This window comes from Natronosalvus halobius (genome assembly GCF_024138145.1).
Taxonomy (GTDB): domain Archaea; phylum Halobacteriota; class Halobacteria; order Halobacteriales; family Natrialbaceae; genus Natronosalvus; species Natronosalvus halobius.
The window spans coordinates 2,086,385-2,144,055 of record NZ_CP099997.1 but is presented as its reverse complement, the minus strand read 5'-3'; the positions used below and the strand labels follow the sequence as shown (position 1 = coordinate 2,144,055).

General features: G+C 59.5%; 49 protein-coding genes, 1 tRNA gene and 1 pseudogene (1 of these 51 cut by a window edge). 18 read left to right on the top strand and 33 right to left on the bottom strand.

Annotated features, from left to right (window positions below; genetic code table 11):
• Window positions 1-115: 115 nt before the first annotated feature.
• Window positions 116-499 (top strand): DUF5611 family protein, encoded by a 384-nt coding sequence (locus tag NGM15_RS10535; protein ID WP_253430544.1) that lies wholly within the window; start codon window positions 116-118, stop codon window positions 497-499.
• Between the two features lie 299 nt (window positions 500-798).
• Here the strand turns inward: NGM15_RS10535 and NGM15_RS10530 are convergent, their stop codons facing one another.
• A complete protein-coding gene (locus tag NGM15_RS10530) occupies window positions 799-1,278 on the bottom strand; it encodes a hypothetical protein (protein WP_253430542.1) in 480 nt (159 codons plus the stop codon).
• 101 nt (window positions 1,279-1,379) lie between these two features.
• Here NGM15_RS10530 and NGM15_RS10525 point away from each other — a divergent pair, with 101 nt between their 5' ends.
• On the top strand, window positions 1,380-1,565 hold the full coding sequence (locus NGM15_RS10525) for a hypothetical protein (protein ID WP_253430539.1): 186 nt from the start codon (window positions 1,380-1,382) through the stop codon (window positions 1,563-1,565).
• A 4-nt stretch (window positions 1,566-1,569) separates the two neighbouring features.
• Here the strand turns inward: NGM15_RS10525 and NGM15_RS10520 are convergent, their stop codons facing one another.
• Entirely contained in the window at window positions 1,570-3,105 is a 1,536-nt protein-coding gene (locus NGM15_RS10520; protein ID WP_253430536.1) for a heme-binding protein, read from the bottom strand.
• A gap of 158 nt (window positions 3,106-3,263) precedes the next feature.
• Window positions 3,264-3,767 carry a TrpY family transcription regulator gene (gene trpY, locus NGM15_RS10515; RefSeq protein ID WP_253430533.1) on the bottom strand — a complete coding sequence of 168 codons (504 nt, stop codon included), beginning with the start codon at window positions 3,765-3,767 and terminating at the stop codon, window positions 3,264-3,266.
• A gap of 187 nt (window positions 3,768-3,954) precedes the next feature.
• Here trpY and NGM15_RS10510 point away from each other — a divergent pair, with 187 nt between their 5' ends.
• On the top strand, window positions 3,955-5,031 hold the full coding sequence (locus tag NGM15_RS10510; protein WP_253430530.1) for an N-acetylmuramoyl-L-alanine amidase: 1,077 nt from the start codon (window positions 3,955-3,957) through the stop codon (window positions 5,029-5,031).
• Window positions 5,032-5,061: 30 nt separating this feature from the next.
• Here the strand turns inward: NGM15_RS10510 and NGM15_RS10505 are convergent, their stop codons facing one another.
• Window positions 5,062-5,433, bottom strand: coding sequence for a DUF5518 domain-containing protein (locus tag NGM15_RS10505; protein ID WP_253430527.1), 372 nt, complete (start codon window positions 5,431-5,433; stop codon window positions 5,062-5,064).
• A gap of 171 nt (window positions 5,434-5,604) precedes the next feature.
• On the opposite strand from NGM15_RS10505, the gene NGM15_RS10500 reads away from it, so the two are divergent.
• A complete protein-coding gene (locus NGM15_RS10500; protein ID WP_253430525.1) occupies window positions 5,605-6,573 on the top strand; it encodes an NOG1 family protein in 969 nt (322 codons plus the stop codon).
• A gap of 149 nt (window positions 6,574-6,722) precedes the next feature.
• Here NGM15_RS10500 and NGM15_RS10495 read toward each other — a convergent pair.
• Both NGM15_RS10495 and arlG read right to left on the bottom strand, forming a co-directional pair.
• A pseudogene (locus NGM15_RS10495) lies at window positions 6,723-8,006 on the bottom strand (TIGR00341 family protein); the annotation flags it as partial.
• Window positions 8,007-8,084: 78 nt separating this feature from the next.
• A complete protein-coding gene (gene arlG, locus NGM15_RS10490) occupies window positions 8,085-8,852 on the bottom strand; it encodes an archaellum stator protein ArlG (protein WP_253430522.1) in 768 nt (255 codons plus the stop codon).
• 239 nt (window positions 8,853-9,091) lie between these two features.
• On the opposite strand from arlG, the gene NGM15_RS10485 reads away from it, so the two are divergent.
• The 4 genes from NGM15_RS10485 (at window position 9,092) to NGM15_RS10470 (ending at window position 13,958) form a co-directional block, all read left to right on the top strand.
• Window positions 9,092-9,817 (top strand): EthD domain-containing protein, encoded by a 726-nt coding sequence (locus NGM15_RS10485; RefSeq protein WP_253430519.1) that lies wholly within the window; start codon window positions 9,092-9,094, stop codon window positions 9,815-9,817.
• 3 nt (window positions 9,818-9,820) lie between these two features.
• Complete coding sequence (locus NGM15_RS10480) at window positions 9,821-10,444, top strand: HD domain-containing protein (protein WP_253430516.1); 624 nt, start codon at window positions 9,821-9,823, stop codon at window positions 10,442-10,444.
• A 172-nt stretch (window positions 10,445-10,616) separates the two neighbouring features.
• A complete protein-coding gene (locus NGM15_RS10475; RefSeq protein ID WP_253438034.1) occupies window positions 10,617-11,900 on the top strand; it encodes an MFS transporter in 1,284 nt (427 codons plus the stop codon).
• A 591-nt stretch (window positions 11,901-12,491) separates the two neighbouring features.
• Window positions 12,492-13,958 carry a sulfatase family protein gene (locus tag NGM15_RS10470; protein WP_253430514.1) on the top strand — a complete coding sequence of 489 codons (1,467 nt, stop codon included), beginning with the start codon at window positions 12,492-12,494 and terminating at the stop codon, window positions 13,956-13,958.
• A 52-nt stretch (window positions 13,959-14,010) separates the two neighbouring features.
• Here NGM15_RS10470 and NGM15_RS10465 read toward each other — a convergent pair whose 3' ends face one another.
• The 6 genes from NGM15_RS10465 to NGM15_RS10440 form a co-directional block, all read right to left on the bottom strand.
• Window positions 14,011-14,601 (bottom strand): diacylglycerol/polyprenol kinase family protein, encoded by a 591-nt coding sequence (locus NGM15_RS10465; protein ID WP_253438031.1) that lies wholly within the window; start codon window positions 14,599-14,601, stop codon window positions 14,011-14,013.
• Window positions 14,602-14,659: 58 nt separating this feature from the next.
• A complete protein-coding gene (locus NGM15_RS10460) occupies window positions 14,660-15,670 on the bottom strand; it encodes a DUF7972 family membrane protein (RefSeq protein WP_253430512.1) in 1,011 nt (336 codons plus the stop codon).
• A complete protein-coding gene (sp36, locus tag NGM15_RS10455) occupies window positions 15,663-15,869 on the bottom strand; it encodes a Sp36 family protein (protein ID WP_253430509.1) in 207 nt (68 codons plus the stop codon). The genes NGM15_RS10460 and sp36 overlap by 8 nt, the downstream gene beginning before the upstream one ends.
• A gap of 88 nt (window positions 15,870-15,957) precedes the next feature.
• Window positions 15,958-16,527 carry a GNAT family N-acetyltransferase gene (locus NGM15_RS10450; RefSeq protein ID WP_253430506.1) on the bottom strand — a complete coding sequence of 190 codons (570 nt, stop codon included), beginning with the start codon at window positions 16,525-16,527 and terminating at the stop codon, window positions 15,958-15,960.
• 236 nt (window positions 16,528-16,763) lie between these two features.
• On the bottom strand, window positions 16,764-18,512 hold the full coding sequence (glyS, locus tag NGM15_RS10445; RefSeq protein WP_253430503.1) for a glycine--tRNA ligase: 1,749 nt from the start codon (window positions 18,510-18,512) through the stop codon (window positions 16,764-16,766).
• Between the two features lie 233 nt (window positions 18,513-18,745).
• Window positions 18,746-19,597: a CBS domain-containing protein gene (locus NGM15_RS10440; protein WP_253430501.1), complete on the bottom strand. Its 852-nt coding sequence runs from the start codon at window positions 19,595-19,597 to the stop codon at window positions 18,746-18,748.
• Window positions 19,598-19,724: 127 nt separating this feature from the next.
• On the opposite strand from NGM15_RS10440, the gene NGM15_RS10435 reads away from it, so the two are divergent.
• A complete protein-coding gene (locus NGM15_RS10435) occupies window positions 19,725-19,892 on the top strand; it encodes a DUF7556 family protein (protein ID WP_253430498.1) in 168 nt (55 codons plus the stop codon).
• A gap of 65 nt (window positions 19,893-19,957) precedes the next feature.
• Here the strand turns inward: NGM15_RS10435 and NGM15_RS10430 are convergent, their stop codons facing one another.
• Window positions 19,958-20,653, bottom strand: a complete 696-nt coding sequence (locus tag NGM15_RS10430; protein WP_253430496.1) for an enoyl-CoA hydratase/isomerase family protein — start codon at window positions 20,651-20,653, stop codon at window positions 19,958-19,960.
• 60 nt (window positions 20,654-20,713) lie between these two features.
• Here NGM15_RS10430 and NGM15_RS10425 point away from each other — a divergent pair, with 60 nt between their 5' ends.
• From NGM15_RS10425 to NGM15_RS10415, 3 genes are all read left to right on the top strand, one after another.
• Complete coding sequence (locus NGM15_RS10425; protein WP_253430493.1) at window positions 20,714-21,658, top strand: DUF7114 family protein; 945 nt, start codon at window positions 20,714-20,716, stop codon at window positions 21,656-21,658.
• Window positions 21,659-21,747: 89 nt separating this feature from the next.
• Window positions 21,748-21,819: transfer RNA gene (locus NGM15_RS10420), tRNA-Thr, on the top strand.
• A gap of 87 nt (window positions 21,820-21,906) precedes the next feature.
• Window positions 21,907-23,523, top strand: a complete 1,617-nt coding sequence (locus tag NGM15_RS10415; RefSeq protein ID WP_253430490.1) for a DUF7845 domain-containing protein — start codon at window positions 21,907-21,909, stop codon at window positions 23,521-23,523.
• 262 nt (window positions 23,524-23,785) lie between these two features.
• Here the strand turns inward: NGM15_RS10415 and brxL are convergent, their stop codons facing one another.
• Both brxL and NGM15_RS10405 read right to left on the bottom strand, forming a co-directional pair.
• A complete protein-coding gene (brxL, locus tag NGM15_RS10410) occupies window positions 23,786-25,813 on the bottom strand; it encodes a protease Lon-related BREX system protein BrxL (RefSeq protein ID WP_253430488.1) in 2,028 nt (675 codons plus the stop codon).
• Window positions 25,810-28,248, bottom strand: coding sequence for a PglZ domain-containing protein (locus tag NGM15_RS10405; RefSeq protein WP_253430485.1), 2,439 nt, complete (start codon window positions 28,246-28,248; stop codon window positions 25,810-25,812). The genes brxL and NGM15_RS10405 overlap by 4 nt, the downstream gene beginning before the upstream one ends.
• Before the next feature lie 192 nt (window positions 28,249-28,440).
• Between NGM15_RS10405 and NGM15_RS10400 the strand changes: the two genes are divergently transcribed.
• The gene (locus NGM15_RS10400; protein ID WP_253430482.1) at window positions 28,441-30,255 is read left to right on the top strand and encodes a GmrSD restriction endonuclease domain-containing protein; all 1,815 of its coding nucleotides are present in this window, start codon (window positions 28,441-28,443) and stop codon (window positions 30,253-30,255) included.
• A gap of 373 nt (window positions 30,256-30,628) precedes the next feature.
• Here the strand turns inward: NGM15_RS10400 and NGM15_RS10395 are convergent, their stop codons facing one another.
• The 8 genes from NGM15_RS10395 to NGM15_RS10360 form a co-directional block, all read right to left on the bottom strand.
• Window positions 30,629-31,540 carry a helix-turn-helix domain-containing protein gene (locus NGM15_RS10395; RefSeq protein ID WP_253430480.1) on the bottom strand — a complete coding sequence of 304 codons (912 nt, stop codon included), beginning with the start codon at window positions 31,538-31,540 and terminating at the stop codon, window positions 30,629-30,631.
• A gap of 103 nt (window positions 31,541-31,643) precedes the next feature.
• Entirely contained in the window at window positions 31,644-35,357 is a 3,714-nt protein-coding gene (gene pglX, locus NGM15_RS10390; RefSeq protein ID WP_253430477.1) for a BREX-1 system adenine-specific DNA-methyltransferase PglX, read from the bottom strand.
• Between the two features lie 129 nt (window positions 35,358-35,486).
• Window positions 35,487-36,203 (bottom strand): hypothetical protein, encoded by a 717-nt coding sequence (locus NGM15_RS10385; protein ID WP_253430475.1) that lies wholly within the window; start codon window positions 36,201-36,203, stop codon window positions 35,487-35,489.
• Window positions 36,204-36,333: 130 nt separating this feature from the next.
• On the bottom strand, window positions 36,334-39,954 hold the full coding sequence (gene brxC, locus NGM15_RS10380; protein WP_253430473.1) for a BREX system P-loop protein BrxC: 3,621 nt from the start codon (window positions 39,952-39,954) through the stop codon (window positions 36,334-36,336).
• Between the two features lies 1 nt (window position 39,955).
• On the bottom strand, window positions 39,956-40,492 hold the full coding sequence (locus NGM15_RS10375) for a BREX protein BrxB domain-containing protein (protein WP_253430470.1): 537 nt from the start codon (window positions 40,490-40,492) through the stop codon (window positions 39,956-39,958).
• A 13-nt stretch (window positions 40,493-40,505) separates the two neighbouring features.
• Entirely contained in the window at window positions 40,506-41,297 is a 792-nt protein-coding gene (locus NGM15_RS10370) for a BrxA family protein (protein WP_253430467.1), read from the bottom strand.
• The gene (locus tag NGM15_RS10365; protein WP_253430465.1) at window positions 41,297-41,902 is read right to left on the bottom strand and encodes a BrxE family protein; all 606 of its coding nucleotides are present in this window, start codon (window positions 41,900-41,902) and stop codon (window positions 41,297-41,299) included. Before NGM15_RS10365 ends, NGM15_RS10370 begins: the two co-directional genes overlap by 1 nt.
• Window positions 41,903-41,970: 68 nt before the next feature.
• Window positions 41,971-43,122 carry a hypothetical protein gene (locus NGM15_RS10360; protein ID WP_253430462.1) on the bottom strand — a complete coding sequence of 384 codons (1,152 nt, stop codon included), beginning with the start codon at window positions 43,120-43,122 and terminating at the stop codon, window positions 41,971-41,973.
• A gap of 506 nt (window positions 43,123-43,628) precedes the next feature.
• On the opposite strand from NGM15_RS10360, the gene NGM15_RS10355 reads away from it, so the two are divergent.
• Window positions 43,629-44,486, top strand: coding sequence for a hypothetical protein (locus tag NGM15_RS10355; protein WP_253430460.1), 858 nt, complete (start codon window positions 43,629-43,631; stop codon window positions 44,484-44,486).
• A gap of 898 nt (window positions 44,487-45,384) precedes the next feature.
• Here the strand turns inward: NGM15_RS10355 and NGM15_RS10350 are convergent.
• Window positions 45,385-45,834, bottom strand: coding sequence for a DUF4268 domain-containing protein (locus NGM15_RS10350; protein ID WP_253430457.1), 450 nt, complete (start codon window positions 45,832-45,834; stop codon window positions 45,385-45,387).
• A gap of 527 nt (window positions 45,835-46,361) precedes the next feature.
• On the opposite strand from NGM15_RS10350, the gene NGM15_RS10345 reads away from it, so the two are divergent.
• Entirely contained in the window at window positions 46,362-46,544 is a 183-nt protein-coding gene (locus tag NGM15_RS10345; RefSeq protein WP_253430454.1) for a hypothetical protein, read from the top strand.
• Between the two features lie 2 nt (window positions 46,545-46,546).
• Here NGM15_RS10345 and NGM15_RS10340 read toward each other — a convergent pair whose 3' ends face one another.
• On the bottom strand, window positions 46,547-47,620 hold the full coding sequence (locus NGM15_RS10340) for a tyrosine-type recombinase/integrase (RefSeq protein WP_253430451.1): 1,074 nt from the start codon (window positions 47,618-47,620) through the stop codon (window positions 46,547-46,549).
• A 729-nt stretch (window positions 47,621-48,349) separates the two neighbouring features.
• Here NGM15_RS10340 and NGM15_RS10335 point away from each other — a divergent pair.
• Window positions 48,350-48,517 carry a DUF1931 family protein gene (locus NGM15_RS10335; RefSeq protein WP_253430449.1) on the top strand — a complete coding sequence of 56 codons (168 nt, stop codon included), beginning with the start codon at window positions 48,350-48,352 and terminating at the stop codon, window positions 48,515-48,517.
• A 149-nt stretch (window positions 48,518-48,666) separates the two neighbouring features.
• On the opposite strand, the gene NGM15_RS10330 is transcribed toward NGM15_RS10335, so the two are convergent.
• Window positions 48,667-49,710, bottom strand: coding sequence for an MBL fold metallo-hydrolase (locus NGM15_RS10330; RefSeq protein ID WP_253430447.1), 1,044 nt, complete (start codon window positions 49,708-49,710; stop codon window positions 48,667-48,669).
• 111 nt (window positions 49,711-49,821) lie between these two features.
• Between NGM15_RS10330 and NGM15_RS10325 the strand changes: the two genes are divergently transcribed.
• Window positions 49,822-49,980: an HVO_A0556 family zinc finger protein gene (locus NGM15_RS10325; RefSeq protein WP_253430444.1), complete on the top strand. Its 159-nt coding sequence runs from the start codon at window positions 49,822-49,824 to the stop codon at window positions 49,978-49,980.
• Window positions 49,981-50,258: 278 nt separating this feature from the next.
• Here the strand turns inward: NGM15_RS10325 and NGM15_RS10320 are convergent, their stop codons facing one another.
• The 5 genes from NGM15_RS10320 to NGM15_RS18800 all read right to left on the bottom strand — a co-directional run bounded on the left by NGM15_RS10320 (window position 50,259) and on the right by NGM15_RS18800 (window position 55,733).
• Entirely contained in the window at window positions 50,259-52,574 is a 2,316-nt protein-coding gene (locus tag NGM15_RS10320) for a transglutaminase TgpA family protein (protein ID WP_253430441.1), read from the bottom strand.
• Complete coding sequence (locus NGM15_RS10315; protein WP_253430438.1) at window positions 52,571-53,722, bottom strand: DUF58 domain-containing protein; 1,152 nt, start codon at window positions 53,720-53,722, stop codon at window positions 52,571-52,573. The genes NGM15_RS10320 and NGM15_RS10315 overlap by 4 nt, the downstream gene beginning before the upstream one ends.
• The gene (locus NGM15_RS10310) at window positions 53,719-54,708 is read right to left on the bottom strand and encodes an AAA family ATPase (protein ID WP_253430435.1); all 990 of its coding nucleotides are present in this window, start codon (window positions 54,706-54,708) and stop codon (window positions 53,719-53,721) included. Before NGM15_RS10310 ends, NGM15_RS10315 begins: the two co-directional genes overlap by 4 nt.
• Window positions 54,709-54,993: 285 nt before the next feature.
• Window positions 54,994-55,188 (bottom strand): cold-shock protein, encoded by a 195-nt coding sequence (locus NGM15_RS10305; RefSeq protein ID WP_253430432.1) that lies wholly within the window; start codon window positions 55,186-55,188, stop codon window positions 54,994-54,996.
• Window positions 55,189-55,322: 134 nt separating this feature from the next.
• Entirely contained in the window at window positions 55,323-55,733 is a 411-nt protein-coding gene (locus NGM15_RS18800; protein WP_311136443.1) for a DUF7573 domain-containing protein, read from the bottom strand.
• A 241-nt stretch (window positions 55,734-55,974) separates the two neighbouring features.
• Here NGM15_RS18800 and NGM15_RS10295 point away from each other — a divergent pair, with 241 nt between their 5' ends.
• Window positions 55,975-56,169 carry a DUF8024 family protein gene (locus NGM15_RS10295; RefSeq protein ID WP_253430430.1) on the top strand — a complete coding sequence of 65 codons (195 nt, stop codon included), beginning with the start codon at window positions 55,975-55,977 and terminating at the stop codon, window positions 56,167-56,169.
• A 54-nt stretch (window positions 56,170-56,223) separates the two neighbouring features.
• Here the strand turns inward: NGM15_RS10295 and NGM15_RS10290 are convergent, their stop codons facing one another.
• Window positions 56,224-57,303 (bottom strand): 5,10-methylenetetrahydromethanopterin reductase, encoded by a 1,080-nt coding sequence (locus tag NGM15_RS10290; RefSeq protein WP_253430427.1) that lies wholly within the window; start codon window positions 57,301-57,303, stop codon window positions 56,224-56,226.
• A protein-coding gene (locus tag NGM15_RS10285) for a coenzyme F420-0:L-glutamate ligase (RefSeq protein WP_253430424.1) crosses the window boundary here: on the bottom strand, window positions 57,303-57,671 show its final stretch. It continues 402 nt past the right edge of the window; only the last 369 of its 771 coding nucleotides appear in the window; its start codon lies beyond the right edge, outside the window — the gene reads right to left on this strand; its stop codon occupies window positions 57,303-57,305. Before NGM15_RS10285 ends, NGM15_RS10290 begins: the two co-directional genes overlap by 1 nt.

Genomic DNA, 57,671 nt, shown 5'->3' with positions numbered 1-57,671 from the left:
ACGACCTCGAGCCAACGACTCGATCCAGGCCGGTCGCCGCCTGCAACGGACTCCCACCTCACAGCCGCTGGCGACGATGAAAAGAGGTAAACACTACCCCGTACATGACTCTGCCATGAAGGAGTACAAGATGCGCCGCGGTGAACATCTCGAGGACCGAATCCCCGACATGAAAGCCACCGTCGAAGACTACTTCGGCTCGATCACGGACACCGAGGAGTTCAAGGGAAGCGACCTCTACGTCGTCGAAGAACCCGACAACCCCGTCTTCGAGCGCATCACCGTCGGTGCCGTCCAGTACTCCGGCAAGAAGGACAAACTCGCCGTCGACTTCGTCGAACGCGACCCCACCGAACTCGGCCCCGACGAACTCGAGGCCGCCGGCGAGGCCGTCTCCGCGAAGAACGACTTCCTGCTCGAGGCGACCGCCCGCGACGCCAAGTCCCGGCGCGAGTCGCTCAAGCGAGCGGTCGAGGACGATCCGGACCACGACTTCTAGGACCCACCTTTTGCGCTGCAGTCTAACGCGCTGACGCCAGCATAGCTGGCGCACAGCGCGTCGTCCTTCGGCAAAAGCTGGACCAAAAGCATTCCTCACTCCCGTTGGTCGCTCGTCAGCCCGCTCGCTCGGCGACGCCTCGCTCGCGGTGCAATTACTGGGCTGGCGACCGACCGCCTGCCCTTCCCCGACTCGCGACCATCGCCTATTCGGCGATGCTCGCTTGCGGCCACGTGGTGGTGATCGCTGTTACTGAGCCCGGTAGGGCGTTCGAGAACTCGAGTCGAAACTGCCTCGACTCACCGATCCTCGCGCCGTTGATGGACTTCGAGCAGCCCGATTCCGTCGTCGCTTTCGCGCACATCGATCACGTCGCCGACGCGAACCTCGTCGAAGTCCTCGCTCACGATTGAGACCGAGCGACAGCCACTCACGGCGTCGGGTTCGTCGATGGGGACAGAATCGCAGACTCGAGCACGGAGCCGAATCTCGGGGTACGTCGACTCGAGTTCCTGGCGGAGGTCGCCCCCGAGCACCAGCGGCTCGCCGTCGGCAACCGTCTCCTCGAGGTCCTCGTGAACGGTTTCATAGGTCGGTCCCTCGAGGCCGTCACGCCTGGTGAGGAGCGTGACCGTTCGTCGCTCACCCGTCTCGATGTCGACCTCGACCCCCTCGATCGACTTCTCCAGGACGACGACGCGCTCGGCGAGCCCGAGACGATAGAAACAGCCGGCGAGGGCGACAGCGGGGGCGCAAGCGAGGAACGCGCGGCGATTCACACACGACTCTCGAGGGTGGATCGTGGTGTACTTTTCCCTCTCGTCGTGCTCATCGAGTCGAAATCACCATTCCTATCCGCTCGCGGTCGAACCTGCGAGCAATGGACCTCCAGACGTTCCTCGCGGCGACGCTCGCTGCGCACGTGGGACTCACGATTTTCGTCACGGTTCACGCGACGTTCACGGACAGAGAACTCGGAAAGTGGCCCTTCGTGACCCTCGTGCTCGGCCTCGCGGGGGTCGCCGGCTACTTCTTTTACGACGAGTCGCCCGAGGCGGGGATCTAGGCGATCAGGCCAGGAACACGTGGCGTGGGCGTTCGGTCAAGATGTCGCGGCCCCACTCGACGGTCTCGGCGAACGCGTCGCTGCGGAAGAACGCCATCGCGTCCTCGCGGGCGTCCCAGCGGCTGGCGATGAACATGTCGTTCTCGTCCTCGAGATTCGCTAGTAGGGTAGTCTTCCGGTGGCCGTCCATGTCCGCGAGCGCGTCGCCGACGTCCTCGAAGGTTCCGACGAAGTCCCCGCGGTGATCCGGTTCGACGGCGTAGAACATCCCCATCGTGCCCCATGAGTCGCCGTCGTCGCCCGCCTGTCGGACGACGTCGGGGAGGTCCCCGAGGAAGCCAGCAGCCGTGTTCGCGGCGCGTTCGGTCTCCCAGAGGCTGACGACGGCGGCTTCGTCGCCTCCGTCGCCTTCGGCGTCGTAGACGGCCGTCTTGACGTGGCTGTCGTAGTGATCGAAGTTCGCCCGGAGGCCCTGGACCTCCTCGAAGAGGTCGTCGACGTCGGCGGCGGAGTAGAGCACCACCGCGTGGACGTCCTCGCCGTGGGGCTTCCCGGCGTAGACCCCGAGGTCCTCGAGTTCGTCGCGGACGTCGCTGTCGTCTCCGCCGTCGCTCCCGTGTGCGTGATCGTGGCCGCTCGAGTCGCCACTTTTGCCACGGCCGTGACCGCTCGAGCCGTGATCGTGATGGCCGCGTCCGCCCTCGCCGTGGTGGTTCGAGCCGTGTCCGTGCCCGTGCCCGTCGTCTACTTCTTGCGACACTCGCTCGCCCGCCAGGAGTGCCCCCAGGTTTTCGGGCGCGAACCGCCGCCCGAAGCGGAACCGGCCGAACTCTCCGAAGCGCGAACTCGAGGGATCGAACCGCATCTCGTAGAGCAGTTCCTTGATGTCGGCCGGATCGTCCGCGAACAGCGTCACGCCCCACTCGTGGTCGTCGAGGCCGACGCTTCCGGAGATGATCTGGGTGACGCGACCGGCGTACTTCCGACCGATGTCACCGTGGCCGGACATGTACTCCGCGCGTTCGTCGAACGGCAGGTCGTACCAGTTCCACTCGGCGTCGCGGCGCTTGTCCATCGGGTAAAAGGAAACGTACTCGGCGTCGGGAATCTCGGGTTCGAGGCGGGACTCGATGTAGCGGGCGATGCCGGAGTCCGCCTTTCCACCCTCTTCGAAGTACTCCTCGGACATGTAGCCCGAGACCTCCGTAACGGAGAGATAGGAGTCGGTGTGCTCGGTAAACTCGGCCAGGGCCGTCCCCTCGAAGCGGCGCTCGAGGGCGTCGAGGTCGGCGATCGTCGGCCGGAGGTGAAGCACCATGAAATCGGCCTCGTGGCCGATGACGGAGAAGACGGCCGAACCACCCTCCTCGGCGTCGACGTCGGTCAGGGACGTCGCACTCGAGAGGTAGTCGATGCCCTCATCGAGCGCGCGCTCGCGCCGGCGTTCCGGGGCGTTTCGCCAGGCGTCCCAGTCGACCGACCGGAAGTCGTGTAGCACGTACCAGCCTTCCTCGGTCTGTGGCGGTCTGCGTCGGTCCATACGTGGGGCTTCGAGTGCAGCGGTGAATAACGAACGGTTTCCGATTCGCTGGCCTGTCTTTACTATACTTTTTGTATTGTATAAGCATCCCTTCTATAGCAATATCGGCACACAGAAACGACGACTCGAGGCGGTCCGGAACTCGACGGATCGAAGGACTACTGCAACTCGATCGAGCGCACGAACGACAGCGCGCGGATGTCGGTGATGACCTCGCCCGGCAGGTCCTCGTCGGTAACGAGGTGGAGGCGGGGTTCGTCGGTGAACTCCGGATCCTCGCTAATCGTCTGGCGGATCGAAATGCCGTGGTCGGCCAGGATCCTCGTCACCGAGGCGACGATCCCTTCCTGTTCGGCGTCAGCGACCTCGACCGAGAGCACCGTCAGGTCCAGGACGGGCGCCAGATCCATCAGGCTCGGTACCTGCGAGATGTTCTGGAAGATCCGTCGCAACTCGGGGTCCTCCAGGATGACGTCCGTCGTCGAGTCGACGACGCGCCGGTCGACGTCGATTTCGCGAGCGATGCCCGTGTTGGGGATCTCGATTCCGCCCGAGACGACCCGGCCCTCGTCGTTGACCGAGAAGCCTCGTTCCAGGAGGAGGCGGATGACCGCCTGCTGGCTCGGCGACCCCTCGAATTTCTCCATGATCTCGTCGAACATGCGTTTTCGCTGGCGGACAGTACGTGCGCCGTCGTATAATGGTAGGTGATCGTCAGCGGGAGCGTCCTCGTGCGTCGATAGCGTCTCCCCAAGCCCCGGCAGGCACTCGATACCGGACGTGTGCCCAAAATTCCTATACCTGACTAAACAAAAATTATTTATTTCATTATCTTATATGCTAGACAGTATGGATGCAAACAGGCGAACACTCCTGAAAGCGGCTGGCCTCTCGGTCGGCGGCGCGGCATCGCTTGCAGCGACCAGCACGTCGGCACTCGCGGCCGAGGAACCGGTCGATCGCTGGGTCGCGGCGGACTCGAGCAACTACTCGTGGGCAGACCGCGGTGTCGACGACATCAACTGGATCGTCGTGCATACGACGGTCGGGTCGTACTCGGGCGCGATCAGCTGGTTCCAGAACCCCGATGCGAACGTCTCCGCCCACTACGTGATCCGCAACTCGGACGGCCACACGACGAAGATGGTCGACGAGTCGAACGTCGCCTGGCACGCCAGCGGCTTCAACTCGAGCGCGATCGGTATCGAACACGAGTGGACCGAATCACAGGGGTACATCTCGGACACGATGTACCAGCGCTCGGCGGCCCTCATCGACTACCTGGCGGACACCTACGACATCCCGAGAAACTACTACACGTCGATGTCGGCGCCGTGCAACGCGAGCGGCGGAATCATCGAACACCGCCACGCGCCGACCAATAGTTACTGCTCGAGTTCGAACGCGACGGCCTGTCCAGGACCCGACTGGTCGGGATCGCGGCTGATGGACTTCGTGGGCGACGGCGGCGGTGGTGGCGGCGGAGGTGTCAAATTCGAGATGGACCAGGCCGTCCACACCACGGCCAACCTCAACGCCCGCGAACAGCCCGGTACCGACTCGACCATCGTCGCGACGATGCCCGAGGGGTCTGCCGGCCGGGTCATCAACGGGCCGGAGTCCGCCGACGGCTACACCTGGTGGGGGCTGCACTTCCACGCGGAGAACGTCTGGGCCTGGTGTGCTGAACCCTGGCTCGAGGCCTGCCCCACGTTCTGTCACGGGACGCGCGTCGAGTCGACGACGGATCTGAACGTCCGTTCCGGGCCGAGCGTCTCCAACGGCGTTCGCTCGACGGTTCCCGGGGGAACCCGCGGTGTCGTCACCCAGGGGCCACAGACCGGCGACGGCTACCAGTGGTGGCACATCGAGTGGAACGACGGCTCCGTCGGCTGGTCGGTCGTCGATTACCTGCAGACGGCCTGAAGCGACCCGGGTGGGGATCCGGAAGCCGCCTCAGGGATTGAGCACGGCCCCGAGTGCCCCCGCGACGGCGCTTTCGAGCGCCATGACGATGGCGAGGACGAGGGCGACGAGGAATATCCCCACGCCAGCGGCGCTCGAGATGGCGGCGCCGACGGGACCGAGCGCGAAGCCCGCGACGGCGACGACGAGCGCCAGGATTACACCGGCGATGATGCCCCCGAGCGAGCCAGCGAGCAGGCCGTGCCAGAACCCGGAGCCGAGGCCGCCGCCGGCGAGGTAGCCTGCGACGAACCCGCCGACGAGTCCCGCGGTCAGCTGGCCGAGGCCGGGGGCGACGACGCCGAAGACGCTCAGAACGACAATCGTGAGGAAGCCGATTCCGGCTGCATGCCAGTCGGTCATACCGGGAGGAAGGGGCTCGAGGCGCATATATCGTCCGCCGGAACCGACTGTTCGGTCCGGAACTCGAGGCCCGCGGCGATTGCGGCAGAGCGAATCGCTCGAGACCGCACCGCTCGCGAGCGACCGCCGCGTATCGAACGACCTTTTAAGCTCCCAGGGGCTAGTATGGGTATGATTTTCGAAGACCTTCCGACCACGCCCACGTCGGAAGAGCTGATCGACAAGGCGTTCTCCCGGGCCTCACGGGCCGGTCGGGCCCAGAAGGGACTCGACGCCCAGCAGTCGATGCTCCAGACGGCGGCGAACATCCTCTCGGACAACCTCGAGAACGTCGTCACCTCCTGGCCTGACTTCGAGTACGACGTCCACCCGTTCTACGAGGAACTGGCCGACGCCATCGTCGACGTCGACCGCCTCCGCCAGAGCCTCTCGGAGGTGATGTGGGCCAGCCGAAAGACCCGCGAGATCCACCAGGAGTACCAGCCGAGGCTGCGCAAGACTGACGTCGACACGGCCAGGAAGTACCGCAAGCAAGCGTTCGCCCGCCTGGCGGACATCGTCGAGCAGGTCGACGACGAACTGCGCTACATCAACGACTCGCGCAACGACCTACGGGACCTGCCCGAGATCAACCCGGAGGAGCCGACCATCGTCGTCGCCGGCTACCCCAACGTCGGCAAGTCCTCGTTCGTCAACGCCGTCACCAACGCCCGCGGCGAGACGGCTTCCTACCCGTTCACGACGAGGGGTATCGGCCTGGGTCACTTCACCAGCGATCACATCCGCCACCAGATCGTCGACACGCCGGGGCTGCTCGACCGGCCGCCACAGGAGCGAAACGAGATCGAGTCCCAGGCCGTCAGCGCCCTCGAGCATCTGGGCGACTGCGTCCTCGTCTTCGTCGACGCCAGCGAGGCGTGTGGCTACCCGATCGCAGACCAACTCGAGTTGCGCGACGCCATCGCCGAGCAGTTCGCGGACCTGCCGGTGTTCACCGTCTGTAACAAGGCCGACCGCTCACGCGACGTCGAGGCCGACTTCTACATGAGCGTCGAGACCGGCGAAAACGTCGACGCGGTGCTCGAGGCCGCCGTCGACGCCATCGGGTACGAGCCGGAGTTGCCGTCTCGAGATCGCTGATCGACTCCCACTTCTCGGGTCCTCTCTCGCGTCCACTCGTGCACCTCGAGCGACGTCGGTTGCTGAAGCGACGTCGTCCCGTCTTCACCGGCACCCGCCCCGTCGCCGTCGGTCGTCTCCTCGTCACTGTCGTTTTCCGGACCGAGGGAAATGACGTCGACGTAGCGGACGGTGACCGCGACGGGGTCGTCGGTCTGTGCCGAGATGCGTTCCTCGAGGTCGGTCGCGATGCCGATCGGGGCGTCCTGGGGCGGGCCACCAATGGTGACGATCACCCGTTCGGGCCCGCGGAAGGGGAAGTCGTCGGTGAGTTCGATATCGAGGGCGATGAGTTCGTAAGCCGCGTACTGCTCTTGCTCGAGCAGTTCCTGGGTTTCGGTCCGAGCGTCGTCCTCGAAGGTAGCGGTCGTAAAGTTCGAGTAGGTGATCCCACCCAGGAACGTCGAGAACACCAGGACGACGACGATCAGGCCGACGACCTGTTTGCGAACGCGACGTTCGGCGAGGCCGCGATCGAAGAGTCGTTCAGGTCGGTAGCCGGCGTACCAGAGCGTGAGGAGTCCGGCGAGGTTCACCGAGAGGACGTTCACGAGGACGAGGACGGTCGATCCGACGGCGGCCATCGGTTCGCCCCAGGCGATGGCAATGCCGGCCGCGGCGGCCGGCGGGATAAGGGCGGCGGCGATCATGACCCCGACGAGAGCGACAGAGATGCCCGTCGTGATGCTCACCACGCCGGCGACACCGGCCCCGAGCGCGACGGCCAGCGAGAGCAGGTCTGGGGTGAGGCGCTCTTCAATCTCGCCGACGCCGCTGATGGCGAGCCCCGGCGGCACGATGTTCCCCAGCCTGACGAGCCAGGCGAAGACCGCCGCCGCGACGATCGCCAGGACGACTCCGAGAAGCTGGTACTTGACGCTCGTGGCGAGCAACTCCTCGTCGTTGATCACGGAGCCGACGCTCGCGCCCAGGGCGGGCCCGATCAGCGGCGCGATCACCATCGAGCCGACGACCACGGCCGCCGAGTCGAGGAGGAGTCCTGCCGTGGCGACGACGGTGCTGACGACCGTCATCACGACGAACACGTCGAGCGGCGGCGTCAGTTCGGTGGCCTCGGTCCGCAATTCCTGTCTCGAGATGCGCTCGGACTCGACGTCCCCGCCGTTGTTCTCGTCCTGGAGCGCATCGAACTCCTCGGAGATGACCGTCTCGGCGTCGACGACGACCGTGTAGGCGTCCTCACCGATGCCGCGGGCGCGCAGCGTATCGAGCGTCGACTCGACCATCCCCGTCGGCAGCGGAATGTAGACGAGCGCCTCGTGGCCGCGGCCGCTGGTCTCGTCCGTGACGACGTAGGGGAGTTCGTCCTCGTCAAGGGCCTTGCGGACGGCCTCGAGTTTTCCCTCTGGAACCGATAGCTGGACGAGTCGCACAGGTAACGCTCAACGGCCGGTCGAATAACCGCTTTGCAAGCAGGTGGCAGTCACGAACGCCGTGATTGGCGAAGATCGTCACCCCTCGGACTCGATCCGGACGACCAGCGTCTGCGTATCCCAGCCCGCGTCGACGGTCACCAGCACCGATTCAGAGACGCTGATCTCGTTGGCCAGCGGGCTAAAGTCGAGTACGGTGGCGTTCTCGCCGCCTGCGTCCGTCGTCCCCGTGGTGCGTTCGAGCGTCACGTTTTCATCCGCGGAGTCGTTCAGCGAGTAGGTCACGTCGACGCCTTCCTCGACGGGATCGGTTCCCATCGTCAGCGTCAGGGTCTCCTCGCTGGCGTTGACGGTACACTCGTCGGCCGAACACGTCGCGGGTGGCTGGCTGTCGAGCCAGAAGACGACGCGGTGGGCAAACTCGAGCGTCGCCCACGCCTCGTCGAGGGAGACGGCGACGCGGTGATCGCCCCGCTCGAGCGGGCGGTCGATCGTCACTTCGAGGACCGTCCCCTCGCGCCAGCGGTCGCCGTCGACGACTCTGGTTTCGGGTGCGGTGACGTACTCGCCATCGAGGACGACCTCCAGGTCGCTCGGCTCGAGGGTCTTTCCGCCGACGTTCTTGACGTACACCGTGGTCGTTCCGTTCCCGTCGTAGGTCGCGCCCGACTCGGGATCGTTGACGATCGTCAGTTCGGTCTCCAGGACGGCGCGCTCGCGGTCACTCTCGTCTTCGAGGGCGTCCGCGTAGAGGCCGGATTCGGTGACGAGCACGCCGACGGCGAGGGTGGCGACGCTCACGACCGCGATGAAGAGGACGAGGTGGACGAGGGCGGTACGGGCCATGATCTCGGGACCGTGCCGGGGCTGGTCGCCGCGGCGTTCGCTCGAGAAGCCGAGCGCGACGGGGTTAATCCTACCGGCCGGTCTCGAGCCTCGTTTTCGTCGATCGGACGACCGCGGGAGCGCCCGGTCGCCGACCCCCGACCTCCGGCCGCGCCACGCCCGACCCCACCCGCGGGAGCGCCGAACCCTGACCGCGGTTCCTCACCTTTTTTGAGCGAACGCGCCGTCTCTCGAGACGTATGTACAAACACGTCGCGTTGCTGGTCCGGAGAGACGACCTCAGCCACGAGGAGTTCGTCGACTACTGGCAGAACGAGCACACGCCCATCGCCCGCGACATCGAGGGCGTCGTCCGCTACCAGACCGTGCTCCCCACCGAACCCGAGCACGCCGAGTTCGACGGCCTCGCCGAACTCTACTTCGAGACGCTCGAGGACCTCCACGACGCGCTCGGTAGCTCCGGCTCCCGGGACTACGACCCGACGAAGGAGGTCGCCGCCGAGGCCCGTGCGGACGTAGACAACTTCCTCGACCTCGAGGGTCGCCCCCGATTCATCGGCGAGGAAATCGTCCAGAAAGACGAGACCGACGGGGACACGACGGGCCTGTACAAGCACTCGGCGTTCCTCGTCCGCCAGGAGGGCATGACCCACGAGGAGTTCGTCGACCACTGGCAGAACGAACATACGCCGATCGCCCGCGAGATTGAGGGGGTCGCCCGCTACGCGACCGTCCTCCCCGCCGATCCCGAGAACGCGGAGTTCGACGGCATTGCTGAACTCTACTTCGAGGACCTCGAGGCGCTCTACGACGCCCTCGGGAGCGAGGGCTCGCGCGACTACGATCCCGACCGCGGCAAGGCGAAGGAGGCCCGCGAGGATGTGGACAACTTCCTCGCCATCGAGGAGCGCCCGCGCTTCATCGGTCAGGAGACGCTGCAGGTCGACCGGACGGACGGAGACTGACGGATGAGCGACCTCGACTCGGAGTCCGGCGAGGGCTCCGAATCCGACTACGAGAGCCAGGTCCGCGAGGCCTTCCCCGAACTCGAGGCCATCGCGGACGACGACCTCCGCGAGCAGGTGATCGAGGCGTGGACGCTAGCGCTCGAGCGCGGGGGCTGGCAGGATATCCACGACGTTCCCTACGCCTGGAACATCCACGAGGTCGACAACGTCGAGCACGTCCGCGGGACGACGAAAGTCGCCCTCGAGTCCGCTGAGATCCAGCGCGAGTTCCACGGCGCCGACCCCGACGAGGACGTCCTGGTCGCGGCCTGTCTGCTCCACGACGTGGGCAAGTGCTACGAGTACGTCGACTTCGTGGACGACGATCTGGTCGACCCCGATCCGACCTACTGCAGTGAGGAGATTCCCCACTCGATCTCGGGGTATGCGCTGGCCCACGAGGTGGGCTGTCCGCTCGCGGTTCAGCGGGCGATCCCGCACTTCCTCGGGGAGGTGCCGACCCGGACGCTCGAGGCGGAACTGGTCAAGAGCGCCAACTCGGCGAGTTCGAACGCGATTACCCAGGCGACGATGGGGATTACGCTGAAGGAGTGGGTGGCGGAGTACTCCCAGACGACGAAGTAGGGAATCGGTGCTCGAGTCGGCGCCGTCGGTTCCTGTCACGGTGACGGCAGCTGTCGGACGAACGCGCAGGCGAATGAGCATCTACATCTACTGCCAGCCGAACGCGCAGTCGGACCAGCGCCCGCTGCCGGAACCGATGCGTACTCGTGGCTGGCCCCTCGACCTCGAGGCGATGGCTCGAGTCGGGGCGGCGCTGTCGAGATCCTCGCTGGCGGGGCTCGCCCGCTACGACGCGCTCGTCCTGACCGCCCTGATCTGGTTTCTCGCGAAGTTCCTCCGGTACGCCTTCCCGCCGCTGTTCGACGCCTTCCAGGCGAGCTATGGCGTCTCGAACGCCGTCCTCGGCACCGCGTTCACTGGCTTCATGCTCGTCTACGCCGCCATGCAGTTCCCTTCGGGCGTGCTCGCCGACCGAATCGGCGCCGTGACGGTGATCGTCGGTGGCGTCGTCCTCGCTTCCTTCGGGGCGCTCGTCCTGGTTGTCGATTCTCCCTTCGTCGTGCTCGTGGGCGCGATGCTCGTCATGGGGGCTGGCACCGGTGCACACAAGACCGTCGCCGTCCGCTTGCTGTCGCGAACCTACCCGGAGCGGACGGGCCGCGCGCTGGGGTTTCTCGACACGCTCGGCACCTATGCGGGCGTCGTCGCCCCGACTGCGGTCGTCCTCGTCGCGGGACTGTCCCTCGCGGTCCCCGGCTGGCGGCTCCTCTTTCTCGTCGCTGGCGCGCTCGGACTCGTCCTGGGAGCGCTCTTTCTCGTTCGGGTGCCCAAACGATTGCCGGGCGCTGCTCGAGGCGTCGACTCGCGTTCCGGCGAGTCCCAGGCGGACGGCTCGAGTTCACCGTCTGACCCCGGCCTCCGCCGATACGCGAGCCTGTTTCGCGACCGTCGATTCGCCGCGTTCGTCCTCGCGACGATCTGCTTCTCGTTCACCTACAACGGCCTGGTCGCGTTCGCGCCGCTGTACCTGACGAACGAGGCCGGCCTCGAGTCGGCTACGGCGAACCTCCTCTACGGTGCCCTGTTCGCCGTCAGCGTCGTCCAGCTCGCGAGCGGCGAACTCAGCGACCGGGTCGGCACGTTGCCGGTGATCGTCGCCGCGCTGGCGCTGGCTACGGCTGCCACGGTCGCGTTCGTGGTCCTCACGGGAAGCGGATCCGCGCTGGCACTGGGCGTTGCGCTCGTCGGAATCGGCCTGGGATCCCACGGATTCCGGCCCGTCCGCGGAGCCTACCTCGTCCAGACCATTCCCGACTCTATCGCTGGCGGCAGTCTCGGCGTCGTCCGGACCCTGTTGATGGGCGCGGGTGCGGTCGCCCCTGCCGTCGTCGGCGTCCTCTCGGAAACGGCTGGCTTCCGACCGGCGTTCTGGCTCCTCGCGGGGACCGTCGCCGTCGCGACGCTCGTCTGTGCCGGCTTGCTCGTGACCGCCTCTGGTGAAACTTTCAACCGTTGATAGGAATTGCGTGCTGCATATAGAGGATAAGTGCAGCACAACAATCACGTTTGTTTCACGACGAGATCTATGAACCATCCGCTCACTACACGTGCTTATTGAATGCGAGACAACTAATCAGGAATGTAACATCGGGCGGTGTGCTAAATCACGAACGGTTTTTGGAACCCTCTCCCGAATCGTCCTCATATCCCTGCCGAAACCATTTCAATAGGTATTTCGACGCAAGTCCGAGGAAGGCGAGCAGGAGCAAAGCGGGGATGAGGAATACTTCAAGGCCGCCGGGGATTGACATACCATATCAACTACTTCACATATTGAATATCTTCTGGGGGTGACTGACTCCAGTCGATATTCAGCACGTCGTTTATGACAGTGATTGGAGAGACGAAGTGCTTGCTCGAAAACCGCACCACCTGTACTGACCGACCATCACCTTCACAAACTGTGCCAAATCTCGTGCAACATTCGCGCTTTGTATTCAGCACGACTGCTTGAACTCATCATCACTCGAGGATTTCTATACTGCCTCGTGACCGAGTAACCGAGTGACCGACCAGGCTTTTCCCTCCACTCGATGTACCGAACCCGATGACCGACTCGCCCTCGAACCCGAACGTCCTGTTCGTCCTCACCGACCAGGAACGGTACGACTGTACGACACCCGACGGCCCGCCGGTCGAGACGCCAACGTTCGACCGCCTCTCGAGTGAGGGCGTCCGGTTCACCCACGCCGTAACGCCGATCAGCATCTGCACGAGCGCCCGCGCGTCTCTGCTGACGGGGCTGTTTCCCCACGCCCACGGCATGCTCAACAACTCCCACGAGGCGGACGCGATCCAGCCGAACCTCTCGCCCGAGTTGCCGACCTTCTCGGAGCTGCTCGCCCAGAGCGGATACGACCTGACCTACACCGGCAAGTGGCACGTCGGACGCGACCAGACGCCCGAGGACTTCGGCTTCGAGTACCTGGGTGGCAGCGACGTCCACCACGACGACATCGACGATGCGTACCAGGAGTACCGCGAGCGCCGCGGCACCCCCATCGAGGAGACCGACCTCCAGGACGAGATTCACACCGCGGGTGGGTCCGAATCCGGCACTCTCGTCGCGGCGAAGACGCCAGTCGACGTCGAGGACACGCGGGCGTACTTCCTCGCCGAGCGGACGATCGAGGCGCTCGAGGCGCACGCCGACGGCCGAGATGAGTCCGCAGGTGACGACAGGTCTCCGTTCTTCCACCGCGCCGACTTCTACGGCCCACACCACCCCTACGTCGTCCCCGAACCCTACGCCTCGATGTACGACCCCGAGGACCTCGAACCCTGGGACACCTACGCCGAGACCTACGCGGGCAAACCGGCGGTCCACGAACAGTTTCTGCGCTATCGGGGCGTCCAGGACTTCGGCTGGGACACCTGGGCCGAGGCCGTCGCGAAGTACTTCGGCTTCGTGACGCTCATCGACCACCAGATGGGACGGATCCTCGAGGCGCTCGAGGAACTCGGCCTCGCCGAGGAGACGGTCGTGGTCCACGCCTCCGACCACGGCGACTTCACGGGCTCACACCGTCAGTTCAACAAGGGGCCGCTGATGTACGACGAGACCTACCACATTCCGCTGCAGATTCGCTGGTCGGGCGTCACCGACCCCGGTACGACTCGCGACGAGCCGGTTCACCTCCACGACCTGGCGGCGACGTTTCTCGAGATTGGCGGCCTCGAGGTACCTGAATCGTTCCACTCCCGGAGTCTCGTCCCGTTGCTCGCGGGCGAGAACCCGGCGTGGCCCGACTCGACGTTCTCCCAGTACCACGGCGAGGAGTTCGGCCTCTACACCCAGCGGATGGTCCGCACGCGCGGGCACAAGTTCGTCTACAACGGCCCCGATCGGAACGAACTGTACGATCTCGAGGCCGACCCCGCCGAACTGCAGAACCTCGTGGACCACCCGGCCTACGCCGACGTCCGGGACGCGATGGCCGATCGACTCGTGGACTGGATGGAGCGCACCGAGGATCCAAACCGCAAATGGGTGCCGGATACGTTTCGCTGGTAACGACGCTCGCGACGGGTAGCGGTCGGTACAACGGTCGGCGATACCCGCCGTCTCAGGCTGGCACAATCGCGAGCGCTACGGAGCCGAGGACGGCCGCGTACAACGGAATCGTCAGGTTGTCGTCGACGACGAACTCGCGGACACGAATGGTGATGCCGTCGGCGATCGTTGCCCCGAGGGCAGCGGCCACGGCGACCAGCGGCGTCTCGAGGAAGAACGGCAGTGCCAGGAGCGTGCTGACGACGAACATCGTGACGAGCGTCTTGCGGTCCTTGAATCGGGTGAGGGTGTCCGCGGAGACGTAGCCCGCGATTGGGTCGCCGATGGCGAGCATCAACATCGCCGGTAGGGCGATGTCCTCGGGGAAGAGGAGGACGACGATTGTCATGCTCACCATGTAGTAGCCGTAGCCCGCGAACTGGTTCTGCTCGTACTCGCGAGTGAGTTTCTCGTAGAGCCACCACTCGAGACCCACGTACAAGCGAAGGACCTCGAGGACGACAGCACCGAGTGCGAGAACCACCATCAGGACCTGAAACCGGGGCCAGGTTAGCCCCAGCTCGAGGGCGTCCGCGAGAAGATAGAGCGCGACGAGTCCCGACCCGCTGGCGTGGACGAGCCGTCGCTTGAGTTCATCGGCCATCCCGTGGGTGCTCATTGGCCGGCGTATTCAGTTCGTCGGTTACGACATCGATAATCGGTCACCGCTGGGAGTCACGGAGGATCAGCGGCCCGATGGCGAGCGTCCGCTTGGCCACCGTCGTGACGCGGAGGATGTACGCCAGCAAGAGGAAGAACGGGACGAGCGTAAGCGTGAACGCGACGGCGACGAGCCAGAGCAGGTTCTGTACGCCCAGGGTCGTTCCGACGACCGTCGTCGCGTCGACAAACGTCAGCATCATACCGCTGACGAGCAACGCCGGGACGCTCGCGTAGAGGATCAGCCGCGAGAGGTTGATCAGTTCCCACTGAAAGTACAGTGTCTTGACGTGCTCGCGAGCGGGGCCGAACATCGCGAGCGACTGTCGGAGGTCCTGGAGGGCGGTACGCTGGCTCTCGTCGAGCACATCTGCATACTCGTCTTCGAGGCGCTCGGTCTGGAAGACCTTCCAGCCGTAGTTGAAATCGAGAGCGGCGTGAACGACGTCGAACGTGCCGAAGCGGGCCCCATCGAGTTTGTCGGTGACGGTGTCTGCGTTGCCGAGAATGCTGTCGACGAACTCCTCGAGTTCGCCCCTGGCCGTCTCGTTCGACAGATCCTCGGTGGCCTCCTCGAGTGCGGTCGCCCGTTCGCGCGTCGCGACGACGAGCGCCCGGAGGAACGCCGACGGGTCGGCGGGCGCGGGGTGGCCGGTCAGTTCGGCGACGTAGCCACGGACGTCCATCGTCGCACTCATGCGCTGTCGCTGCTCGCCGAGGGGCCCGTTCTCCTGGGAGACGATTAGCTGGCCGATGGTCACCACCAGGGTGGCGGTGGTGATGACCGCCGTGAGCATCGAGGTGAACAGCCCTTCGATGACGGCCCGGTCTTGCATGATCGTCGAGAGTCCCGGCTCGAGTATCGTCCCGAGCGAGAACAGGGCGAAAAACGCGGCCGTCAGGACCGCGGTGACGACGAGTCGGTTGGCGCCGACGAGCAGCCAGAGTTTGAGCCGACTCTCGTCGGCGCGTTCGCGCATCGTGTCGGCGGTGCTGACCTGGTCGTCAGTCATCGTCGTCACCGGAGCGTCGCCGCTTGAAGACGAGGTACTTCGTGCCGCCCTCGGTGTAATCGATCGTGTCGACGAACTCCCACCCTTTCTGTCCGAACTCGTTGAGCAGGTCTTTCGGATCGGCGGCTTCGCGCATGGTGACCTCTCGAGGCGGCCTGACCGTCTCGTACTCCCACGTCGCGTTCGAATCCGTCACCATGCCAGGAATATCGACGAATTCGAACAAAACGGTTGGCCTTGCGCCCGGTATCTTCCGGTTTCGTCGTCCGCCGTAGGTTCCGTTCGCCTCAATCGGCGTCCAGCACGGTGTTCGGACCATCCCACTCGCGCTCGAGCAGGCCGTAGCGCTCGACGTCGACGTAGTCGCCGTCGGCGAACTGCGTCTCGCGGGCGGTCCCCTCGTGGACGAATCCGAGGCGCTCACACAGACGCCGGGAGGCGTCGTTCGGCGCCATCGCCGTCGCCGACACGCGGTGCAGACGGAGTTCCCGGAAGCCGTACTCGAGGAGGTGGGCGCTGGCCTCGAGGGCGTAACCGTTCCCCCAGGCCTTCGGGTGGAACCAGACGCCGAGGTTGGCGTAGCCGTCGCGCTCGATCAACGGCGAGAGCGAGACGGAGCCGACGGGATCGCCCTCAAACTCGCCCGCTTTCGGGACGACGAGCAAGGTCGGATCGGCGTCGACGTCGCGGTCCCACAACTCGTCTCGGTAGTGCTCCTCGCTGTAGGGCGTCCTGAAGGCGCTGATGTACCGGCGTACCTTCGGGTGATTCACTCCCTCCTGGAGGAAGGGAACGTCCGATTCTTCGGGCGGTCGTAACTCGAGTCGGTCGGTGGTGATGAACGTCGGTTCTGTCATTTCTGTCGGTCGTGTCGGTCAATCGTTGCGGATATAACTAGCGTACGAGACAGCGCCACTGACAACTCACGCCGACGAATACGGTAGTATCGATAACGGCGAGAACGGTCTCAACGGAAGAAATCGGTCATCGTTCAGCTCTACGCAGAGCCTCGAGGGACTCCGAGTTAACTGCTCTGGTGAACGGCTGGCGTGGACCCAACTCGGGCAGGAACTGACTCGGGCAGGTCTCGAGCCTACGCGAGATCCTCGAATTCGACATCGCCGGCCCGAAGCGCCGCCAGCGCCTCCGAGAGGTCGCCGATGGCCAGCCGCGTCTGAGCGGTCGAATCACGTTCTCGAACCGTCACCGCGCCGTCCTCCAGGCTTTCATAGTCTACCGTGACGCAGAACGGGGTGCCGACCTCGTCCTGGCGGCGGTAGCGCCGGCCGATGTTGCCCGAGTCGTCGTAGGTGACTGAGAGGCCCTCGGCTCGAAGGGCCGCGGCGATCTCGTCGGCCGTCGCCTCGAGGTCGTCGTCGCTCTGGAGCGGGAAGACGCCGACGAAGGTCGGGGCGATTTCTGGCTCGAGAGCGAGGTAGGTCCGGTCCTCGCCGTCGACCTCGTCCTCGGCGTAGGCATGGTGGAGCACGGTGTAGAGCAACCGGTCGACGCCGAAGGAGGGCTCGATGACGTGCGGGGTGACGTGTTCGCCCGCGATGGTTTCGTCCTGGACGGTGAAGCCCGTCTTCTCGACGGGAATCTCGTGGCTCTCGCCCTCGAGGTCGATTTCGACGACGTCGCCGGAGAAGGCCTCGCGGTCGCGTTCGGCCAGCGATTTCAGGGCGTCGGCGACGGCGGCGGCGTCGCCGCCGAACTCCGGACCCAGGTAGCTCATGTCGGGGTCGACGCTCGCGCGCTCGACGGTCTGAGGTTCGTCGTACTGGCGGAAGACGGTGAAGCGCTCGCCCGAGCCCTCGGCGTGTTTCGAGAGGTCGTAGTCGCCCCGGTCGGAGAAACCGGCGAGTTCGATCCAGTTGCCGTCGATCAGGCCCTCGGCGTCCCAGCAATCGCTCGCGTAGTGCGATCGCTCGCCGGCGAGGTGCTGGCGGAATCGGAAGCGATCCACGTCGACGCCGACGGCGGCGTACCACTCGCGGGCGACGCCCAGGTAGTAGGCGATCCATGGGCTGGCGACGATCCCCTTCTCGGCGGCTTCGCCGATGGTCGTCTCGAGGATCTCGCCATCAACGGCCTCCTGCTCGGTCGCCGGGTACAGGCGGACGGGTACGTCTTCGACCGCCGATAGGTCCGGGTTGTCGCCCTCGGGATCGACGAATAACTCGAGTTCGGCCTGGGTGAACTCCCGGGTTCGGATGATCGAGCGCCGGGGGCTGATCTCGTTTCGGTAGGCGCGACCGATCTGGGTGACGCCGAACGGGAGCGTGTTGCGGGCGTACTCCTTGAGCCGCGGGAACTCGACGAAGATGCCCTGGGCGGTCTCGGGGCGGAGGTACCCCGGTTGAGAGTCGCCGGGACCGATGTTCGTCGCGAACATGAGGTTGAAGTCGTCGATCGCCTGACCGGCCAGGCCGGCGCCACAGGAGGGGCAGACGAGTTCGTACTCGGCGACGATCTCCTCGACTTCCGGAATGGGAAGGCCCTCGGCGTCCTCGTACTCGGTGTTGTCCTCGACGACGTGGTCTGCCCGGTGGCTCTCGCCGCACTCGGGACACTCGACCAGCATGTCGTCGAAGGTGTCGAGGTGACCCGAGGACTCGAAGACCGGTTCGGGCATGATCGTCGGCGCGTCGATCTCCATGTTGCCCTCCTCGACGGCGAATCGATCCCGCCAGGCGTCCTCGAGATTCCCCTTCAGCGCGGCACCCTGCGGACCGAACGTGTAGAATCCGCCGACGCCGCCGTAGACGTCTGAGGACTGGAAGAAGTAGCCGCGGCGCTTGGCGAGTTCGGTCAGTTTCTGGCTCGTAGCCTCGTCGCTCATACTCGTCTCGAACCCCGCCGGACAAAAGTCACTTTCGAGGCCGCGTTACGGGATCACAGGGTCGAGTCGGCTCGAATCCATGGCAAGTCGACTCGAATCCGTGGTAAATCGGCTCGAGGAGCCCGGTCGATACGTGATCGAGCGTCGGCAGTCGATCGTCGAAAATCGCTCAGTGAAGCCGTTCAGTGAAGTCGCTCAGTAACACCATTCAGGAAATTACTTTGTGACGTCGCTCACTCGTACAGCGACCGCACGAGGTCGATATCCCGGACGATCCCGACCAGGTCGTCGCCAGTGACCATCGGAATCTGCTCGATGTCGTTGCTAATCATCAGCTGAGCAGCCCCCTCGACGGACTTCGACCGCGAGACGGTCACCACATCCTCGGTCATGAACTCGCTGACCGGACTGGTCGGCAACTCGATGTCGCGGGTGGGAAGGGACCGACTGCCGACCCCCTTGATCCCCTCCCAGGAGTAGTCGGCGTCCTGGTCCGGGAAGTTGTTGCCCGTCTCCTCCTCTCCTTCGACGATTCGAGCGACGTCGATGACGTCGACCTCGGTGATGACGCCACTCATCCGCCCGTCGTCGTCCAGGACGACCGCGTACGGGGCGTTCGCGTAGTGGAGTTCCCGCTCCGCGACGGGGAGCGGAACGTCCTCGTAGGTCGTGTTCACGCTTCGGGTGGCGTAGTCGCCGACTTCGGCGTCGGTTTCGGCCGCCCCCCTTGCAATTGCGTGGACGACGTCAGTGACCGTGACGATTCCCTCGAACTCGCCATCCACGACGGGAACGCGTCGCGCACCCTCCTCGACCATCACCCTCGCGACTTCCTCGAGACTCGTCTCGGCCGTCGTCGTCGGCACGTTCTCCATCAGCATGACGAGCTGGTCCTCGTCGGGCTGTTCGATCAGCGTCTCTCGAGAGACGAGTCCGCGGTACTCGGCCGTGCCGTCGCCGGACTGGACGACCGGCACGGAGGAAAACGCTCGCTCCTGAAAGTACTCGAGTACGTCTGTTCGGGTTCCCGGCAGCGAGACGGACACCACGTCGTCGCGGACCGTCATCGCGTCGGCTACGTTCATACCACCTCGGTACGGTCAAAATCGGTATAAAGGCAGTGCTTCTGTGGTTGTTCGCCGCGAAGCTCGAACTCGAGCCTCGTCGAGCACATCCGACGAGTTTATATTCGCGTGCAAGCGAACTACTCGCATGGTGGCGAATAACATCCCTGGTGCAGCCGTGTCGGATGACACGGTTCTCGGTTCGATCGACTCCGACGGACGCCGCGACGAGTACGTCATCGCGGACATCTCCGTCGACGATGCGTGGCTTTCGATGGGAGCGGACGACGCGCCGACGCTCTCGACCTGGCGGTAACCTGCCGGCTGCGTTCTCCTCGACTCGACCGTTCGACCGTTCGATCGTTCGCCCCTTCGCCAGCGCTATCGACGCGCAGCGATTTCGTCTGCGTGCGCCTCGAGCAACCGCCCGAACGCTGTCGCCTCGCGTGTCTCCTGTGAGTCTCGATCGGCGTCGTCCCGCAGGCGTTCCTTGAGCACCCGGAGGGTATCGGCCGGATGCGTCGCGATCGACGCCGCGACCGCCCGCGGATCGGCCTCGATTCGCGACAGCAGTCCCATCCGGAGGGCCTCCTCGGCCTCGAGCACCCGCCCCGTACACGCGACGTCGAGTGCGTTCCCCTCGCCGACGATCCGCGGCAGGCGAACCGTCCCGCCCCAGGCGCCGAACAGGCCGAACGTGACCCCTGGCTCGCCGAACGTCGCCGACGGCGTTCCCACGCGAACGTCGCAGGCCAGCGCCAGCTCGAGCCCGCCACCCCTGGCCGGCCCGTCGATCCCGGCGACGGTGATGGCGTCCGCGGTTTCGAGCGCTCGCGCGGCTCGCTGGCCCAACCGGGCGAACGCCTCGGCCCCCTCGCGATCCAGGTCGGCGACGGTGTCCAGGTCGGCGCCGGCACAGAAGGCCGGCCCGGCTCCTTCGAGGTAGATCACTGGTTCCTGGGCGGCGCGGATAGCCTCCTCGAGCGCCTCGAGCCCGTCGACCGTGAGCGCGTTTCGCGCGGCCGGCCGGTTCAATCGAATCGTCCGAACCGATCCGTCCGATCGACTGTCGATCATGCCACTCGTCGGTGGCACCTTTCCAAAGGTCTTTGCCTGCTCCGCCGTAACCATCCGATGATGGATCGGGTCGATACCTGCCGAGGAGCCGCTCGCGACGCGCTCGCGGACGTCGAACCGGCAGCGCTACACGACTTTCTCACCGACACCCTCGAGACGGCCTCGATGACGCCCGGTGTGTTGACGCTCGCGTCCGCGTCCGTCCTCGAGCGCGCGGAGTCGCGGCCGACGGGCGACCAGGACTCGAGCGGTGCGAAGTACGAGCGAAGCGACGGCCATGACGAATCGAACGGTGAAACTGCGAGCAGGGAGAGTCCAGGAGCACCCGAAACCGAGAATCGGCCGGCGGCCGACGACCCGACGTCCGGCGAATCCGGCGATTCCCTCGAGGGAATTGCTCACCACGCCGCCGGCGTCCAGCTCATCTACGAAGGCCTGCGACTGACCCGAGCGCTCGCCCACGACGAACCCTGGGCCGAAACCACGGGCGACAGCCGCGCCGACCTCGAGATCCTCGCCGCCGACATTCTCGTCGCTCGCGGCTTCTACCTCCTCGCCCGCACCGACGCCGCCGACACCGCCGTTCGGACTGTTCGCCGCTTCGGTCGCGACCAGACCACCCGCGTGGACGCCGACGAGACGGACGCCGCCGTCCTGGACGGGAACCTCGAACAGGACGTCCTGGAACTCGCGATCCGAACGGGTGCGACGGTTGCCGATGCCGACCCGACGCCCGAGCTGCTCGCAGTGGCCACCGAGGTCGCCGACGCCACCGTCACCACCGATGCCGGCCTCGCGTTCCTACCCGCTGCAGAGTGTCTCCCGGACCTCGAGGCGTTCGAGGTCGATGCTGATGACGAGCGCGATAGTGACGATGCAGGTGCAGGTGTAGGCGAGAGCACGGATGAAGACACAAGCGAAGACAAACGTAAACGCGACCTCGAGCGACCGCCGGTCGAAACGGAGATCCCGACCGACCGCGTGACGTCCACCGGAGACCACTGAGCGGTTCGTACGGACCTCTGTCACCCTGACACACACTCAGGGGGGAATCGAAACCCATAAAGACGACTCCGGTCAACCAACGCATGCCTGCCTGGGTAGCTTAGCGGTAAAGCGCGTCCTTGGTAAGGACGAGAGCCCGGGTTCAAATCCCGGCCTAGGCTTAATACGATTCCTTCAATTTCCCCCGGAAAAGGGGGAAAGCTACCTGAACCGTACAGTCCCAACCATCATAAATTGGGGTGTCGCCCGTGAGGCAGATCGCCACCGCGCCTCACGAGTGCGAAGGGAACCTCATCTTCACCGAGAACGGTCTAAGTCCCTACTGGATCCTCGGTCGATTGCTTATCCAACGGTTCGATGGTTACTCCGGCGAGATAGAGACGGAGGTCGACGGCGAGACGTGGACGATCAACCTCAAGTACCAGAAAAGTGGGATCGCGCCACGCCTCGAGGACGACGTAGCGAGCAGTCGACTTCACGAGTATCGGATCAGCGGGTACGGACCTGGAGAGCGAAAGGCGAACTTCCTCATCCAACCCCGGTTCGCCGACATGCGCCACCACGAAACCGGTGAGCGCGTCTCGACGCCCTTTGACAACATCCCCGAGGACGAGGGGATCAATGTCCGCTTTGCCGGCTCTAACCTCGAGCCAACCGAGTTCCGACGGCTGCTGCCGACATTCGTCCAGGTACTGGCTCAAGAGGGGAGTCTCCCGATCAACACGGACTACTTCGCGAGCCGGCCACACGAGATGAGCAACATCACGACCTACGAGCGATACGTTCGACTCAATCGGTCGTGGAGCTCGAAGGTCGTCGGCCGAGCTGGCATCATGCAGCGGCTGATGCACCTCTGTGCGACCGAGAAAGGGAGCAAGTTCGAGTATCGCGTCGACAACGAGGACATTGTCGGGTACAACCACCGTGTTCGGTTACCAACGCCAGACGCGAGACGGCTGATCTCTGGCCACCAGTACGGGAAGCAGATCAAGCACTACCACCCGAAATACGTTCGCGAGAAAGACGAGACCGATCCACTGTACCATCCGAAGGTGGGTGTTCTCCTGAAGAAGAAGCTGAACAGCAATCGATCGTTTCGATGGGAAGATCACCGAAAGCTCAGGCGAGAGATCGACGAGACGCTCATCAACACTCTCTCCTGGAGCAACGTCCCGGTCAAACCCGACCACACGACGTACGTCCCGGACGATCACTTCGACGCGGTAGCGGCGGACGACCCCGTCGAACTGTTCGCCGATCCGACGCCTGAACTCGAGACCGAACAGAACACGATGATCCTGCAGACGTTCGTCGGGCTCCGTGAGAGCGACGAACGGGTTCTCCAGACGCTCGTTACCGATGGCGGGGAAGTACACCCGAACGAGCTGGCGGACAAGACAGGGCGGAGCATCAGCACGATCTACCGGACGCTCGATCGGCTCCGGGGTATTCTTCGGAACGACAACGCAAGCGTTTCGTTCGCGAGCCAGAAGTTCGAACAGGATATCACCGCGATCGTCGACCAGGTCGAATTCGGCATCGAGAACGCAGCCGATCGCGTGTCAAATCTCTACAACCTCGAGACGAAAGGCGCGTCGTCGAACGCGTGGCAGAAGTTCTGCAACAAGTACGGGGCCGCCCTCGTCGAGGTCGCTGAGGGCGGTGAGACGACGCTGCGGATCGATATGGTGCTCTCGAAGCTGAAGAGCTCATCCAACCCTCGAATCCAGGACGTGCTCGAGGAAGCGATTCGTGCGTGGCGAGCAATCGGTCGCGATCCGCTCGAGCTTCGAGAGGCGACCGTCCAGTGGCAGACGGCTCCCGAGACCTGGGAGTACGGAAAGGTAAATCCGACCCTCAGATAGCGCTGTCCTGGTGAGTGGCAACACTATCGTACAGGGCTAATTAGCGGCTGTTTTCGCTGTATTTTGGCTAACCCTTGGTTTCGACTCGAGGGATGTTTTGCGCGTATTCGACGAATCGGGCTTGTTGGGTCAAATCTCGTCCCAGCGGGTGGGAAACCCCTCTTACTGAGTGTGCCTAAGGGCACGTGCTCAAAAAATTACTTACGCCTCCGCGAGCTCGAGGTGATGCACACGGAACGGGGGTGATGGATCCGCGTAGCTCTCACTCCAGTTGTAACGCCTTGCTAGCGGCTTCGATTGGGTCGGTATAGAACACCAATTCGAGTTCGTCGAGAATCTCGTCCGGTATCTTGCTGAAGCTGTCTTTGTTTTTAGCGGGAAGGAGTACCGTTCCCGCTCCTGAATCGACTGCCAGCTGAAGCTTATCGACGAGCGAGCTTGCTTCGACGAGTTCTCCCATGAGGCTCATGCTTCCAAGTACGACAAGGCGTGGCCGTACCGGTCGATCGAGGATACTGGAGATTATCCCTACTAAGAACCCGACGCTGGTAGACGTTCCTTCAGAGGCATCTGAAGGGTTCAAAACCTGGATTTTGATGTCGTGATCGTCGAGAGTTTCGTCTCGAGAGAGCTCCCGCATATTTGCTTTGAGGTAGTCGTAGGCAGTCTGGAACTCTTCTTTCATTTTAGATCCAGGGGTGCCTGAGATGCTTTTCTTCCCTTTCCCTGGTAGCGCTTGGGTTTCAATCCGGAAGACTGCATTACTGGACTCCGAATTCCCGATTGTGTATATCGAACCTGGTTGTTGGGATCCTTGAGGAATGAGCGTCTCCTCTGCTTCCTCTGGGACAGTGACAAATATCTCCTCTCGAGTGTCCAAATCTGTGTACGAGAAGTTGACTGCTCTGTATTCCATCCCACCCATTCGCTTGAGCTGCTCTTTCACCCGTCGTCGGCCTTCCATCGCGAACTCGAGATACTCCTGGAGTTCTTCCTTTGTGTATTCCCCATCTGGGTGAAGCATCTTGAGAAAACCTGATACAGTTTTTCGGACGGCTTTCTCGTCACGCTGATTCAGGTGGTCTCCGAATGCGAAGTATTCGTTGATCGCATCCCCCTGCGATTCTTTCCGGAGCTCGCGCATGAATTCGGAGTAATAATCGACGATAAAGCCGAACTGGTCGTCGAAGAATTCCGATCGCATTTTCGGAATTTCCCAGCCGGGAAGATAGTAGTGGAAGCGATCGATCAGCGCAAGATCCTGCATCTCGTCCGGGAAGGGCTTGAAGAGGTGTGAACTTTTCAACACCCCCTCTACGTCGAGGTCGATATTCCCAACATAGACCATTGATGCACGTGCTGTGAGTTCCTCTGTCCCTCGTGAGAAGCTCCCCGACTCCATGTAATCCTTGAGCATTTGGACGGCTTCCGAATCGGAGAATCGCAATCCGCCTACTTCGTCGAAGGCGACAACATCCCACCGTCCGACAAGCCCAATCTGGCCTGTATTGAGGTTCAAGAACAACTTCGCAACCGTCGTTTTTCCACCGGAGATGAGAATCGAGTGTGGGCTGATCTCGCGATACAGGAAGCTCTTCCCAGTTCCACGCGGCCCGAGTTCGACATAATTGTAATTATTCTCACAGAGAGGGAGACAACGAGTGAGAAACAGCATCTTCTCTCGATTAGTGAAACTTGAGGGGTCATATCCCATGCTGTGTAGCAATAGATCCCTCCATTCATCGCGCGTGAACTCCTTGCGTTGCTCTTTAATTTCGTCGAGGTCGAGGCTCGATACCTGAATCGGCTGGAACGAGTCGATCCCGAAGAGGCTGTGTTCGGAGCCGACGTTGTCCGGAATGTATTCCAGATCGATTATCGCCCAGACACCTCCACCAAGCAGCTTCGGGTGTTTGCTGACGAGGTGCTCGTTAATTTCAACGTCCGTGAGATTCAGATTGACGAACGAGCCGACGTAGGCATCCTGGCGCTCGTCCAGGTGGACGGTCACTTTGTCGATGACACGGTACCGCCCCCGTTCGCGGACTTCTGATTTAATGAACTCAGCCTCATCAGGTCTGACGTAGTGCTTTTTCAGGATCTGCTTGACTGTGTCGACTCCCTCTTCGATCGCGGCCTCGCTATCCGTCGCACAGTATTTCCCAACGAGGTATTCGAGAACGTACGTCGGAACGTTCGCCCCTGATTTGATGTCCTGGACGAGGTCTTTCCGGACGACACGTCCAGAAAAGTGCTCGAGCGCCTTTTGATCGAGTTCACGACGAGTCATTCAATATCGAACTCGAAGTCCTCCCGCATAATGATGTTATTCGTTGCTTCACCAGTGGCCACCGTTTCTCGGGTTTCCTCATCGATCGCTTCGAACAAAATGGTTGCGTCCTCATCAAGTTCCCCACTCTTCAGACGGATGGTGGTCTCATTTTCGCCTTGATTTATCTCGACGCGTTTTGGCTCGGCCACCTCTCTACCATCAACCGTCGCAGTGAGTCGGAGGGTGGGTGTCCGGGTGAACGACAGCTGGCCACTACGGGCCGTAATCGTCACGTCGACAATCGTGTTCGAGACGCTCTCTGGGAACGTGACCTCGTACTCGATCGGCGCATCCTCGTCCTCGCGTTCAACAGTCGTCACCGTGAGACAGGGGACGACGAGCTCTTGCATCGAGATCCCACCATGGAAGTAGCGCATGTTCCCACCGGCAGCATAGAAACAGGCCACGCTTCGTGGGAAAAACAGCCGCAGATCGGCCGCATCAATGCCGAGTTTCTGTAGCTGTTCATCATCGAACTCGATGATTTCGTCACCGGGAATAACCGGTGCATCCGCGTCAGCGACGGCAAACCGTCGTTTCGTGAACGCAACACCGTCGAGTGAGTCGACTTTGTCCTTGTTCGGGAGTTCTTCGGTGTAGAGGAAGCCGTGATCTGCAGTAACGACGAATCGGGTATACCCAACCGCACGGAGTCGCTGAATAACGTCTTCGACGTCGCGAACGTGATCGGCAACCTGTCCGAACGCTTTGTCGTCGTCGAAGCTTTCTCCGAGCTTGTCGATGGTTCCGGAGTAGACGATCCTTGGTGGCGTTCCCGCTTCTTTCAGAGCCGACTGGGGGTCGTCGAGGATATCATCGATATCGGCGACGGTAAAACCAGCATCGGCGAAGCGCGCTTTTCGATCGCCTTTATCCGACATTTCAGTGTCATCGACCGAGACGACCAATTCGTCATCCGAGTCGAGTTTGAGTGACAGTTCGCCGGGGAGGTGTGTCGCCATACCGACCTCTGTAATCGAGGGGAGGGCTGCCGAGGTGAACTTCATCTGTTGGTCTGTCTCCTCGTCGGATTCAAACCGCTGCTCGAGTTCTCGAGCTAATTCGTAGCGAAGCCCGTCACAAATGAGAACGGCGGTTCCCTCCTCTCGTTCGACGTACGCGTCGAAGAAGTCGGTCTGTGGTGTACCGAGCGCGGGGTCGGTGGCCAACCCTTCGGCGACTGGCCGATTGAGCGTTCGAAGGAAGGAGACGTACGACGCCGTAATTTGGTCACGGACGCCATGGAGTTCGTCGACCGCACGGCGGTTATCCTGAACGCTCCGAACGTATCGACGATAGGCAGCGTCGATCGTCCACCACTCCTCGGTGTACCGGTCAGCAATGGTCTGTGGGTCGTAACCTTCGGCTTCGATTTCTTCGATCGCCGAGCCAGTCTCATGAAGTACCTCGAGACCGTGCTCGAGAATATCCCAGTAGCCTGCGTGGCCCTCATCGTACCAGAAGCCGTTCTGTCGGCGTTCGACGACGGGTTCGAGGTCAGTTGCGAGCGCTGGAAGTTCGTCGTAGTCGGCGTCTAGGAGGCGATTCAGGCAGAGCCGGACGAGTCCATCGTCGATCTGCCGAAATGCGTTGGATTCCCACTCGAGTGCGTCCGAGGCGATGACTTCCTCGGTAAGGTTTCGATCGTCGCTCACGACGGCCGCGTATTCGAGGTAGGTCGCGGTATCGATCTTCTGCCAGTACTCACAGAAACGCGCTGCTTCTCTCGTACCGTCGGCTGCAAGCCGTGAGTAGCGGTCGGTGGGTGAGGTGTGTTCGAGTTCGCCGAAGAGCAATTCGGTTGCGATTTCCTCGGCATCGAGACCGGCTGCAATCCCGTAGGTTTCCTCGAGGAGGTGCGTCCACTCGTGTGCCTGGCCGTGTTCTTCGATCGTATCTCGGTATGCGTCCGGATCGGCGAGATACTCGACGAGGTAGTCTCGTGGGGAGTGATTCGGTGTATCGAACAGGACGCAAAAAAACGCCCGGCTCAGTTGTGTTTCGTTTTGCCCCCAGTTGGCGTACTCATCCGGGATTCGATCTTCTTTTCCAACGAGGTATTTTGAGGCAGGTCGATCGCCAACCGTCGCACTAGGTCGGTATTGGCGCCCGAGCCGGTGAACGTCCATGAACCAGTCGGCGTCGTCACGCCACTTCGGGACATAGAACAGCCACTGCTCGTCGATGTCGTTGTCTTCCTCCCAGAGCCGGCGCTTGAGCTCGAGGAAGCTCCCGTTGTATCGAGCGACGTTGACGCCACGATCTTCCATCGCGGCTTCGATCTCGTCGATGACGTTCCCGTACTTTTCGCTCGAGTCGTACCAGACCCAGACGGGATGGCGCTCGAACTTCTCCTTGAGTTCGGAGATAACCTGTGTGACCGTATCGGCCATTAGCGAACCACCACTGTCGCATTTAGTTTCCCACGTCGCATATTCTCACTTACCCGTCATTGAGTGACTGTTACTATAAGAGTCTGGTAGTTAGCTTTGTCAAACGATCTGAGTCAATTTACCGATGTCTGCTTAGTGTCCATGAGCAGTACTTCCCTCACCTTTAGTATCTATTGATGAAAGAAGGAAGATATGGTTGATGTTGAGAACCCGGGGACAAAGCAGGTAGAAACTCTCTTACAGAATGTTGAGGATGGATCGTACGTCATTCCGTATTTCCAGCGAGGATTCGAGTGGCAACCTTCGATGGTCGCCGAACTTTTCGAGTCTATCCTTCAAAATTACTACACTGGGCTACTGTTGTTTTGGGATTTAGATACTAAACGCGGGGAGGAAGAAAAATGGGATCCGATTTGGGGTGCAACCCTCGAAAATACCCCCGAGAAGGCAGTTCTTGACGGCCAGCAACGACTCTCCTCTCTGTACTACGCAATTCACAACCCAGAGGAGAAATTCCCCAGTCGAAAATCCTACTATGTCTTTTATCTGGATCTGATTTCGGTTCTGAACGAGGAATATGAAGAGTCGGTCTCCTATCGATACTTTCAGAATTATCGTGACTGGGATCAGTTGCGGAAGAATAGAGAAAGCTGGATAGATCACGGAAAGGTTCCACTTTGTATTCTCTCGGCTACTGATTCGAAGTACCCAAACAAAAAATACATCGATTCACAGGAATTCGAAGTGTGGATTGATCAGTTCATTAAGGAACGGAGGTCGGATTTACCAGCAGACATCAAACCGTGGGACGTTCGGGATGTATTTGTGAGTATTTTAGATTATACCTTCGTTGACTATCCACTGAGCAACGACCGAGACATTCACGATATTTGTAATATTTTTGCGAAGGTGAACGCAAGCGGAATGAAACTCTCAACGTTCGATCTGATGAACGCTTTCCTCTATCCAAGTGGAGTCAAACTTCGAAAAGAACTCTGGGAGAAAATGGACAACGAGACGCTGAAGAGTATCGACTCGAATATGAACGAATATCTTCTAAAGACAATTTCGTTGGTCAAACAAAATTACTGTTCGTCAAAATATCTCTATAATCTCATTCCTGGTGAGGAAGTAACTAGAAAAGATAGCACTGGTAGTAGGTACGAGGAGGTATTGGTTGAGTCAGGCGAGGAGTTTGAACAGTTGTGGAACACGTCCTGTTCGTATATGGAACAGGCTCGAGAGATTATCATGAATACGGGCGATGCGGAGTTCGGAGCGATAAAGACTGGCTTCATTCCCAACAGTACTATTGTACCGGTCTTGGCGGCTATTCTCTGGGAATATGATGGTGATACTGACGATCCTGAATTTAAGCAAACACTCAGTCAGTGGTACTGGTCGGCAGTCCTCTCTCAGGATTACAGTGGTTCGTCAGACACCGTTATGGCCAAGGATTTCCGTGATTGGAAGGAGTGGATTGATGGTGGCAATCCCATCGAACGAATTATGAAGATCGATGAGGAGTTCATTGATGAACTCGATCTCAGATCCGTGGATAAAGGATCTGCCAGATACAATGCGATCATTTGTTTGTTGGCGTTGCACAATGCAAAAGATTTCTACAAGGGTCGAACCGTTGGGACGGGAGATTTCTCCGAACAGAAGATCAACGATCACCACATCTTCCCGAAAAAGGTCACGGGCTTGGCTCCCGAAAAATCCCAAACATTTGCCAGTGCAAAGGATTCGATCGTTAACAGAACTCTAATCTTGGACGGCACGAATAACAATATCAAAACGAAGCGACCATCGAAATATCTCCAGATGATGATCGCCAAACACGGGGATGAAGAAGCAGTCAGAGAACTCTTACGTAGTCATTTCATCTCTGATCAAGCATACGAGTCTCTAAAACAGGACGATTTCGATACGTTTGTGCTCGAGCGAGAGAAGGCAATCAAAACACACATCGTGGAAAATGTCGGCATTAGGGACCGAACATAATTCAATAGAGATTATACCGTACGGTCAGGTTCAGTAGAGAATCGGTTCGTGAACCGCCGTTACGGACGCCGAACGAAAACAGTCAGTTCAGTGAGATCCTCCGAGCTCGAAGTGGCGTGGCTCGTTCAAGTATACGGTCGAATTGCGGACTACAAACGAGATCACAGACGATGTCCGAGCGTCAATTCTCGAGTCCTACGAACAGGTGGCGAGAGCGTAACTCGCGTTAAAATCTGAGGGTTAGTTGCCGTTTTCGTCGGCTTTCATCGCCCGTTCTTCACGAACCGACATGACTCCAACTTTTCTCCAGAAGGCTCTCGTCAGGGGGCTACCCCCACGAAATCGGCGGGAACTGTCGCCATTATTTGAGCCGTTATCTGGTACCATTGTCTATGGTGCTATTTGCGGCCATCCTGTATAATAGTACCGCTCCTACAAAGGCCAGAATTGGTGGTAAAATCGAAGCGAGTCCAGCGTGCAAAAGTTGCCACTCGTAGATGGTTGTAAAGACGTAGAGCCCACTAGCGATTATGAGAACGCACACACCAATAAAAATCGAGACGTGCATGAGCGAAAGGACGTTCGTATTGCGCTCGATTTCTGCATCGAGTTGTGAGCCAAGCGAATCGTATCTGTCGATCGTTTCTTCGATAGGTTCAGATGGGTCGTCAAGTACACTATCTCGATGAACTGGGCCAACACCGTGTTCGAAGTCGGTGATGTTGACGACAATCCATCCAAGAAGGATCGCCGAGAGAAATAGCATAATCGCAGAGATGATGAGGGTCGGGATTCCCCAGTGTATCTCGGCAGGATCTGGGAGATCTGCAATACTGAAACCGGTTACGAGGACGCCGATAACGACAAATCCAGTTCGGACACCTCGCAGTGCTGTATTGTCGAGCGTCTTGTAGGAGTCTAGTTGCCGTTCATATTCTTGTTGAATATCGGTGAGCAGAATACGTCGGTAATCAGATGTCGTCCCAGTAGTCTGCGAGTCAATAGTACCATCTCCCACAGCATCGTCGTCATCAGGTAGGTCATGGTCGCTTGATAGTGACTCGTTCAGGCGTCCATCGAGATACTCTCGGCCAGTCTTCGAAATGCCATAGTAGCCCCACTCTTCGTGTGTTTTTTCGATGAAACCCTGTCTCTCAAGGTCTGCTATCCGAAAACGTATTTCCCCGTACGAGTGAGGGTCGAGATTCCGGGCGATAGCGGATGGAGTCAGTTCGGCGTCGGTCTCCTTAAGATAGTGAAGGATGTCCTCGTCGAGGGGTTCCATCCACAGCGGCCGGTCTCTCATTCGCGTAGTCTTCCGTTTAGAAGCAAGTAATAAATAAGTCGCGGTCGACCCAGGCGGTCAGCCCAAAGACTACTCGAGCGAGTCAGAGTTTATCAAGTTCCGTCTGCAGTAGATCGTACTCGTCCACCTTCTGAATATTCTCCCAGATCCCGGCTTCGAAGTCCGGCTCGAACCCATCGTCGATCAGTTCGTCGAGCCGGTCCCCGAAGTCCCGAATATCGTCGAGTTGTTCCTGCACCTCCTCGAGTTCCGTGTTGAGTTCCCGTTGCTGGTCGCCGCCGGCTCGGTCGAGCCGGCTTTCGATGCTTTCGAGGCGGTTCTCGAGCGTTTCGATCTTGGCGTCGACGTACTGGCCCCGAAGCTTGGGAAGGGTGTCGGCATCCATCGCGTGGTAGTAGAGGAAACAACTGAACGCCCCATCGTTGCTCTCGAGGTGCCAGTAGATGGGGATGCGTTGGCCGCGACGGCGGTACTCCTTCGTGTGGTGATAGCGGAAAAAGTTCTCGCGGAGCCAGTCGGTCATGTCCTTATTGAGCAGTTCCTCAATCTCGGCTTCCTTCTCGTAGACGTCGTCGAAGGTAGCCTCGATGCACTCGCGGATACGATCGGTGACGTTGTTGTCAAACTGATTGTCGAAGACGAGAATGCCATCTTCGGTAGGGGTGATTTGGTTCTCGAGGTTGTCCCAACGTTTGAAGAGGACGCCGAAATAATACGAAAGGAGACGACCAGCGGACTCTTTTACCCTGTCATTCGAGTACAGGCTGTGGTTCCTCCGCGCCATCGCGATGGTATACGGGGAGACGTTGAGTTTTTCGGCTAAAGAACGGACGTCTTCTTCATCCGCCGATTCGATTTCGGAGAGCAGCCTCTCATACTCCTTGTCAGAGAGTTTTTCGACGTCGACGTGCTCTCTGAATGGCTTTTCGCCCGTTTCTAATTCTCCGGCGTTGGCTATATGTGGGAGTACGGCCAAGTTCGAGGGGAGGTCTTCGTACAATTTCCTCCGCACGCTGTCCGGTATAGCGTACTCCTCGAACACTGCCTTATCAATCAACCCCGAGACAATCTCGATGTCTGACTCCAGCACATCATGTAAGAAGAGGAGATCCTCTGAGGAGTCAATGAAATTTGACGAATCAAACTCGTATTTTGATTCTATTGTTCTAAATTTCTGAGTTTGCGCTTGAATGCCGTATGTTGAGAGCGCGGTCAGTTTCCTGCTGACGTGGTCATCCTTTACCGGTATGTTTTTCGCATCGCCTACTTGAAAGTCAATTCCGGGGTTTATGCCGTTCATTATGTATCTCACCAGAGACGAGTTGAGATATCCGAGTAACGAGAGATCTGTGTCTTCGTCTCCGGTGTGAATGAAGTGTGCAGCGTGGCTAAACAGGTGGTTTTCGCGGTGGATCCGTGCAGTGAAATACTTGCTCAGACGTCTAAAGGTAATACCGTGTTTTCGATAGTAATCGGTATTCCGCGGATAACTTTTTCCAAATTCTTTTATTTCTTTCCCGTCATTCTCCCACAGCACTAGCTTTTCCGTGGAATCGTGGTATCTGTTATAGTCGCCCCCGTGCATGAGCCAGGCGTATTTCTCTCCAATCCGATTCTCGGGAACCTCCCACCAGTTTCTGGTGTACGTGTCGTCGTCGCCGGTTTCGAGCCCTTTCACAACGTCATACACATCGCCCAGTTGATGATGTTCGCTAAATAGATTCAAAATATCGTTACCAAACCAATAAACGAACGGACTCCTTCGTATCTTTTTGAAATTACGCTGATTTACAACAGTGACATCTTCGTGATTTCTGCCCTGCCGTAGGGATTTCGTCACTTCAGTTAGTCCGTCAATCTTCTCCTCGTATCCGGAGTACTCCACTTGTTCATGTGTTAATCGGTAGAATCGAGATTTAGCGAGATCAGAAGGAGCGCTATTTCTGATCACAAATGGGATGGTGAACGGCCGATCTTTCATCGAAAAGCTGTACCCCGATAAGTGTGCTCCTTCTATGACTTCTACATTGTCAATCAGCGTAGATCTAAGATTTCTGAAATGGTACTGGAACATGAAGTTTTCAGGCGTCACTAGCGTCGCATAGCCATCTTCCTTGGAAAAATCCCAACACCGTTCGATAAACGCTCCATATACGTCACTTTTCGAATCCGGGTAGTTGTCGTACACGTATTCCTTCAAGCTTTCGCTCATTTTTCCGCTGCCCAAATACGGCGGATTAGAGATGACGATATCGTACTTGTGAAGAAAGAGATCAACCAACTGGACGCTTTTTTCAACCTCGTTCGCGAACAGTTCTTCGATCGGGTCGTTCTGCTCCAGAGCTTCCTCAGCTAGCGCAGTAACTTGTTCGAGCAGCCCCACTTTCACCTGCTCCCACGATTCCTCCTCACCTGAGTACGACATTACGGACGACTGCTTTGCCAGCCCGTCGTGTGTAAACCGGGTCTGGCCCGTCGCCTTGACTTCCTCGATTTCTTCTTCGATGATCGCTTCGATCTGCTCCTCGATCCGGACAAGACTCCCCCACTCGCGAATATGTTCAAAACTCGCCCAGACCTGCTCGAGGACACGTCGTTCGAGTTCCGAATCCGCTCTTTCGAGTACTTGCCGTTTCTTATCGCCGTTAATGAGCACCGCGTTTGCCGAGACGATATTCATCCCTTCGATAGCTACCTCCGGTGCGTGGCTCTTCGCCTTCACGTACAGAGCTAGGGCTGCGATCTGGGCCGCCCCTTCATCAATGTCGACCCCATAGAGATTTTGCTTCAAAATCTCCCGCGGGATGTGGCTTTCAGGGATATCACTCTGCTCGAGATACATCTCGTATAATACGTCAAAAGCATAGAACAGCATGTGACCGCTGCCACACGCTGGATCCAGCACCTTGATCTCACGCACGTCTTTCACGTCGCGGTCGATCAACGACTTTTCGAGCGGCGCGAGGTGGAAGCACTTGTCTTCGTCGTCAATATTCGTCTTGTCGCCGTGCATCTCGAGCCACAATCGTCCCAGCGAGTTGTCAACCATCCACTCGACGATGTAGCGCGGCGTGAACAACTGGGTCTTCGTCGCTACGTCCGTATCTTGCACTTTGTAGTTCTCATCGTTGATCCGCTGGTCGATCTCCTCTCGTTCGTTCTCTCCGAAAAACTGATACACCCAGCCCATCGCCTCGTCTGACTGCCATACGTCATCACCGAGCTTGTCGAGTTCCTCAAGAATCTCCCGTCGAATCGCGAAATCCGGCTCGAGGGCTGTGTAGTCGGAGCCATCGAATAACACTCGGATCTCCGAGCCGATCTCCTGGTAGGCAAGATCCAGAGCAGCCCCGAGGCCGTCGTCGGTTGCGTCAGTCAACTCCCCTGCAATCTCGTCGACGGTGTAGTGCATGTACGACCGTCCACCGTACTCCGGTCGCCTACGGAGGGTTTCGGTGACCAGCTCCCGCGCCTCGATCGTCTTCATCCCCACGAAGCGGTTGAGATACTCCTTGGTCGCCTCGCGGATGTAGTTCTGGTAGGCTCGGCCGTAGAGTCCGTCAGTTGCCTCGAGTTCGCGTTCTAACGCCGCGTCAATCTCCTTTCGGGTCGCGATATCTTCCACTGAGAGGTGTGAGAGCGAATTCACCGGCACACGATCGTCGTCGTAAATGCCGTAGCGCTCGAGTTGGCGTTCGAACTCCTCCTCGAGTGTCGATCGCGCGCTCAGGATGGTACTTCGAATGTCTGATCGATCGTCCGCACTGAGGCCGTTCTGATGGGTCGTAGCTGCCATAGTAGATGTATGTCCGTTGGTTCGGGAACGATGGTGTCATCCCCGACACAGTATGATACCTAACACAGACAGCATCCGTATCAATCTAGTGTTTCGCCGACCTGACTATCTACCTTGCCGGATACAAAATTATATTAACCGATCATATGCCTCTTCGATGGCGCTCTGAAAGAATCCACCGTGATGGCCCCAAAATGCCCCGATCGGAATTGAACTGTCATCTTTGGAAGCGTTTCGCCGTTCAAGAACATAGGTGCTGAGCGAACCTTGATCGAGTACTGGGGCTCGCCTAATCGCTAACGTATCTCCCCCACTTTTCGCTGCTTTGGAATCCAAAATCCACTCCCAATCGTCATCTGTGAATTTTGCTGGTGGGATCTCAGATACTGCTGGAAGGGACGTTCCTTCTTGCCGGGTTTCCTCTACTTTCTGTTGGTCTCTTTCCTCTAACCAATGCTTTTCAACGGCCTGAAAGCCCTCCGCAAGCCTCGGTAAATCCTCGAGTTTAACGCCGCTCAGCCTGATTTGGTCAGATCGTTCATGAACCAAGTAGAAAGGCCCGCCGTCGTCGTTGAAGGAGATAGCTGCCAACCACCAGGTCACAAAATCGGCGTCAATCCCTATCTGTTCGGTAAGCCGCCAGATCATCGCGCCATCAGATTCATACGGTTTGCTGTATATATTAGCCTCCTCGTCGGATTTTTCCCATTCTTCCAAAAACTCGTCCTCTGCTTCTTCAATAAGCACTTCAACCTGAAGAAAGATCAAATCTTTTAACGATGGATCATACTCTTCGAAGAAAGATTCGATATCACTTCGTAATTCCTCCGGGATCTCGTCGACCATGAGATTGGAGTTGTATCTCTTGTTGAATTAAACCTATACATCCACACCCTCAAATTCGTCACATAATCTCTGCCGGAAAGACGACAGTGGTACACACAATCTGAAATGAAGAACGTACAATGGACTCTAATTACTCGAAGTGTACCTCGACCTCTCCTTCCTCCTCGAGTAATTCGAGCACTTCCGTCCGAAGCCGGTCAATTGGCGCATCGAGGTCGGATTCCTCACTCACGACGACCCCACCAAAGAATTCCTCGAGTTCGACACGGTGGTGGGTGACGTTCTCGTCTTCTGGTCGAAGTTTATCGACGAGATCCCGAGCCGTCCGGCGATAAGAGTCGACGGTCTGGAGGTACTCACTCAACTGTTTGAGACTCGGATTGAGGTTCAGGTGCGAACGTCCATCGACATCGATGGAAATCGATGCATTCCCCATCCGGCTCGTCAACGGCTCGACCGCGGTCTCCAGGTCGTCGTTGTCGAGGTCAGCACCCAGAGCACGGACGTCGTCGGCTGCACGGGAGTACAACTCGTACCGTTTCGTGTAGAGATCCTCGTACGTTCGAGCGTAGGCGTTAGCGATCGTGTGATAATCCGTCTCGACGTTCGACCAGTTCTCCATGATCGCCGTCGAATCGATCTCACCCTCGAGTTGCCTAGCTGCCTCGTGGACGTCGTCGCTAATCTCGACGAACGACGACGTCTGTTCGAGCGTTTTGAACTCTTCCCACTCGTTTTCGAGGAACTCACGATAGATGGCGTACTTCTCGAGTTTGCCAGACTGGTCGAACTGGACGATTTTCTTCACCGTATCGACTAGATCTTCCAGTTCGTCCTTGTGCTCGAGGAACGCGTTGATCTTTGCGGCAGACGTACCTTTACCGCGGATCCCTTCGAGTATGGTAACGAGCCGCTTTGCTTCATCGCGGAGCGGGAAGAAGGCGTCGTCGAGTTTCGTCTGCCGCTCTTTGCACTTCTCAATCCACTCACTCGAGACCTCCGAAATCCCCTGTGCGACTTCTTGATCGGTTTGTTTGACCTTTTTATCGAACAGGATGTCCAGGGTCTGTTTCGCTTCGTTTCGAACTTCGGGGTCGACCGTCTCACGTTCCTTGAAGGAGGCATCCCGGAACTTCGAAATCTGTGTGAACACCTCCTGTGCACCGTCGTCGACGTAACTGTCGAACGTTTGCTCCTTGTAGATCGCCATGATCGAACCGTTCCGGAACAGCACGGCAGCCGCGAGCCTGACCACGTCGCGACTCCATCCATACGGTGGTTCCTCGAAATGTTCGATCAGCGCTTTCCCGGTGGGTACGTCACCGGTTTTCTCTCGAGCGTCGATCTCGTCGGCCACCTCACTTGCGATCCGAGCTTCCGGATTCAATTCGCCGTTGATGACGATATTCAGTTCTTTGAACACTGCCGGGTTCGACCGCCCTTCGATATCACCGAATAGAGCTTCGATATTCCGGTTGCTTACGCTTCCTAACCCGTCATCGAGTTTGGTGAAGACACGTTCAACCGCGTCTCGAGCCGGATCCTGGACGATTCGATCAAGTCGCGTGCCAGACTCCTCCAGATTCGTCTCGGTGCCGTGATAGATCAGCGTCCCCGTCTGGAAACCGGCATCAATGTCTCGCTCGACGCTTCGACGCATCCGTGTGAGATCTTCCTTCTTCTGGTCGAGTGCTTCCTGCTCTTCGGCACTGGTTTGCTGGCCTCGTTTCTCGGAAACGATCTGCTCGATCTGGGTAATGCGCTTGATTCGACTCTTGATGTCGTCTGCATCGCTGTCGTCGGCGATCCAGTAAATCGTGTCCCCCTGGTCGAAACTCTGGGTCTTCAGTGTCCGCGGATCGACCTCCTCGTACTGCTGATGAACGGGCGAGTACGCATGGAGATGAATGTACCCTTTGTCCGAAAGTTGCTCACCATCAGCCTCAATCGAGAGGGAAAACGCCTGTTCTCGGTACCGAACCGTATCGGCGTTGTCCAGGCTCTCGCGGACGAACGCTTTTGATCGACGGCGGATTTCGCCTTCGTTTACGTTGACCGAGGCGATTTCGTCTTCGAGTTTTCGTTCGGATTCTTGCAGGAACCGATACCCCTCCTCGCTTCGGCCGACGTACCCCTCCTCGACTAGCTGCTCGAGTACCTCCTCGATCTGACTCTCGAGGGCACTCATGTCGCCGATTTCGTCGTATAGTGTCGTCGCGACGTTCGCTGCCGTATTCGGAATCCAGTCGAGCCGCTGGAGCAGGTAGAGTGATTTCAGTACTCGACGTGCTAATTCCTCGTCGACTTCCTGTGGGGCCGCGTTGGCGATCGTCCGCTGATCGTCATCGTCGATGTCCTCGACGATCTCTTCGTACACCAGATCGAGCGTAGCGAGCGAACCCAGCTCTCGATCTCGCAGGTTGTGTGGTTCGTTGAAAACGCTCTGTGTAACGTCGATGAGTGTTCGTTCTCGTCCCGTTAACCGATCGTCTGACCCTCTTCCTCGAAGAGCGGCGAAGATCTGAGGGAGGATCTCTAGCTGATATGGCAGAAACGGGTAGCATTCTACGAAGGATTCCTCCTCGATGGACTCCATCTGACGGGACGAATGGAGTTTGTACCTGGCACTCAACCTTCCCTCGTTCTCGTCGTACAACGACTCGATCGACGGGATTGCCTCTCCCTTCTTCTGTAGAATTCGATCGCGGACGACGTCCTCGAGGTTGTCGGAGATTAGGTCAGTTTGGTGTGGGAATCGGTCCCCGACCTTTGATTCCTCGAGGTTTTTTGCGAGGACACCTGGAACGAGTTCCTCGAGTTTCTCCTGTGACGTGACGCCGAGCCACAGTTTACCCATACCCTGCTGGCCGAACTCTTCGGCGATGCTCTGTAACTCGAGGAGCATCTGTTCGTCGTCGCCGATGAACTGCGAAATTTCGTCGAGAAAGACGAAATAGCGCACGTCCTGGTCCGTCTTCCGTTCTTTCTGTTCGACGTAATTGAGAATTCGTTCCGCCAGCGAAGCAGGAGTGATCTCGGGCTCTTCTTTGACGTTCGTTATCGCATTTTTCGCGTCCTGTTCGTCGAAGCCGGGAACGGCATCGATAAGCCCCTGTTCGATTTTCGGCTCGACGAACGCTGCGGTTTGACGAACGTCTTCCCACTCTCGACCGTCCTCAGCCTCTACTGCTTCCTTGAACGCTTCGTATCGCCCTTCGTTTTCGAGATCCTCCTCGAGTCGAGCGACCCACGGGAGTTCTGCGTAGCCACGTTTCCGATTGAACTCGCGGTTGATGACGTCGGTGATCGAATCTTCCCCGGCCCTGCTCGTTCGCGACCCGATTTGGAACATCAGCACTTCAGAATCGAACGTTCGGCTCACGGCGTCGACGGTCGCCTTTAGCGTCTCGTCTTGCGCTCGCGGTTTGAACGCATCTGACGCCGATCGACCGTCTGGAAGGGTCTTATCCTCCAGTACGTAGCCGAGGATCTTCATGAAGTGGCTCTTCCCTGACCCAAAGAAACCGGAGATCCAAACGCCCGTCTCGTCAGTTGGATTGTGTTCCGTCTCCCGAATCGCTTCCAGAATCTTCAGATAGTGTTGCTCGAGAGAGCCGGTCAGCACGTACTCGTCGAGTTCCTGTTTAACCGTCTCCGTATCGTCTTGCTCGACCTTGACGACGCGGTTGATGTGTCGATCGATCTTCCGATAGAAGATGTCCTCAATCGTCGTAATCGTGTTTGAACTCATATTAGATCACCCGAGCGCGGTAGTATGCTCCCTCTGTTTTGTCGAGGAATTTTAAACTCTTGTCATCCTTGACCGCCGGATAGAATACCACGAACGGCGTCTCGATCTCGTTCTCCAGCTGCATGAGAATCGAGGAAATCCCTGCGAAGGGATACAAGATACCGGTTCGGTACACGACCGCGGTCTCGACATCACCGATTCGGCTTTTGATCGTTTCGGCGATGAGTCCCTGTTCATCCGTTCGACCGCCAAGAAGAACAGAAGAGAGTCCTTCGCTTAACTCACCTTCGTCAGCCTGCTCTTTCTCAATCACGGCATCGAGGATCCGTTCCTCCTCGAGGAGGGAAAAGACGAGATCGCGCATGTCGATGAGCTCGACTGATTGCCTCCGGTTCCGGAGTTTTTTCACGTATGCATCAATTGTCTCTTCGACGGAGAGCTCATCTTTTGGGTCGTACGTGAAGACAATGAACGGCACACCTGTCCGTCGGCCAATCCGTTCACGGTTGTCTATCGTAAGCGACTCGAGTTCCTCCATTCGCGATTGTACGTTACTCGAAGTCATCGATAACCTCGTTAATGTCGTCGAATACCGGTTCGATCCGTTCGGTGCTGCCTCGTTTTTCGTATCGGACGTACCGTGGACTGATTCCTTGCAGTCGTCGTCGCACCTCGTCTTCGTCAAAGAGAAAGAGCCGCCAATCAGGATGTGAAACGAGCTCGTCGACAGTTTCAGCATCGCTTCCGTATAGTCGATAGCAAACGTACGCGATCGCTTCGTCTGGCACGTAGAACACCGCAAACTCTTTTTCCTGTACTCCCTTCAACAGCCCAAAGTTCTTAAGAGAACTCAGATACTTCGTACTCGCTTCTTCGAGCGTACTCTGCGACCAGTCCTGTATCTCGGGGTGATCTTCCCCTAATTCAGTGATGTACGCCCGGATTTCGGGTGCTTGAATAAGGAGCGCTCCCGACGTATATTTCTGATACAGGAAATCGACTGTCACACGATGGATCAGACTATTCTGGGAAAACTCGTAATAAAGAATCCACTCTTTGACGGACTCGTCGACGTCTGAAGCGAGTACACGCATCAACGGGGTTTCGACGTACTCGTCTTCGCGAGGAATATACCGACGAGCAATCTCACGAAAGACGCGCCTTCGATACTTGTTGGTCTCCTTGTTCAGAATGTTCTTCTCAATCACACGTTCTTTGACAACATCGAACGATTCGTGCTCAACATATTCCTCGAGAATGCGCTTTGTCTCCTCAATGTACGTCGTGTTGTGTGCTATCCACGAATCGTACTCTACGTCGTCCGGATCTACTGGTTGTTTCATCATCGGTCGATGGTGTAATAGGGCACTCGGAGGGTGGCTGAAGTCGACTGACCATACGCGAGTACACACCGACGGGCAACGTCCCGGAGCGTGTTTCGTGATTTCAGGTCTGTTTCATCGTTAACCTCGCCGAGCAGTATCGTCGAGTCTGTCGTCGACGAAACGGGTTCAGCGTCACTGGCGAGACGCTCAGACCAGCCTGGCTCTTCAATCGTCTTCGAGAGTGATTCGAGTACCTGGAAGGACTCCTCTTCATCTACTACGCTCTCGAGCTCGGCGTCGATCTGTGATTCGGCTGTCGGCCCGAGATAGAAGAGAGAAAGTGAATCTTCGGGAACGTGCTCTTGCTCCACCTTTCGACCGATGCGCTGTGCAAGTTCAATACGAGACCTCGTTGCCGTCTTGGGCGTTACCTCTTCGAGCCGGTCACGTCCGGTTTCGGTCAATACAATAGAATCCCACCAGTCGTTGTTGCCATCTTCTCCTAATCGTTCGATGAGGAGTCGATACGAGAGCACTTCACGCGCTAACGCATCCTCTACGCCAAGTGATCCTAACTCGTCTTGAACAGTTGTGAGAGTTTCCTCGAGTGATCCGGTTGACATACTGTACCGATTGGTGACCGTCCCTATAGTATTCACGTGTCTTGGTTCCACGAACAGTATCGATCTAATTATTCTGTTGACGTCTCGAGCGCTCGAGTGTTCTCGCTGGCGATCTCTTTCAGATATTGCTCGTAGAGGTCTGCATCGAGTATCTCACGAAAAGCATCTGAATCGCTATTCGTAGTATAACTCCCGAGAGCACCTAGCCCTGCTCCTGCAACCGCTCCTTGTCTTCGACTACCGGTGACATCGTCACTCATTGCGAATTCTGCACCTGCTTCGGCTCCTGCGAGAATTGCTTCCGGATCGGCGGCGACGATCCATTTTGCGTATTCCTCGGGGGCAAGCTGGGTTCCAAGGTGTGTGAACGCACCGAGTAACGTACCGGTCACTTCCCCATCGATATTTTCGAGGCCTTTGCCTGCCTGTGCTAGCGCGGTCACGTGGGCAGCGAGCGCCTCTGGATCTATCTCAGCTAATGGTGACGCTTTACTCCCGCTAGCGTGAACGCCAGCAGCACCACCAAGAACGAAATACGCGGCCAGCCACAAAGGTGTTGAACCGGGCGCTACTCTGGCTAGTGGAAGAGCTGCTTGCCCGACGCTTACGCCCCATTTCCCGACTTCTTCCGGGTCAGACTGTTTGAACGTCTCACGGGCCTGTTCAAACCCTTTTTCGGCCCGCTCTTTTGCTCGCCGTTGGGCACGTTCTGCCGGTGTCTCGAGCTCTCGACGGAGTTCTTCAACTGATGACGCCTCGCTTACCATCTCGTCCAGTGATCGACTCGATTGTTCTTCTCGTTCGATGAGCCTGTTTAACTGAGGGACGAGAGTCTCGGGGTCGTTTGTTTTTGCCAGTAATTCATTGGCTTCGTCCATAGCCGCGTCTGGAACTCGATCGAGCCTCGAGCGGACATCGGCTTCGCTGTACTCGATCGAATCATTCCCTGCAATTGTGTACCCTGCTTCATCCGAATCAACTGCGACGCCACCAGCAATCGCCCCATGAGTCTCCTGAAGGTAGACGGTCAACTCTTCGAGTGCGGTTACCCCATAGTCATTAGAGAGGGGAATTGTGTAGTGAGCGCCTTCAGTTTCCAAAGCAAACAGGTTTCTCGAAATTCTCGATCGAAGCGAATTGCCGGTTTCGTAGTTCGTGGCTTTGATTTCGTCCAGTCTGATCTCGTGTTTCTGATCACCCCGTCGGTTTCCAGCGATCATTACCCACCTCGAGTCAGTGATGAGGTGAAGCACCCGAAACCGACGCGATCGCTCAATCTTCTTTGGGGCTGAAGGGCCATTGAACGCGGGTGTATGGCGACTTGAGTGGAATAAAAAATGAGGCTGTTCATCAGACCGAAGGAGCCGGTATACCGGATCGTCGTGTAGTCGATAGCGTATGATCCCGATTTTAGTTTTAGTCAAGCGTTCCGCTGTGACTGCCTCGTGTTTCGCTTGTCTGGCGAGTATTTGTGCGCGCTCAATATCGGGATCAATCATACTTCGACAAGGTACATGTTGGTAATATATGTTTTTGCCAATATCCGATGTAGCCAGGTATTCTGTGATAACTACTATATAGTGTGAGTGTTTGAGCACAGGAATTGACTTATTCAGACTGAGTTCATTCGTGTTACTGCAGGGAGGCTCAAAGTGTGCCGAGCCGTGCCAATGTTCAGTTCTGCTAATGCAAATATATTTAATATACCACTGTCAGATTTGTAACTATGAGTTACAATATTGCTGACCTGAACGTTGCGTTTTTCAGGCACAAATTTAGCGGAACAAGACCTGAAGAGGACGTTAGAAAGTTATGGAACCAACGGAAGGTAGGCTTGCATTGGGGTGAAAAATACAGTACCGACCCCTCGGATTATGACAACTCGACCGCTCAAAGTGAAATTCAGCGGTTAAACGATTTCGGTGAAAGAGGTGTTATTATAGCTGCTTACTACGGCAACGACTACGATATTCACTCAGATGAGATGTTGATCGGTGTCGTTCCTCCGGGTTCAAAGCCAGTTGGGGAAGACGTTGGCGATAGCATATTCAAAACCCTCTCGATGGATGATGAGATGATACACGTTGTATCGTTTAAAGACCATCCTGTTCTTTCTGCAGTGCGCCCACAAGGTCACTCTCTCTGCCGGTGGAAGGCTGCAGAAGACCAGGTACGGGCCGTAGTCCGAGAGGGACAACTCCCAGCAGAAGTCGGATCACTTTCCTCTGAGCAGTTAGAGGTTGCCTGCAACGAATTCCTACGGGTGCAATTTGAGGGGTATTTCCCGACGCTTCCCGTCGGTCGAACCCTCCGTGACGTGGATATTGTCGGCGGTACAGCGAGCGAACGTATTCTTGCTCAAGTAACCCAAGAGTCAGATACGAATAAACTGGAATCGAAGATCCAAAGGCTACGGAATTACGCTGATGAGAACGCTCGGTTGGTGTTATTTGGACCTGCTGAATACGAACCGAAAACTAAGGACAGCATAGATTACATCGCTGTCGAAGAGGTTTTCGATACCCTCTACTCCGACAAAAGCCACGGGCGAAAGATGCTTGATCGGATGCTGAACCCCGCCTAACCAACACGGCGATAGTATAGGGTAGAGGGTGGTCTTAGAACTATTCCGGTAGGATCGTTGACTGTCCCACTCGCCCCGGAGTTAGTGTAGAGGACATGCACCGTTTCCTCGAGTTGGTAGCTTTCGACCTTCCCATCGTCGGGGTCGATCTCGTCGCGGTCGAGCGTCACGTACGCGAGTGAATATTACTCGTCGTCGGGATGATGGTAGTAGACGAGGTCGGTCATTAGAATCGGTAACGTACCGGGGCACATAATGGCTATTTCTTGGGATCCTCGTAGATCCGAATATGGCTATTTGGACCGACCGAAATACTGGTTTTCGCGATAAAGCGGGGAACTCAGAACCCGACTACCTGTAGTCGATATTGCTCCCGCTAGATTACACCATAACGTCTCCGAGGGAGTACATCTCGTTACCCGAGTCGATATAGTCGATAAGATCGGTACTTAGACTCGTGTCGAGCCGGGAGATTTTTGTTGTCGTCGTCGTAAATTCGAATACGACTATTTCGATCGACTGAGGTGTCTGTTTTCGCGATAGAACGCTAACTCCAGACCCGACTCCTCCTAGTCGGGTTGTAAAGTCAATATGGCCCTTCTCAACGACCATTCAACCTTCGAACTGGGAGAACGGTAATGTGATCGAAGAATCCCGACTACCGCTAGTCGGCTATCATCACTTGACTCTCCCCCATTAGACTGTAATTTCATGCACCTCAGGCGACTCAGATGCGTCTTTTCGCGATTTAACGGATCCCAGTACGAGGTCGAATAACATTGGGGCCAGGGAGATCATTCCATCCTGGCATAGAGTTCGATGCTGCCCGATTGCAAACCATCCGTTGACCATTACGAGGAGTTGGTGAAGTTGGTGGAGTTGGTAATTTTAGCAACACTCACTTCTTCGCATCGAAACCGGCGAGGTAGGGGCCAGTAGCAAAATAGAGCCTTTCGGCCCGATCGATCAACCAGTCACAGTAATTCTCCCATTCATCTCTTCTATTTTCAAGATCGGCTTTCCGCCTGAGAATGAGCTTGTAGATTCCATCAGACGGTCTCCATTCTAACGGTTCCTCGAATGCCCCCGCAATTTCTTCCTGGTATTCACTGAGATGTTCAAAAATAGCTTCCCTATTCCGTGTTCTTCGGGCTACGAGGTACACCATGATCTCATTGTCTCGCATTGGGAGATTGAAACTGTAGCCAACCGAATCCGTCAAATGACGTTGTGGTCTCCAGTTGTCGTTCTCTGAATCAGCTCGAGTCGTTTCACGAAGTGGGGTATTGGGTCTTCGTCTAATCGAATTGTTGAGTTCTTTCCAAAAGAGTTGGCGAGCCTCGCTCATATAGTCACTCCTTGTGATAGATATATTGTTAGATAACCCCTATTCGGACTTACTGGATAGCATTCGCCAGAACCAATTCCTCGCGCGCACCAATTTTGATCGCGAATATTCAATCTGAATAGTTGCTAATTCACCCTATTATATCTGGATTGGATTATTATGCAAATTGACCAACTAGGCGATGCAGTCTATCGCTTTTTGAGGGGAAAGTACACCCTCCACAAGAAGTGAGAATTTAATACGTCTGTCCGAGTCGATCTACCTGTACAAGTCCGCAACACTGGGTTGCAGGAAGATAGAACGGAGACGGTTGAACAGAGCCATTCTGGCTCTGACCAATACCGACCGCTCGATCGGGCCGAGAGTATCACTACCAGTCAGTGACTGGCAAGACTCTCTACCCTCTCGAGATCAGCCACACACCACCATACGAAAATCAGACTCAACAGAATGCCAACGAACACACCTCGCATTCAGGGACTGCAGAACCGCATACTGACTACACCACCCACCACGGCGGTGATCCGATGAGTAACGCCGAAATCCGCCGCTATGCGGAATCGAATACTGATCTCCTGAGCCGGCTCCTGGCGTACGGAGATTCCGAGTCACGCGCGTACGCACTAACGGTTCTAGCGAACAGCGGGAACGTCGAGACCATCGATCGGGTGCAAGCGGAACTAGACCGAATAAAGCGCGACCTCGAATGACGTTATTCGTCGGGCAGACTCTCGACGAACTCCTGTGCTTCTTCGTAGAGATCGGGATCACTTTCGAAGAGATCCATCAACTCACGGTTCCGTTGGAAGTCAGTGAGGATTTCGGGGTCATCACTAGCAAGACGGAGGACAACGTCCCGGACGTCTCGTTGTGCCTCTTCGATCGAATCGACCGCATCGTACTCGAGCACCTGGCCACACCAGACACACTTACTCTCGTGAGGGGGGTTTTCCTTGGTACACCGAGGACATTCGACTGGGCCGATCGGCTCGGGTTCCTCTTCGTCGACCTCGAGACCGTGGAGTCGGGCGTACTCGGCTTCGCTATCGGTTCCGAAGCGAGCGACGTAGTGAGCAGTGGCGTCGCTCCCACGCTTTCGTCCTTGGCGATCCTCGATGAACGCCTGATTCATGCTTTTGCGCGCGAGGTAGGTCGCGTTGGACTTTCTGAAATTGGTCGGGGTGACCGATTTGGTGACGCCGGCTCGTTTAGCGGCGTCTTTGAAACAGTTCAGGAACTGCCGATAGCTGATTCCATCAGCGGTGTTCAGCTTCGACCAGAGTGGCGCTGTACTATCTTCCGGTGCTGGATGGTCACTAAGCCAACGCTTGAGATACGGTACACTGGGTATGAGATCGACCGAGCGCTGTCCGGTCTTCCCGTCGACCCAGATCCGGAGTCCGTGTTCGCCATCACTCACGTCGCCGACCGAGAGATTACGAAGCTCGTCCGCTCGAGGCCCCGCGTCGAAGGCGACGGTGATGAGTGCGGCATCTCGGGAGTTTCTCGCTGCGTCAACCATCGGTATGATATCTGCTTCCCACTCGAGCATGTCTGCCGGGTCGGGAACAGGATCGTGGCTGCTCGAGGTCCCGGACGGAACCCACTCGATACTCGATGGATAGTCTCCGCCTTCGGTGACGCGTTTGCCGAAGACGCGAAGGGCCGTTCGGTAGTCGTGATTCGTGTACTCGTTGTCGTACGTCCGGTTGATCCAGCGGACGATATCTTTCGCGGCGTCTTCGTCCTCGAGTGCCGCGGTAAGCTCCCCGGCTTCTTCAGCCATGATGGTGCAGTGGCGGAGGAGTTTGTTGTGACGATGGTCAGAATATTTGGATTTGAGGAGGTCGAGTTCGTCGCTGAACGCAATGAGAAGTTCCTTATCTTTCTCACTGATGTCATTAGATTCCTGGATCCTTTCGTGCAAGTTCGTGATCTGCTTTCGGATGTCCGGCATGTGTTGATTGGGGTATCTTTAATAAGTGGGACATTGAACCTTTCGTATATGTCCCGGCCTAGGCTCTTCTCACGTTGGTACTTCGTGTACGAGTGAGTTTCTCCTTCGGCCAGTCTCTCCCAGTCCTGATAGCCACTGTCCCGTACTACGAGCGGTTCGTCGGTCGTTCGAATCGGAACCGTCTCAGTGATATCGCTGACCAGATCAGGCGGTTATACGAGATGAAACGTCCATCGCGATCGAATGGTCCCATCGGTGCAGTCGTCCTCCACGGTGAGGTCGTCCTCCACAGTGAGGTCGTCCAACATCCACGAACGCCGTGAACGGGGCCGCCGTTCTTCAGCCGGGATGGCGGTAGGCCGTCTCGAGAGCGCGCGCGAGCGCGTTCGAGGGCAGTTTGGGCCGATTCGAGGGGGTCCGACGGTCCCCGGAACTTCATTCGACATATACTTTCTGGTGGGTAGTGTGCGTAAAGACGCTCTATCGGGCCGCTCGAGCCCGAATTCGCCGCTCACAAACAGAACCTTTATAGTAGGGAAACGGGAACGGGTATTCTGTATGGCAGACCTTATCGTCAAAGCCGCCGTAAAGGAAGCACTCGATGACAAAAACGTCGCTTCGGACTTCTACGAAGCACTCGACGAGGAAGTGTCCGAGCTGCTCGAGGATGCTGCCCGACGTGCCGAAGACAACGACCGGAAGACGGTCCAGCCCCGCGACCTGTAAGGGACGCCACTGACTTTCATTTTATCGAGCGCTAACCGGTGAGCGACGGCTCTGGCCGGCCCGTACTAATCTACACCGAGGACTGACGCGACCAGTTCGAACACAGTCACGCGTCGAGCGGCTCGTCCAGGACGGGGCGAGATGTGAGATCAGCGGACGGCGTCCGAGAGGGGCCAGCGGTCGTCGGTCGGGGATTCGAGTTGGGCTCGCCCGTCGTCGGTGAGTCGGTAGTGGATGCTCGCGGCATCGCTGTCAGCCCCGCCCGTCTCGCGGTCGGCAGTTACGGCGCCGTGTTCACGCAAGTGCTCGAGGTGGGCGTACGCCTCGCCGGGTCCGTGGAGGATGTGGATGTCGGTGAGGTCGCCGAAGAGACGGGCGCTGATCGTCCAGGCGTCAGCGGGACCGGTGTCGGCCAGCACGTTCGCGACCCGGTAGGCGCGTTCTTCGTGGTGAGTCAGGATGTAGCGAGCACGTCCTGCGGGGTCGTCGATCGGATCGCGGTGACCTGGCCAGGCGCACGAGTAGTCGGCCTCGATCAGCGCCTCGAGCGTCTCCACGTACGCCGAGAGTGCTCCCTCGAGGCGGACGTCCGCGCCGCCGACGTTCGGGGTGTACTCGGGGAGGAGGGCGTCGCCGGTGTAGACCTCGTCGGGTGCGTCGGCGGGGACGAAACAGCTCAGGCCGGCCGTGTGTCCAGGCGCGTGGCGAACCTCGAGCGCCAGGTCGCCGAACGAGAGGTGGTCACCGTCCTCGAACGGTGTCACGTCGACGGATTCGCCGTAGATCCCCATCCCCTCGCCGGTATCGAGAAATTCGAGGAGTTCCTCGCGCGCGTCACTCGGCATACCCCAGTCCGCAAACAGTCGTCGCTGGCGGGTTTCGAGGTCGGTCCAGGCGTCCTGGTCGTGGGCGATCAGCGGTGCGTCGGCGGCGTGAGCGTGGACGGTCGCCCCGCTTTCGGCCTGAATCTCGCCGGCGAGTCCGGCGTGGTCGGCGTGATAGTGAGTGAGGACGATTGCGTCGAGATCCGTGAACTCGACCGCCTGCTCGCGAAGCCCCGTCTCGAGTTCGGCCCGGGTGTCCAGGACGGCGACGCCCGTATCGAGCAGGACGGTCGCCTCGCCGTCGAACAGATACGCGTTGTTGGCTCCCTCGAAGACGGTGTTCCCGAGGGAAATCCGATGAAACGTCATCGGCTGAGGTTTGGACTCGAGGGGTTACCCTGTTTTGATCCACGGCGGGGCGGTGAGGAGACTGCACTGGCAAGCCCAATCGTTTCTCTCGGCGGAGGCGACCCCCACGTTATGGCAACACGCATCGACGACGGGCGGCAGTTACTGGTCGCTCTCGAGGGAGAACCCTGTCCGTCCTGTCGGGCTGGCTCGCTCGTTCGAACCGAGTACAAGGGCAACAGCGCGGTCTGTTGTGAAGAGTGTGGGATGCCGCGGGTTCAGCTCTGGTAATCACGACGAACGAGTGTTCCAGGAGGCGTTGATCGATCGGATGGATGGGACGAACTGAATACGAGGTATCGATCCGTCTCATCACTTCGGATACGAGATAACGGTTCGTCTCATCACTTCGGATACGAGATAACGGTTCGTCTCATCACTTCAGATACGAGGTGTCGGTTCGTCTCTTCTCCAGGCTCGACCATCCATTACCCTTCCAGGCGTCGACTGACGAGTAAAGCCGGACGAACGCTATCGGTTTCACCCATCAGTTCGGGCCTGGAACGCCACTAGCGCCACAGCCGACCGACGAGCGGCGCCCGTTCGCGGGCGAGTGCCGTGACCAGCGAGACGGCCTCGTCGGCCGTGGCTTCGTCGACCCCACCGCCGTAGTGAGCCCGCTCGTAACACTCCAACACGCGTCTCGCACGCGGGTCTGTCAGGCCGACCCGCTCGAGCGAATCGACGTACTGGCGTCGCGATTCCCCGCGTTTGCGGGGCCGGAAGCGACGCGCGAGGACGAGTTCGAGACGCTCGTAGGCCCGGACGGTGTCCTCGGTGGGATCGCTGCGGAAGCCGTGCCAGTAGCGGCTGACTTCGCGGCTCACGAGCGAGCCGACTCCCGCTCGATGGCCCCCGGCGGCGAGACCGATCAGGAGTGCGACGCCGACGAGGAGGTCGCCGGGCGCGAACGGGATCAGGTCCTCCTCGTCCTCGTCGGTCGAATCGACGCCGCCGGTGCCGCCCGTGCCGTCTTCAGACGGGTTGCCGGGCTGGAGCGGATCCTGGGGCCCGCCTGGTCCGCCGGGGGTATCGTTGGTGTCGTTGGTGTCGTTCGTCTCGTTCCCCGACGGGTCGTCGCTGGTGTCGTTCGGATCGAGCAAATCGTCGATGTCGCCATCGACGTCGGGCACCGACTCGTTCTCTTCCGGACCGTCGACGGGAACGTCCTCGCTCTGGTCCGTGTCGACGCCTGATTCGTTGTCCTCGCGGGCCTGCTCGAGTCGCTCCTGGTGAGTGGCGTCCCGGGACGAGGAGGGCGTCGGCTCGAAGACGACCCAGCCCTGGTCGGGGAAGTAGACCTCGACCCAGGCGTGGGCATCGAGACCACGGACGACGTACTCGTTGTCGTCGACTTGCTGGCCCGTGGTGTAGCCGGTGGCGTACCTGGCGGGGATTCCCTCCGAGCGCAGCATCTGGGTCATCGTCGTCGCGAAGTAGACGCAGTAGCCCTCGTCCATCTCGAGCAGGAATTCCTCGGCGGCGTTGCCACCGGGCCGGTCGACCTCGAGGGTGTAGTCGTAGCCGTCCTGGAAGTACCGTTCGATAGCGGCGGCCTTCTCGTAGGGCGTCTCCGCGTCGGATTCGGCGATGATCTCGTCGGTTCGCGCGGCGAACTCGTCCGAACGACTCTCGGGCATCTGGAGGTAGTACTCCGTGATCGGCTCGGGATACTCCGTCCCGGCCTCGTTGAGGGTAGTGGGGTCGGCCTCGAGGACCGCGCTCTCGACGTTGTACGTGTCGCCGGCGATGAGCGGACCGTCGGGCATCGGCTGGCCGTGGTCGGACACGCGCGTGTGTGCCGTCACGTCGCCATCGAGTGCGGTCGGATTAGTGGCGACCGGCATCACCCCGAACTGGCGCTCGATGGTAATCGTGTGTTTGGCCGTCTCGTACTCCCCGTCCGGTTCGGGAAGGCCGACGTCGTCGTAGGGTGCGTCCGGGCCGCTCCTGACCCACGAATCACCCGTGTAGCGGTCGTACACCCCCGTTCGCCAGTAAGACGGCTCCTCCGTCACGACGGTGAAGTGAACCTCCGGCGAGAGGTCGACGCTGCCGGTAATTGTCGACCGATCGGGGTCGCTGTCGACGGCGCCGTCGAGCGTGCCCGGCTCGCTCTCGAGCAAGAACGTGGGGCTGGCGGCCCCGCCGGGGACGAACGTAATGGTCATCGAGAGGAAGACGATGATCGCGAACATGATCGCCAGGACGTCGGCCTGAGCGATCGACCCCTCGTGTCGGTCGAGTTCGCCGAACCCGACCGCGGCGATGCCGCCGACGACGCCCACGAGAGTCACGCCGATGCCAGCGTCCGTCGTCAATACGAGAAACAGGAGAGCTACTCCACCAGGAACGACGCTCAGGACGTACCGCTCGCGCATCGCGAGGTACCACGTGAGAAAGACCGGCGCGGGCGCAAAACCCAGCGTCCAGATGCCCGCCTCGAGCATCTGAATCAGTGGCATTCCGGTCGCGAGCGTGATCGTGTCCGAGATGAACTTGTCGGCCTGAGCGGCTGCGGCTCCCGGATTGTAGCCAGCGGCCTCGAGGTAGTACAGGAAGCCAATCGCCGTCGCGCCCAGGCCGATTGCGAGAGCCGTCCGCGGTCGGATCGCGTGGGCGAGAATCGTCGCTGCGATCACCATCGTGAGCACGAGGAGGTACAGCGACTGCGTGCCGCCGACGGTTCGCGTGATCTCACTCAGCGTGAAGACGATGGCCGCGAGGAGGACGAGCACGCCCGCCAGCGCGAGGGTTCGAAAGAGCGTCGTCGTCGATCCCTCGAGCGACGTGGCGATCGAGTTCGGAACGGTTCGCGTGCTCATACCGACACCCCCGTACCAGGCTCCTCGAGATCGTCACCGGAGGTACTGGAGGAACTGAACCCGCCAGACCCGTCGGCGCTCGAGCCACCGGACCCGTCGGTGGCTATCGCCGTCGATCCGGTCGAGGACTCGTCGACGGCGCCGCCGCGACGTTCGCGACGCCTGCGACATCCGCGAAGCCGGTCGAACGGAATTTCGTGCCCGTCGACGAGCACCAGGACACCCGACGCGTCCGCCTGGATGAGGACGTCCGCCTCCCGTCGAGCGCGGTCGTCGAGCTCGCCGGGACCGGCCACAGCGAGCTGTCGCAACACCTCGAGGTGGTGACGTTCGCCCGCGTCGGCCTCGAGAGTGCCCTCGGCGGTCGAGACGCCGACGGCGACGTCTTCCCTGAGCAGATACGTCGCCACGCTGGCGATGGCGGCGGCGAGGTCGTCGTCGCGTCCAGGAATGCACTCGCCGACGAGGTCGACCGAGCCAACGCGACCGTCGGCGACGAACTCCTTGACGACGAGTTCGTCGTCGGCTCGTTTGGCGGCGGACTTCCAGTGAATGTCTCGAAGAGAATCGCCACGGGTGTACTCGCGGAGGTGGTCGAACTCCTCGCGGTCGTAGGCGCCGACGGCGTCGTGAAGCAGCTGCAGGTCGTGTTTCGCGCCGCCCCGGAGGTCGTGAACTCGGGGATAGACCAGCACCTCGTCGGTCCGGTCGTACTCGAACCGCTGCTCGATGAGCCCGAAGACGTCGCTGACGACGACCGTGACCGGGCCGAGTTCGTGGATGCCGCGGCCCTCGAGGTCGATCTCGTAGGTGAGCGATTTGCCGTCGACGAGGGTCGTCTCCCGAACGTTGCCGTCGTCGACTGCGGACACGCCGTCGGGGAGGTTGTCTCGGACGGTGGCCGACAACGGCGACTCGACGTCGACGGTGAGTTCGACCGTTCGTCGCTCACCTGGATACCCTTCTCCGGTCGGAACCCGTCGGAGTCGCGGGCGGTCGACCCGCACGGCCGTGATCACGCCGGCGACGAGGACGAACGCTAGCGGCGCCACGACCGCGTTGAGCGCTCGCGAGCCGAAGCTGGCAGCCATCCAGAGACAGAAGCCGACGACGGCGACGGTCCCCCAGCCGCGTCGCGTGAGTCTCATGGCACGCGGACGTGTTCGAGGGCGTCCTGGACGATGGCCGCACCGTCGGTCTCGCGGCCGTTCGCGTTCGTCTTGATCCGGTGGGCGAAGACGTACGGCGCCTCGTGCTGGATGTCGTCCGGGATGACGTACTCCCGCTCGTCGAGCACGGCCCTCGCCTGGGCGGCCCGCAGGAGGGCAATGGTGCCGCGTGGACTCGCGCCGATGTGGGCGTGCTCGCGGGTGTAGCCGGCCAGTTCGCTCGCGTACTCCCGGACGGGGGGCTCGACGGCGACGTTAGCCACCGTCTCGCGTGCACGTACGATAGACTCGAGGTCGGTGACTGGCTCGAGCCCCTCGATGGGGTGGTGACCGACCGTACGACCGAGCATCTCGGCTTCCTCGTCGGTGTTCGGGTAGCCGAGCGAGAGTTTCTTCATGAAGCGATCGACTTCCGCGAACGGGAGTTCGTAGGTCCGGTTCGGTTCGATGGCGTTCTGGGTGGCGATGACGACGAACGGGTTCGGCAGCGGGCGGGTGTCGCCGTCGACGGTCACCTGGCGTTCCTCCATGGCCTCGAGCAGGGCCGACTGGGTCTTCGGCGGGGCGCGGTTGATCTCGTCGCCGAGCACTACGTTCGCGAAGACGGGGCCGTGCTGGAACTCGAACTCGCGGGTCTTCTGGTTGAAGACGTTGACGCCGGTGATGTCGGAGGGGAGGAGGTCGGGCGTGAACTGGACCCGTCGGAAGCTACAGTCGATCGAGCGTGCGATAGAGCGGGCGAGCATCGTCTTGCCGACGCCGGGGACGTCGTCGAGGAGCACGTGACCACGAGAGAGGATGGTGGTGATGACGTGGTCGACTTCGTCGTCGTGACCGACGATCACGCGCGTCACGTTCTCGCGAACCGTCTCGACGACGTCCGCGACGGCTGAGATGGGGAGTGGATCGATGGTTCCGAGCTGATTCGTCGTCTCCGGCTGGGATGAAGGATTGGCGTCGGTCATGGTGGTTGCGTGTCTGGAGGCCAGCGTAGCGGGTATACCCTGGATACACGGTCGATAGTGCTTCTTGTGCAATTGATCGACATATGTTTTGTGTCTTTCAGGTAAGGCTCGGTCCGTCGACAGGCGCTCGACGATGCGCCGCGACGCCTGGACGGCGGGATGGGAGTGATAGACTCTCGGATTGCCAGCGGGAAATAGTTGTACCCGCCCGTGTCCGACCGACGACGCTGTTGGCACTCACGTTGTAACGATCAGAAAACGATACCTCCGTCTGGCTCGACTGACTCAGAGTCGTTCGAGATTCGTCGCGCGCGGGCCTTTGTCGGCCTGCTCGATGTCGAACTCGACTTCCTGGCCCTCCTCGAGGTCAGGACCGCCGATGTCTTCCATGTGGAAGAACACGTCGTCGTCTGCGTCGTCAGTTTCGATGAATCCGTATCCGCCAGTGTCGTTGAAGAATGCGACCGTACCTTTCGCCATTGCGTTCGTACTAAGTAACGACGGAAGCATAAAGCTTCTGGAGGTGACACCCGGCCGCTGCCGAACCCGTTCGTCACCGATTATCGCGTGAAACTGGCCTCGAAAGGACCGTAGAGTCACAATTGTCGCACCGGTCACCACTCCTTACACGACGGACACACCAGTACGCCGTCGTCTCGCCAGACTCGGTCGACGCTCGAGTCACAGCGATCACAGGTGTAAGTCCCCCAGGCGTACGTCGAGCGGCCGGCGTCGGTGTCGCTCGACGAGGACGGGTCGGATTCGTCCGCGTCGTCCGTGTTCTGGGTACTCGAGGCAGTCGTTTCGCCCGACGACACGGCGGCGGATGCTTCCTCGGAATTAGCTTCTTCGGCACTCGTTTCCCCGGAATCAGCTTCTTCGGTACTCGCTTCCTCGGAATCTGCTTTCGTGGTATCCGATTCCGCGGCATCCGCTTTCTCAGCATCAGCTTCCTCGGTATCCGTCACCGACGCGGACGACCCCTCGTCCTGGACGTAGTCGGTGAGTCGTCTGTCCTCGGTCACGCGTGGCGATACGAACGCCCGAGGTTTATACTGTTTGTCGAGGCCGAATCGCCGTTCCCAGACCATCGTTTCGATACTCGTGACCCGAGCCGGCGAGTGCTGTCCTGGAGTCGGGTCTGAATCAGCATCCTGGCCAGAGGCGGCGATAGACGGCGCTCCTCGAGCGGCGCCGATCGATCAGGTCCGAACGACCGTCGACCAGACCGATATCGCCAAGTACCATCGCTGACAATCGTCGCACATGGCTTCCGTTCCGCTCCTCGACCCGATCGTCAGCAACCTGGTCGAAATGATCACCCAGTTCTCGAACGTCGCTACCGGCGATGGGTTCGCTCCCCTCCTGTTGCTGGTCGGGGCGATCCTGGTCGCCTTCAGCATGGGCGTATTCGGCGTGCTCGCCCTCGGCGGATTGGGCAGTCTCTTCTCGCTCGACTAGGCGTTTCCTCGCCCAATCGCTCGGTCGCCCCGGGTCGCCCCGGGCCGCCTCGCCTCACCCCTGCGCCTGCTCGAGCGCCCGCGCCGCCTGTTCGACCGCTCCCTCGAGGTCCGGCCCCAGCGGCGACCCGACGACGATGCCGTCGACGAACTCGAGGATCGACTCGAACCGTTTGGCGACCGTCTCCGGGGTGCCGGCGACGGCGAACGCGTCGATCATCGCGGGGGTGACGACCTCGAACGCCGCCGAGAGGTCGCCAGCCTCGAGGTGCCGACCGACCGCCTCCACCGCTGCCTCGTCGAGTCCGTGGCGCTCGATCACGGGCGGGGCAGCCCCGCCAGCGATGAACGCGACCGGCGGCCGGGCGGCCTCCCGCGCCGCGGCCTCCTCGTCGGCGACGCTCACACTCGAGAAGGCGAGCGCCTCGAACGAGCCGCGGTCGTCAGGGCGGTCCGTGAGGCCGATCTCGAGCTGGTCGGCGGCCCACTCGAGGTCTCGCGGGTGAGAGGCGTTGACGAGCACGCCGTCGGCGTGTTTCGCGCTCATGCGGAGCATGTGGGGGCCCTGAGCACCGACGTAGACTGGGATCTCGGTCGGCTCTAAATTAAGGGAGGCATCCTGGACGGTGAACGTCCCGTCGTGGGTGACGGTCTCGCCGGCCCAGAGGTCTCGTGCCACCGAGAACGCCTCGAGGACCCGCCGGAGGGGGCGGTCGTGTTCGATGCCGAGGTTCGACAGCGCCGAGCGGTCCCCGGCACCGATGCCGTACACGCCACGACCCCCCGAAATTTCGTCGATCGTCGCTATTCGGGTCGCGAGCGTCACCGGGTGATCCTGGAACGGGTTGACGACGCCGGGACCGAGGGCGATCGAGTCGGTTCGCTCGGCCATCCGCGAGAGCGTCACGAACGGATCCCGGTTGAAGTAGTGGCTGCTCGAGAATGCGACGTCGAAGCCCTCGGTTTCGGCGAGGGCCGCGAGGTCGGCGATCCGGTCCGGCGGGTGTTCGGGGGTGAGCTCGATTCCCCAGGTGGGACTCGAGCTACTCGCGTCGCTCGCGCCGGTCGAGTCAGTCGAGTCGCACGAATCGTTCGCGTCGGTCGCATCGCTCGAGCCGGAGTTCTCGGCCGTCATCAGCCTTCGTACCTCCAGTCCCGGAGCGCCTGTCGAACGAAGTCACCCTCGAGATCGCGAAAGAGCGCGTCGCTTCCCCCGTGATCGCCGAAGTCCCAGTCGCGGACGACCACGGCGGGCGTCCCGCCCGCGCCCTCGCCGGTCACCAGGTTCGCGGCCGAGGCGAGTTCGTCGACGACCGACTGGACGGTGACGCCCAGTTCGCGGCCGTCGCGGTCGCGTTCGCCCCGCCAGTCGCGACTCGCCGGGATCCCGGCCCAGCCGAGGGCGACGCCGCGCTGGCCGTGACGAAACGGCCGCCCGCAGGTGTCGGTGACGATCACGGCGACGTCCTCGATCCCGCGTTCGAGCAACCCGTTCCGAATGCG

Bases quoted from the DNA above. Each gene is read 5' to 3' on its own strand.
- NGM15_RS10535 (WP_253430544.1), top strand. From the start codon at position 116: ATGAAGGAGTACAAGATGCGCCGCGGTGAACATCTCGAGGACCGAATC.
- NGM15_RS10525 (WP_253430539.1), top strand. From the start codon at position 1,380: ATGGACCTCCAGACGTTCCTCGCGGCGACGCTCGCTGCGCACGTGGGA.
- NGM15_RS10520 (WP_253430536.1), bottom strand. From the start codon at position 3,105: ATGGACCGACGCAGACCGCCACAGACCGAGGAAGGCTGGTACGTGCTA.
- trpY (WP_253430533.1), bottom strand. From the start codon at position 3,767: ATGTTCGACGAGATCATGGAGAAATTCGAGGGGTCGCCGAGCCAGCAG.
- NGM15_RS10510 (WP_253430530.1), top strand. From the start codon at position 3,955: ATGGATGCAAACAGGCGAACACTCCTGAAAGCGGCTGGCCTCTCGGTC.
- NGM15_RS10505 (WP_253430527.1), bottom strand. From the start codon at position 5,433: ATGACCGACTGGCATGCAGCCGGAATCGGCTTCCTCACGATTGTCGTT.
- NGM15_RS10500 (WP_253430525.1), top strand. From the start codon at position 5,605: ATGATTTTCGAAGACCTTCCGACCACGCCCACGTCGGAAGAGCTGATC.
- arlG (WP_253430522.1), bottom strand. From the start codon at position 8,852: ATGGCCCGTACCGCCCTCGTCCACCTCGTCCTCTTCATCGCGGTCGTG.
- NGM15_RS10485 (WP_253430519.1), top strand. From the start codon at position 9,092: ATGTACAAACACGTCGCGTTGCTGGTCCGGAGAGACGACCTCAGCCAC.
- NGM15_RS10480 (WP_253430516.1), top strand. From the start codon at position 9,821: ATGAGCGACCTCGACTCGGAGTCCGGCGAGGGCTCCGAATCCGACTAC.
- NGM15_RS10475 (WP_253438034.1), top strand. From the start codon at position 10,617: ATGGCTCGAGTCGGGGCGGCGCTGTCGAGATCCTCGCTGGCGGGGCTC.
- NGM15_RS10470 (WP_253430514.1), top strand. From the start codon at position 12,492: ATGACCGACTCGCCCTCGAACCCGAACGTCCTGTTCGTCCTCACCGAC.
- NGM15_RS10465 (WP_253438031.1), bottom strand. From the start codon at position 14,601: ATGGCCGATGAACTCAAGCGACGGCTCGTCCACGCCAGCGGGTCGGGA.
- NGM15_RS10460 (WP_253430512.1), bottom strand. From the start codon at position 15,670: ATGACTGACGACCAGGTCAGCACCGCCGACACGATGCGCGAACGCGCC.
- sp36 (WP_253430509.1), bottom strand. From the start codon at position 15,869: ATGGTGACGGATTCGAACGCGACGTGGGAGTACGAGACGGTCAGGCCG.
- NGM15_RS10450 (WP_253430506.1), bottom strand. From the start codon at position 16,527: ATGACAGAACCGACGTTCATCACCACCGACCGACTCGAGTTACGACCG.
- glyS (WP_253430503.1), bottom strand. From the start codon at position 18,512: ATGAGCGACGAGGCTACGAGCCAGAAACTGACCGAACTCGCCAAGCGC.
- NGM15_RS10440 (WP_253430501.1), bottom strand. From the start codon at position 19,597: ATGAACGTAGCCGACGCGATGACGGTCCGCGACGACGTGGTGTCCGTC.
- NGM15_RS10435 (WP_253430498.1), top strand. From the start codon at position 19,725: ATGGTGGCGAATAACATCCCTGGTGCAGCCGTGTCGGATGACACGGTT.
- NGM15_RS10430 (WP_253430496.1), bottom strand. From the start codon at position 20,653: ATGATCGACAGTCGATCGGACGGATCGGTTCGGACGATTCGATTGAAC.
- NGM15_RS10425 (WP_253430493.1), top strand. From the start codon at position 20,714: ATGGATCGGGTCGATACCTGCCGAGGAGCCGCTCGCGACGCGCTCGCG.
- brxL (WP_253430488.1), bottom strand. From the start codon at position 25,813: ATGACTCGTCGTGAACTCGATCAAAAGGCGCTCGAGCACTTTTCTGGA.
- NGM15_RS10405 (WP_253430485.1), bottom strand. From the start codon at position 28,248: ATGGCCGATACGGTCACACAGGTTATCTCCGAACTCAAGGAGAAGTTC.
- NGM15_RS10400 (WP_253430482.1), top strand. From the start codon at position 28,441: ATGGTTGATGTTGAGAACCCGGGGACAAAGCAGGTAGAAACTCTCTTA.
- NGM15_RS10395 (WP_253430480.1), bottom strand. From the start codon at position 31,540: ATGGAACCCCTCGACGAGGACATCCTTCACTATCTTAAGGAGACCGAC.
- pglX (WP_253430477.1), bottom strand. From the start codon at position 35,357: ATGGCAGCTACGACCCATCAGAACGGCCTCAGTGCGGACGATCGATCA.
- NGM15_RS10385 (WP_253430475.1), bottom strand. From the start codon at position 36,203: ATGGTCGACGAGATCCCGGAGGAATTACGAAGTGATATCGAATCTTTC.
- brxC (WP_253430473.1), bottom strand. From the start codon at position 39,954: ATGAGTTCAAACACGATTACGACGATTGAGGACATCTTCTATCGGAAG.
- NGM15_RS10375 (WP_253430470.1), bottom strand. From the start codon at position 40,492: ATGGAGGAACTCGAGTCGCTTACGATAGACAACCGTGAACGGATTGGC.
- NGM15_RS10370 (WP_253430467.1), bottom strand. From the start codon at position 41,297: ATGAAACAACCAGTAGATCCGGACGACGTAGAGTACGATTCGTGGATA.
- NGM15_RS10365 (WP_253430465.1), bottom strand. From the start codon at position 41,902: ATGTCAACCGGATCACTCGAGGAAACTCTCACAACTGTTCAAGACGAG.
- NGM15_RS10360 (WP_253430462.1), bottom strand. From the start codon at position 43,122: ATGATCGCTGGAAACCGACGGGGTGATCAGAAACACGAGATCAGACTG.
- NGM15_RS10355 (WP_253430460.1), top strand. From the start codon at position 43,629: ATGAGTTACAATATTGCTGACCTGAACGTTGCGTTTTTCAGGCACAAA.
- NGM15_RS10350 (WP_253430457.1), bottom strand. From the start codon at position 45,834: ATGAGCGAGGCTCGCCAACTCTTTTGGAAAGAACTCAACAATTCGATT.
- NGM15_RS10345 (WP_253430454.1), top strand. From the start codon at position 46,362: ATGAGTAACGCCGAAATCCGCCGCTATGCGGAATCGAATACTGATCTC.
- NGM15_RS10340 (WP_253430451.1), bottom strand. From the start codon at position 47,620: ATGGCTGAAGAAGCCGGGGAGCTTACCGCGGCACTCGAGGACGAAGAC.
- NGM15_RS10335 (WP_253430449.1), top strand. From the start codon at position 48,350: ATGGCAGACCTTATCGTCAAAGCCGCCGTAAAGGAAGCACTCGATGAC.
- NGM15_RS10330 (WP_253430447.1), bottom strand. From the start codon at position 49,710: ATGACGTTTCATCGGATTTCCCTCGGGAACACCGTCTTCGAGGGAGCC.
- NGM15_RS10325 (WP_253430444.1), top strand. From the start codon at position 49,822: ATGGCAACACGCATCGACGACGGGCGGCAGTTACTGGTCGCTCTCGAG.
- NGM15_RS10320 (WP_253430441.1), bottom strand. From the start codon at position 52,574: ATGAGCACGCGAACCGTTCCGAACTCGATCGCCACGTCGCTCGAGGGA.
- NGM15_RS10315 (WP_253430438.1), bottom strand. From the start codon at position 53,722: ATGAGACTCACGCGACGCGGCTGGGGGACCGTCGCCGTCGTCGGCTTC.
- NGM15_RS10310 (WP_253430435.1), bottom strand. From the start codon at position 54,708: ATGACCGACGCCAATCCTTCATCCCAGCCGGAGACGACGAATCAGCTC.
- NGM15_RS10305 (WP_253430432.1), bottom strand. From the start codon at position 55,188: ATGGCGAAAGGTACGGTCGCATTCTTCAACGACACTGGCGGATACGGA.
- NGM15_RS10295 (WP_253430430.1), top strand. From the start codon at position 55,975: ATGGCTTCCGTTCCGCTCCTCGACCCGATCGTCAGCAACCTGGTCGAA.
- NGM15_RS10290 (WP_253430427.1), bottom strand. From the start codon at position 57,303: ATGACGGCCGAGAACTCCGGCTCGAGCGATGCGACCGACGCGAACGAT.